This window comes from Mycobacterium sp. NGS59, assembly GCF_059812345.1.
In genome coordinates this window covers 1-57,671 of record NZ_JCALCN010000005.1, presented here as the reverse complement: position 1 = coordinate 57,671, position 57,671 = coordinate 1, and the positions used below count along the sequence as shown (strand labels likewise).

Here is a 57,671-nt window from a genome sequence, read left to right as displayed (position 1 = left end):
GGTTGGCGAGGCCGACCGGGTCGGCGACTTGTGGTGGGTTGGTGTAGGGCTCGAGTCTGGCGGCGGCCGCCGACGCACTCGTGTAGGCGAACATCGCCGCGGTGTCCTGCGCCCACATCTCCCCGTACTGCGCCTCCAGGGCGGCGATGGCAGCGGTGTTCTGGCCGAAAATGTTCGTTGCGACCAGCAACGCCACCTCGCTGCGGTTGAGCGCGATCTCCGCCGGCGGTACCACCGCGGCGAAGACTGCCTCGTACGCGCTGACGGCCGCTTTCGCCTGGTCGGCCGCCACCTTGGCCTGCGCCGCCGTCGCTGCCATCCACGCCACATAGGGGGTAGCGGCCGCCGCCATCGCAGCTGACGACGGGCCGGTCCACGACTCGTTGGCCAATCCGTCGACGACCAGACCGTAGGAAGCCGCGGTGGACTGCAGTTCGGTCGCCAGCGCGTCCCAGGCCGTGGCGGCCGCGAGCATCGGGCCCGCGCCGGGGCCGGTGTAAATCTGCCAGGAGATGATCTCCGGTGGCCGCACCGCGAAACTCATCAGCTGCGCCTTTCGTGTGCTGAGGTCATCGGTCAGTCCGCCGGTATCACGATGATGGTCGCCGTGGTGGCGACGTCCTCACCGGCGGCAACGCCGCCGGTGATGCTCGAGGCGCCACTACTGGTGGTGCGGATGCTGGCGCCGGCCAGCGCGCGTCCAGCCAGGCTCGCCATGGCCATTTCACCGAACAGGCCGCCCTCGGCCGCAGCGGGGATTGCCGGAAGCGCACCCGCGCTCGCGCCGGGCAGCATCGATGCCATGGTCCGCATCACCGGTGCCGCAGTCACCCAGCCTTGCGGCACCGAGAGCGACCCGACCAGCGTGGACTGCCCCATCGCGCCGGACACGCCCGCCGGCACCGACGCGACGTAGCCGCCGCGCAGCGGCGACAGACCCGCCAGCGGCTTCCCGCCGGAGTTCAGGAGTGAAGCGACCCCGGGCGCATTCTGCGACAGCCCCAGAATCTGCCCGGCGAACAACCACCAGCCGCCGAACAGGACGAACCCGATGATGGGACTGTAGGCGCCGGTGATCGCAGCGAAGAACGGCCGGATCCCGACGGCGAACGGGTAGATCGCTTCGATCACCGAGCCGACGGGGGTCGTCGCCGCCGGAGCGGCTGCCGCCGGACCCACGTCTTGCAGTGCGTTGGGCACCGCGGTCATCAGTTGGGACAATCCCGACTGGATCTCGGAGGCAGCGGCGGCCTCGGATACCGCCGCGGTTTGCCTGGCCGCGCCGGAAGGGTCGGTGGTCTCCGGTGGTTCGGTGAACGGCGTCAACTGCGTAGCGGCCGCCGAGGACGCCGCGTAGGCGTACATGGCGGCGGCGTCCTGCGCCCACATCTCTGCGTACTGCGCTTCGGTGGCGGCGATCGCGGCGGTGTTCTGCCCGAGGATGTTGGTGGCGATCAACGTCATCAGCAGCGCGCGGTTGGCCTCGATGACGGGCGGGGGCACGGTCGCCGCGAACGCGGCCTCGTATGCGCCCGCGGCGAGTTTGGCCTGGGCGCCCGTGTGCTCCGCTTGCGTCGCTGTCGCAGTCATCCACGCGATATACGGCGCGGCCGCCGTCGCCATCGACATAGCTGCCGGCCCGTGCCACGAGCCGACGGCCAACCCGTCGACCGTCGAGCTGTAGGCCGCTGCGCTGGAGTGCAACTCGGCCGCCAATGCGTCCCACGCGGCGGCCGCAGCCAGCATCGGTCCGGATCCTGCCCCCAGATACATTCGTCCAGAGTTGATTTCTGGCGGCAGCGCCCCGAAGTCCATCTATTCCCCTCCGGTCCCTCTGTGCCAGCCATCGTAATCACGGGTTTGCCACTGCGCCGGGGGGCTTGCCGAACTCATACGAAACTCACCAGCTATCCCAATAGCGCTCCGCATGATTCCACGCCTGAAGCAGCAACCGCATGGCCCGGGAGGCATCGAATATCCTCGGTACAACGGCAATTGCCGACCGTATATAGCGGGCAATTCCGGCCGGCGATTCGACGCGTGCGGTTCCTTTTCCGAGTTAATTCGGCGAAGAAATATCCATTGACGCCAGCAAAGCCGCGCCGGGTCTCTTACAGATAGATGTGGGAAATGCCGATTACCGGTCAGCTGCGGACGAGCTGTTGTGGGCAATAGTATCTGGCCGAAATGACGGCGAACTCGGCCGCAGCGTCCAGACTGAAGCCCGGGTTGCGCTTTTTGACGTCATGTACCAGCTCGAAGCCCGACTCCCCGTTGTTCAAGCAGGTGCACACCGCTTGGGCGGACCCGATCACCTGTCCGGGATTGCTGTAGCCGATGTCGGCGTCACGCAACGCGCCCAGGAAGCCCGCGTCGTCGCCTGGATCGCCGTATGCCGGTGCAGCAAGGCCGATCATGAGGCATGCCAGCACCGGCGCCATCACCATTCGCGACACGAGTTCTCCTCTTCGTCAGCCTGACCGGGCGTTCGGCGGTCAGAGTTTGGCTCTGTCACCATTCGTCAGATGCACGGCATGGATGCCGGGCATTTTCGCCAGATGTTCCAGAAGGCTGTCCAGACCCTCCTTGTCCACGGTGTGGTGCTGGACGCTGTCCGGACGCTCGGAGATCCGCGCAACCATGCGCCTGAGCATCTCCGGCGATTTCAGATCGTCTGTGACCGGCTTGAGGCGACTGCGCGCACTCGTCGCCGGACGCAAAGCGCCGGCGCCCCAGGCGCTTCCGGCCATACCCGCCGCCGACATCGAACTCAACAAGGTGCCCTGCCCGAGTTCGGCGGCCGGCACAGCTTGCGGTCCGGCGGCAGACAGAGCCGCGGCAACCGTTCTGATGGCCGGGGTGTTGGCGGTCCAACTGGGCGGCACCGTCAGCGCTCCCACCAGGGTGCCGCGTCCGAAATTGGCTGTAGCGCTAGGAGATATGCCGCCGGTGAGCCAGCCGCGACCCCAGTGCGGCGTCAAGCCGCCGCCCAGCGCGTCCTTGGGCAGTTCGCCGAGTGCGGACGCCGACTTCGGGCCGAATTTGAGGAACTGCGATGCCGGAAAGTTGGCCAGCAACCCCACGTTGTTGAACTGGGTGCTGAAACTCAGCGGAACCTTCACCGCGGAGTACAGCGTCGTGAAAGTCGATGCGCCACTTGACCCGAAGAGGCCGTTGAGCAGTCCGGTGACCGTGGTGGTGTAGTCGGTGCTGAGGTCGGCCAGCACTTCCAGGATCCCCGATACCGGATTACCGGCCGACAGGATCGTTTGCGCGGCCGTGCCTGCCGAGGTACCCGCGGCCCGCCCGGTCGCCGCGGCCTGGTTCGCCAGCCCCGACGCGTCGACTATCTGCGGTGGCTCGACGAACGGGGTCACTTCGCTCGCTGTCGCGGACGAGGCCGCATAGCCGTCCATCGCGACGGCGTCCTGTGCCCACATGTCGCCGTACTGCGCCTCGGCCGCGGCGATCGCCGCGGTGTTCTGCCCGAATATGTTCGTCGCCACCAGCGAGGCGAGTTGACTGCGGTTGGCGGTGATCTCGGCCGGCGGCACGTGTCCGGCGAAGGCCGTCTCGTAGGCGGCGACGGCGGCGTTGGCCTGGCGCGCGGCCTGGGCGGCCTGGGCGGCGGTGCCGCTCATCCAGGTCACATACGGTGTCGCCGCGGCGGCCATGGCCACCGACGACGGGCCCACCCAGGGACCGCTGGTCAGATTCGCGATCACCGCCGCATACGACGCGGCGGTGGCCTGCAGGTCGGCGGCCAGGCCGTCCCAGGCGGCCGCGGCGGCGAGCAGGGGTCCCGATCCCGGCCCGGTGTACATGCGGCCCGAATTGACCTCCGGCGGAAACGCTGCGTAGAACATCCCCGGTCACCCCCTGCCTGGAAGCTGCATCGAAATCAGTCCTCGAGCGGCGGGAGCACGAAGATCATGGCTGCCGCCGGGTCGGCCTCCGCGATGACACCGTCCAGCGACGTCGCCACGGCAGCACTGCCGCCGCGCGAGCCGCTGATCGCAGCCGCGAGCCCGCGCCCGGCAAGGCTGGACAGGGCCATCTGTCCGAACACGCCGGCCTCCGCGGCCGGCGCGGCGGCGGGTACTGCGGTCAAGGTGCTGGACAGTGCTGCGGTAACGGCTCTCATCGCCGGTGCCGCCGTCGTCCAGCCCTGGGGCACCGACATGCCGCCCACCAGGGCCGCGCGGCCCATGGTGGCCGCGGCCGGGCTTGCTGCCGACGACAGATGCGGACTGATCGACTCTGCGATCGGTGCCAGTGCGCCGGTGACTGGTTGTGCCGGTGCGAAGAAGGATTGCAGTCCCTGCACGTTCTGCGCGGAGGCGTAGAGCTGACCGAATGACAAGAACGGGCCACCCGGAATGGAAGTCCAGCCCTGCAGCGAGAACGGGCCGGTGAGGGTCCCCATGATGGTGTTCCAGTTCGCCAGATCGTCACCGAGCGCCGCGGGCAGCGACACCGCGGCCGCGGAGTTACCGGTGATCTGAGCGGTCGTCGCCGCCTGCGCCGCGGTGCCCGACGCGTTGGTGGTTTGCGGCGGCTCGGTGAACGGTGTCAATTGGCTGGCGGCAACCGACGTGGCGGCGTAGTCGTACATGGCCATGGCGTCCTGGGCCCACATCTGCAGATAGTGGGCTTCGGTCGCGGCGATGGCGGGGGTGTTCTGTCCGAAGATATTGGTGGCGATCAGAACCGACAGCTGCGCGCGGTTGGCGGCGATCACCGGGGGCGGAACGGTTGCCACAAAAGCGGTTTCGTATGCCGAGGCGGCGGCGTTGGCTTGTGCGGACGCCTCCCCGGCGCGGACGGCGGTGGCGTGGATCCATGACACGAAGGGTCCGGCCGCGGCGGCCATCGCCATCGCCGTCGGGCCCTGCCACGACCCGACGACCAATCCGTCGATCACCGATGCGTAATTGACTGCGGTGGTGTGCAATTCGGCACCCAGCTCGTCCCAGGCCAGTGCCGCTGCCAGCATCGGACCGGCGCCGGGACCGGTGTACATGCGCCCGGAGTTGATCTCGGGCGGCAGCGCTCCGTAGTCCATGCGTAGCACCCCCGTATGTCTTGCCGGCTGTGTTCGTGTCGGTGCGCTGCAGCGTCGCCGCGCCGGTAAGGGTTCGACCCCGTGAAATTCGCTTCAGGCTTGGGCCTGGCAAAAGATATGCTCACGGAGAGTTATTTTCGCGGCGTTCCGCTGACGTAATCGCGAGGTAAACGAGGGATCTCCGCGCCGCCTGACTGGTTGTGAACTCACCGCAACGTTTGTTAACCGGCAAATACAAAGTCTGCGACGGAACCAATTTTTACCGGGATAAATGCACCGAATGTGTGCACGGAAATCAAGAAACGTCGACGACCACGAAAATCCGTTTAGACGAGATCGGTTCGAGCGTCGTGCTCTGCATTCGGCGTCAACGCCGCCGATCACATCAAGGCAGTCGTGATCGCTCGGTTTCACCGGTGAAGTGATGGTGGTCACTGCCCTGACGCGCCGGCACGCCGAAGGCAACGACAACGGCAAACCACCGTTTGCTGGGAAGGGCGCTACGGGTCGAGGTAGCGCCCGCGCCGCGTCATCCCGCAGCCGGCGAGCGGGCCACCACGGTGGGCCGGAACCCGTACTGTGGGACGGCCCGACCGAAGGACTGGCCCGCGACGTTGCCCAGCGGAACCCCGGGCATACCTGGGGTGCCTGCCGGCGGTGGGGCGATCATGGGCGTCCCCCCGAGAGCCGAATGCAGCGGGCCGGCCACCGGAGCGGTCGCGGTCCACCCTGGCGGCACCGAGAGCCTGCCTATGCTGCCGGCATTGCCGGCCGCCGCCGTGGCCATCGGGCTGATCCCGCGTACGGATTCGAGCGATGCAGTCTCACCGACCGCCGCAGGAAAGACGTCCGCGGCGGTGCCGGCCACGTCGGACATCGCCGAGGCACCGAACAAGCTCGACAGGGTCCCGACGGTGGAGCCCGGCGTGAAAATGCCCGTCGACGTGATCGTGTTCCAGATGTTGGCGTTGGGACCCCACACCTCCAGAAGGTCGCCCCAGCTCGAGGACCCGGTTCCGGTCAGCAGCGTGTTCGCGACGTCCGACAAGCCCGCACCGCCGTCGGCGCCGGACAGTCCCTGCAGTGCGCCCGGTACGGCAGACATCAGCTGTGAGAGCGTGCTGTGCGCTGAGACGGCTGACCCGCCGACCGCTTGGTCGACCGCCGCGGCCTGCGCCGCGAGTCCGCTGGCGCTGGTGGCCTGCTGGGGTTCGACGAACGGGCTCAGCTCGGTGGCTGCCGCCGCCGAGGCTGCGTAGCCGTACATCGCGGCGGCATCCTGCGCCCACATCTCGAGGTAGAGGGCTTCGGTCGCGGCGATCGCGGGAGTGTTCTGACCGATGACGTTCGTGGCGATCAGTGCCGCCAGCTGAGCCCGGTTGGCCGCGATCAGCGGTGGGGGCACGGTGGCGGCGAATGCTGCTTCGTAGGCCGCCATCGCGGCTTCGGCTTGCGCGGCGGTCTGCTCGGCCTGCGCCGCGGCGGAGCTCAACCAGGCCACGTACGGCATTGCCGCGGCGGCCATCGATGCCGATGCCGGGCCGAACCATTCTTCCCCGGTCAGCGCGGACAGCACCGCGTCATAGGCCAGCGCGGTGGCACGCAGCTCAGCAGCCAACCCGTTCCACGCCGACGCAGCAGCCAGCATCGGCGCCGACCCGGCCCCGGCATACATGCGCGCGGAATTCACTTCGGGCGGCAACGCGGCAAAATCCAGTGCGGCGGTCATCGGTGCCTCCTCGGCCGGTCGAGGGACGCCCGGGCGCGGTGACGGCACCGGGCGACCCGAGATGTCGATTAACGGGGCCGACTCGGGTCGCCGAAATAGCAATTCTGCGGTTATTTCCGCGCGCACCAATTAAGCGCATCGCAAAGACGGCGAGCGCTCGTCGCGTTTATCGGAAACAGCGATCAGATTGCGAAAACAATGCCCGGGTCGGATCGAAACGAAATGGTCTTCGATCTCGGATAGGGACTATCGTCGGGACTCACTCCGCTCTCACCTCCTCTGGGTCGTGGCATGCGGGGATGCCGGGCGCACGACACGCAGGGATGAGGTCCGGCGGGCAGACGAGCCCAGCCGGACCAAGCACCCCTCTCGACAGAGCTTTGGCACCACACGGCGTATCCAGCGGAAACGCTGGAAGCCACTTGGGCTCAACCCTTAAGCCGGGAAGAGCTGTCCTGACCCTGGGCGTCTTTCGACGTTCGAGGTCAGTGGCCTGTGTCCGTGCAGACGCCTCACCTAGCGAGGTGCATGCGAAAGCCATAGTGGCACTCCAAGCGCGTCGAGTCAACTCAAAACTCCGGGCATTGTGCAATTCGGCTGAGGAATTCCATACCCCGCCCGAATATGGCTTACGGGTACCCGAATATGCCGGGACTCGGGATGCCGTCGTCGGCGAAAAAATCGTTATCCGGCGGCCGGTGGACGCGGCATTATCGTCAGCTTCGCGCCGTAGCGGGGTCCGTTGCCGTAGTGGCGTGCGTAGGGACTGGCTACCGGCATGCCCGGCATGCCGGGGACGCCGGTTGCGGCCGCGGCAGCCGTGCCGGACGGGCCGGGCACTGACCCGATGCCGCTGCGATTGCCGGCCTCGACGGCCGAAGTCCAACTCGGTGGCACCGACAGCCGCCCGACCAACGACGCCTGGTTGGCTCCGGCCGCGACGCTGCCCGTAGCCGATCGGGCGACCGTCGCGCTCGACCAGGTCGCGTTGCCGGCATCGGGACCCGCCGGCGGGATCGAGTTGGCCGCCTCTTGGGCCAGTGTCACCGCGTTGACGTCTGCTATCGCGTCGGTGACCACGGGCACGAGCAGAGCCGGCGCCGGGTAGCCGGCTGAGAAGATCCCGTTGAACAGAGTGGAGTTGAGGAAGATCCCGTAGGGATTCCCATCGTTGCCGTCCAGGAAGTTCAGGACGTCGACGAGTAGGCCCGACTGGGGAAGGATGTCCAGGGGTGCGGCCGGCGCGGCGAGTTCCTGCAGCAGTTGGCCAACGGGATCGTTCGCCGCGGCTCGGGCCACCGCGACGGCCTGGTCGGCCGGTCCCGACGGGCTGGTGGTCTCGTCGGGTGCGCCGAACGGTGTGAGCACGGCAGCGGCTGCGGCGCTGGCGGCGTAGCCGTACATCGCCGTGGCGTCCTGTGCCCACATCTCGGCGTATTCCGCCTCGGTGGCCGCGATCGCCGGCGCGTTGATGCCCAGAAAGTTGGTGGCGACCAGTGCGATCAGGCGCGCCCGGTTGGCCGCCACGACGCCCGGTGGCACCGTCAAGGCGAATGCCGTCTCGAACGCGGCCGCTGCCGCCGCGGCCTGACTGGCCGTCTGCGCGGCCCGCCACCCGGTCACGCTCATCCAGGTCAGATAGGGCGCGACCGCGGCCGCCATCGTCGCGGCAGTCGGGCCCAGCCAGCCTTCGCTGATCAAGCCCGAGACCACCGACTCGTATGCTGTTGCGCTGGAATGCAGTTCGGCGGCAATCGCGTCCCAGGCCTGCATCGCGGCCAGCATCGGCGCCGAGCCGGGCCCGGTGTACATACGTAGAGAGTTGACTTCAGGTGGGAGTGCTCCGAAATCCAATACCGGCACCTCCTTCGACCAACCGTTGGACGACTGTCGGTCCAACTTCGCGGTTGCTCCCTCCTGTCATCCAGCAGCCGGCGGGCGCCCCATGATCGTCGGCCGGAATCCGTACCGCGGCGGATTACCGAAGTTGTTGCCGTACATGCCCCCGATCGGCACACCGGGTACTCCGGGCATGCCCGCCGCGGCCTCGGGAGCGACCGCATTGCTCGTCCAGCCCCCGCCCGGGTCGGCGGTGCCGGCGTAATTGGCCACGGCGGTCGCGGCCGTCCAGGTTTGCGGAACGGACAAACGACCCACCACTGCCGACTGATTGGTCGCCGCCGTCACCCCGGCGCCGGTGGTCATCGACACCGTCGCGGCGTCGGTCAACGGCGGAAGGCTGATGGGGTTGCCAGGAGCATCCGCGGGAATCGGCAGCGCGTTTCCCGCACCCGACCCCATCCCCGGCACCTCCGCACCTTCTTGCGCACCGAGCGCTACCGCGTTGATATCGGCCAACCCGGCGAACACCGCGGGAGCGACGATGGCGGGGCTGATGTAGCCGGCCGACACGAACCCGTTCACCAGGCTGGAGTTCAGGAAGATCCCGTACGGGTTCCCGTCGTTGCCGTCCAGGAAGTTCAGGATGTCGGCCAGCAGATCGGCGCCCGGGAAAGGCTCGGCCGTCGCGGCAGCGGGTGCCGAAAAGCTTTGCAGCGCAGCCGGAACCGACGACATCAGCTGCGGTAGCTCCGATTGCGTCAGAGAAGCCGCGTCGCTACCGGCGGCCGCCGTGACCGCCGACGCCTGGTTGGCCAGGCCGGCCACGTCGGCGACCGGCGCCGGCTGGGCGAACGGGCTCAGGGTCGCGGCCGAGGCGGAGTTGACGGCATAGCCATACATCGCCGCAGCATCCTGGGCCCACATCTCGCCGTAGGCGGCCTCGGTCGCCGCGATCGCGGAGGTGTTCTGCCCGATCAAGTTGGTCGCGACCAGCAGCTGTAGCTGCGCGCGGTTGGCCGCGACCTCGGCGGGCGGCACCGTCATGGCGTAGGCGGCTTCGTAGGCCCCCGCGGCCGCCGCCGCCTGCGTGGCGGCCTCCTCGGCCTGCGTTCCGGTGCTGAGCATCCACGCCATATACGGTGTGGCCGCGGCCAGCATCGCCTCCGACGCCGGCCCGAGCCAGCCGTCACCGGTGAGCACCGACAGCACCGTGTCGTACGCGGCGGCCGTCGCATGCAGTTCGGCGGCGAGCTGATCCCAGGCCGCCGCGGCCCCGAGCATCGGCGCCGAGCCCGGCCCGCAGTACATGCGCAGTGAGTTGACTTCCGGTGGTAATGCTGCGAAATCCATTGCCCACACCGTCCCTCAGCCGACCGCGGCGTCTGCCGGGGTGGCGAAAACTATTGCGGCGCAGCGGAATAATGGCATAGCCAGAAACATCGGACTTCTCCTTTTGGAGGATGATCCGACCCAGCTACGGGCCCTTGGCCGTTCTGGCGGTATCGGGATGGTGCCGATAGCCCGTGCGCCGCGACCGGATCGGGAAACAAAGGGTCATCGAATTACAGACAGGATTGGATCAGCGCGGCCCCACCTCCCGTCACCGTCCGGGCACGGGAGCGCCACCAGGGTTGCTCAATCGGGATGAAGCCGCCCGGCGAGATTTGCCGGACGCGACGACCCCGCCAGTTCTGGCCCGAATTTCACACAGCGTATCGGGCCGGGGCGGTGCCGGCAGGAAGTTAGCCGAACCCGAATTTCGGCGCGCCGCGTGCTAGCTCAGTTGCTCTTTTTCTCCGCAACCGCGGCGCTGAGTCCCTCGGCCAGGTCGTCGCGCGTCAATTCCCGGAACCGGCGCAACTGCGCCTCGCTGAAATCGGTGAGGTCGCTGTTGAGCACCGCGTCCAGGTCTTCGTCGTCGAGCCGGAAATTGCGGTGATCACGAGCCTTCTCCACCACATTTCGCACGAAACCGGCGTTACCCAGCATGTCGATGCCCCGGATCAGGTCGCCGTCCTCGGAGTACGTCTCGTCGAGGTAGAACTTGGTGTACGACGGCAGCAGGATCGCGACCTCTTCGTCGGTGATGACGTCTTCGTTCTCGTTACCCATCAGCTGGGTCAGCGCTATCAACTCAGCCGGCGTGTAGCTGTAGAACTCGATGACCGTCGAAAAGCGCCGCCGCAGACCCTGATTCACTTCGAGCATCTTTTCCATGGCCTTGGCGTAACCGGCACCGAACACCACCAGCTCGTCGCGGTGGTTCTCCATGTACAGCAGCAGCGTGTTGATGATCGCGTTGCCGTACGGGTCGCCCTGCGAGTAGCCCTTCTCGTGCAGCGTGTGCATCTCGTCGAAGAAGACCGCGCCGCCGAGCGCACCCTCGAGCATCTCTTCGGCGTTTTTCTCGGCGTCGGCCATGTAGCGGCCCAGCAGCTTGGTGCGGCTGGTTTCCACCACCAGCGGCTTGCGCAGCACTGTCAATCCACACAGTTGCTTGGTGAAAGCCCTTGCGACCGAAGTCTTTCCGGTACCCGGCGGTCCCAGCAGCAAGGTGTGGCGCGAGGTCACGGGGACCGGAAGTCCCATCTTGGCGCGCGCCATATTCACCTTGGTGGTGGACTTGATGAGTTTGATTTCCTTCTTGGCCTGCGCCATGCCCAGCATCGCGTCCAGCTCGGCGTCACCCTCGGCGAGGTACCGCGCGGCTTCCTCGGCGTGCCGGGCGGCTTCGGCCTGTGCCCGGGTCGGCGCGCTGTCCGGATCCCAGGGATCCGTTCGGGCCTCGATCGTTTCCGGGTCGGTGAGGACCAGGCGAAAGTTCGGATTGTCCAGAGCCTCACGGGCAGGAGTGAACTTCGCGTCGCGCGAATACACGCGGCGCAACAGTTCGACTGCTTCCTCTTCGCGGCCGACATGCCGCAGACACATGCCCTGGGTGTACAGGGCGATGTTGGCCGCACCGGGCACCCGGTCCCCTTCGATGGCTTCCTGACCGCGGCGGAAAGCCTCCTCGAAGACGCCGAGCGAGGCCAGCGCCGTGGTGGCCATCGCCGCACCGGCCGCCTTCAACTCCGGATGCCGCCACGGGGTCGCCTCGGGGAACTGCACCAGCACATCCGGCCAGCGTTTGGTGCGGAAATACAGCACCCCCCGCACGTAGCTGACCAGCTCGGTGTCGAACGGGTGCCGCGGTTCGGTGGCGTCGAGCAGATCGGCCGCCTCCTTGTACCGCTTGTTCTCGGCCAGCACGGCCGCGTACGCGCAAGCCAGCGAATCGACACTGGTGACGGCTAGGCGCAGGAACAGGCCGTCGGACACCTCGGGGCGAAACTGCAGGTCGGTGACGCCGAGCCGGCGGGTTTCCCAGCCGAAAGTCCGCACCGCCGCCCAGGCGCCGGCAAGCACCTCGATGCTCTGGTCCCCGGACAGGATCCGCGCCAGCCACGCGTCGCACATCGCGGGATCCAGCGTGGTGGCGGTGGTGAACATCTGCGATGCCACCTGCGGATTGTGACTGGGCTGCAGTCCGTTGACGGAGATTCCCGATGCCAGCAATCCGGCGACCATCGCGTTGCGGGCATCTTCGGCAGTCGACTGCGCGCGTGTCATTGTGCTGCTGAGCTGGTGACGTGCTCCGCGTCAGGACCGAGTGGCAACTCCAGCTCGTCGTGGTCTCGAAGGTCGCGGCTCGGTACGACCAGTTGCGCCCGGGTGGACGGCGCCGGCAGGCTGCCCCGCACGGCCGCCAACTGGCGACCCGTGAGTCGGTTGAGTCCGGCCGTGAGCTCCCTCGGCAGTCGGGACTCGCTGTGATAGCGCACCCATGCCGACAATTGAGGCCGGCCCGCCCGTGTAGTCAGTCGCACAGTAACCACCGTAGCCCCCACTTCGGGTGCGTCGGACAGCCACAGTTGGTTCAGCGTCTCGGTGTCGATGTAGGCCGGGCTCACCCAGAAGCTGGTCACGAAGCCGTTGAAGTGCTTGAGGTGCCGCCACCCGGGCCGGCTCCAGGTCGGTTCCAGGTCGGCAAGCACTGCGCTGTCGACCTCGGCCAGCTCGTCGGCGGTCAACGGACGCGCTGCGCAGCTCTGTCCGTCCAGATCCTGGACCAGCCGCTCGGCGGCCGCCACCAGAGTCGCTGCCAGGGAGTCGCGACACAACACCGCACCCACGTTGCGCTGCGGGTCCATTCGCAACACCAACCAGGTGCGGCGACGGTCGGTGCCGGGCCGCTCGCCGGTCGCCTCGTTCGCGCCCCACCCTTCCGGGCCCCACTCCTCCAGCGAGGCCGACGCCCGGGCGGCTTCCGCGCCGCCACGCACCTCCACGGAGACGATGTCGATAGCGTCGAGATGGACATCGAACTGCTGCAACCCATCCGCGACCGCTGCCACCGGCAGGATCGCCGCCGATCCCGACGCACGGTGGCGATGGCGACCGGGGTGATCGCTGTCGGCGCCGTCGACCTCGATCACGGCGACCAACTGGCCGCGGTACTCGCGCACCCCGACCGTGTCGCGCCCGAAGCGGCGCTTGAAGTCGGTCGCCGGCGTACAACCCGCGCCCAGGGCGGTGCCGGGGTCCGCGGACCAGTCCCACAGCCAGTTCGCCACCGCCGATGTCACCGTGATGCCGTGGTAGGTGACGATCGACAACAGCGTCACCAGCACCGCAAGGCCCACGCCGACCCACCAGGCCACCCGGTTGGGTCCCTGCCACGACTCGGGGGCGTGACTGGCGAGCACCAGGATGAGCACCACGACCAGGAACACCGCGGTCACGCGCGGCCACGACAGGGACAACCCGAGCTTGCGCTGAGCCTTCATCGTTGTTTCCGCGATCGTCGCATCAATGTCGCTGTACCGAACACTGCTCCGCCTATCAGTAATGCCGCGGCCAGGCCCCCGGTGGCCACCCACACCGGCGCCATGTTGCGCGGAGGAGGCGCTTTCGGCAGCGACAGCGGCGCCGAGAGTTGTTTGGGTGCTTGGGGCGGTCCTTGGGGGACATCCCATGTCAACGCCGCGACCGGGTCGATGACACCGTATCCGACCTGGTTGTCCACCCCGCGGGCGGGCGGCCGGGCCGTGTGGATGAGTCGTTGCATGACCTGATACGCCGACAGCTCGGGGAACTTGGCACGCACCAGCGCGGCGACCCCCGACACGATCGCCGTGGAAAAGCCGCTGCCCTGCGGCGGCAGCAAATTGTTTTCCTGACCGACGATGGCGTTGACCAGAGCGTCGTCGCGATTCGAGAAACCCATGACGTCGTCTCCCGGCGCTGAGATCGAGACCCAGGGACCGGCGATGCTCACTTGCGGCAACGGCTGACCGCCGGGGGTACTACCGTTTGGGCTGGTGACGGCGCCGACGGTGAGGACGTCGTCGCTGAACCACGAGGGCGTCACGACCGTGCTCACGCCGCTCCAGTTGCGTGGGTCCTGGGGCGAGAGCGGATCGAAGGCCGGGTTCTCTCCCTTGCAGTCTTTCCCACCCTTGTCTCCAGCGGCAGAGACGATCAGCGCGTTCTTTTCGACCGCCGCATAGTGCACGGCGGCTCCCAGGGCCCGTTGATCGATCGGATTGCGGGCGCTGATGCAGATCACTTCGGAAATGTTGATCACCGAAGCACCCATGTTGGCAGCATGAACGATCGCGCGTGCCATCGTCTGGATGTCGTCGATCTTGGCCGCGGTCTGCGGGTCCGCATCGCCGGTGTAGGCATCCTTCAGCGAGAACGCCTGGCTGGACTGCCGAATCGAAATGATTTCAACATCAGGCGCGATTCCGCTGAAGGCGTCGGAAGCTGCCCCGGTCGACTCCGGAGGCGGTGCCGCCGCGGGTGTGGGTGATGCCGGCGACGGCGACGCTGAGGTGGAGGTCGACGGTGACGGCGAGGCCGAGGCCGTCGGCGACGGGGAGGCCGAGGTCGTCGGTGCCAGCGGGCGCGGATGATCGACGGGTTGCACCCTTCCGCCGCCGGAGTAACCCGGAATTGTCACGGTACCGCCGCCCCGGTTGGCCGACGGCGCCTGGCCTGGCCCGGGTGCCGGGCCGGGCGGAGCCCCATCCGACGGCGACGGCGGGGGTGCCGGGATCATCGTGATGGTCGGGCCGGGCACCGGAGAAAGTGTCACAGTCTGCGGTGGTGGCGGTTTTTCCTGCGTGGGTACAGTGACCGGCCGGCGCGGTGCCGCTGGCGGAAGCGCTGCCCCACTGGCGGTCGCCCCGCCGATCATGGATGCCACCAAGGTGCCGTGCGCGTCACAGTCCGAAAGCCCATCGCCGCCGGCCATCACATAGTCGCCACCCGCAACGAGCCGCGGCAACCTCGGGTGCGGAGTCACGCCGGTGTCGATGACCGCGACCTTCACCCCTTCGCCGCGGCCGAATCGCCACGCCTCGGTGAGATTCAGCATCTCCATGTATCTCGGCGGCACTTTGAAGTTCGTACCGGGCAGCACCCCGACCTCGTTGCAGTACTTGTCCTGCTTCATCGGCGCGACCGGCCCGGGCGGGCTGTCGGGCGGGATGGCCCCGGGGTCGAACGGCGGCGGTGTGATCGCGTATGCGGGCGGCAATCCGGCGAGTGCCCCGCCCGCAAGGACCATCGCGGCGAGCGCCGCGCTAGTCGCACGGCGCCGCCACCGCCGACCGCTACCGGTAGCGAATTGCTGCATAGACGTTCATCAACCACAACGCCAGCGGGAAGATCGGTATCAGGCACAGATACTCGATCCATTCCACGAACTTGCGGAACAGCGGACTGTAGACGGTGTTGGGCACCACCGCGGCAGCGGTCAGACCCGCCGTCGGGAGCGCCACCAGGACCGCGGCGGCGATCGACACCGACAACGGCGACGACAGCACCAACGCGTATCGCACCGCCACGGCCGCGATGATGATCACCCCGGTGGCGGCCAAGGTGATGGCCTGCCAGCGGTCGACGTACGAGCGGCCCCGCAGCAACAGGAACCCGGCGGTGAATCCCGCCAGCAACAGCGGCAGCCAACGTTCGTGGGTGTGCGGGTTGCTCAGTGCGGTGAGGCAGACGACCGTCAGGACGCCCAGACCGATCAGCAGGCCAGAAAGGAACGACCGGGCCCGCTCGGCCTGCAGCAGCACGTCCCGCACCGAGGCCGGTCCTTCCAGGGTCGGCGGGCCGCCCTCGGACCGGACCACCGTCGTCGGCAGGTCGGGCCGCGCCTCGAACACCCACCGGCTGGTGGCCGACGGGAACACCGGCAGCCGGATACCGGCCAGCCGCCGGGCCAGCGCCGGCGCCGCGTGGTACAGCAGGACGCTGGCCAGGACCAGGCAGCTCATCAGCGTCACCGCACTGGTGGCAGCAACCATCCGGGACAGGCTGGCCAGGGTCGTCAGCGCGCTGATGGTCACTATCGCGGTGTAGATCGCCAGTCGGCGACCGGTGAACCGCAGCGCCAAAGCCGCCGCGACGGTCAGGACACCGAAGCCCAACACCGCCTGCGGCGAGCCGACCGGCCCGGGTGGTGCCGCCGCGGACGCGATCGTGAGCGGCACCAGCCCGCTCATCAGCAGAATGTCCGCGACGCGACGCTCGGCGTCGGTCTTGGCACGCATCAACAGCAGCACGGACACCGCGAGCACCAGCACGCCGACGATTCCGGCGAAGATCGTGGTCAACCACGTGTTGTGGTGCCAGCGCCACCAACCCAGCACGCCGGATGCCAGCACCACGCCGGTCGCCACCATCGACGCGCCGACCTGAAGGGCCATGACCGGGTCGATCGCGGCGAATCGCTTGCTCAGGTTCGCCGAGACCGCGGTGGAGATGTGCTCGATGACCTGCGAGCGGTGCTCGGCGTCCGGGATGAACCGGATCCACAGCCGGTCACCGTCGAAGACGTCCTGCTCAGTCAGCGACTGGGTGGCGCGCAGGGGCGTGCCGTCCACCAGGCACAGTGCCCAGCGGCCGCGGCCGGCCGCTTCCAACGGCGTCTCCCCCAGCTCCCGCAGCCGGCTGTTGACGACCTTGAGCAAGGGGTCGGTCATCACCGAGACCGGCGCGTTGGCATCCAGCAAGACCCCGATCTGGACGCCCTCGCCGGCCATGATGCCGATGACGACCGCCCTGGGCGACGAGACGCCCTCAATGTCAGTCTGTGGCGCATCAGCTACTGCGGTCATCGTCCTGCACCCCCTGTCATGGCGATTGTGTTGGCCCGTGAGTTGCACCGAGTCGGTGTCGTCCCCGAGGCGCCCGCGACGCCACTCCCTTGGAGCTGCGGCCGGAGTGAATCCGTTTTCATTTGCCTCGCCTCGCGCCTATCAGTTGTTGACGTCGTTGTTTTCAATTTTGCAGCCTGTTCGAAAGCAGTATGCCGTGTTGGCATCCAGCTCGCATTTTATGTTGAAAAATGTTGTCAGACTGCGTGTTTCGTAACGGCGTTGTTAAACCCTGCTGTGCGTTTTCCATTCGCCATACGGCAAAGTGTCCAAAACGGTCTTGACCCCGACCTGGACCAGTTGTGGGGTGGCCGGGCAGATGGCCAACCAAGCCTCACCGGATCCGGCCGTCCGGGCCTGCTGGTAGAGGGCGATGCGTCCGCCGGATCCGTCCTTCAAGGACAGCACCGACGCGCTGGGACCCTTCGCGTCGTCGCGGTACTGACGTGCGTAGACGGCCACCTCAGCCGCGGGATCGGACAATGCCTGACCCAGTGCGGCCACGGTGGAGGCACTGATACCCATGCGGCGCAGGTCGCCGCCGGAGAACACGTTGAAGCCTGATTCCTGCCACGACTTGGTGGCCTCGAGCATCTCTTCCAGCGGCACGTTGACGGCGTTGATCGCCGCCGGATCCGCGTGGTGGATCGATTCGAGGCCGTCCATCACCAGCGCGGCGATCGAGGCGGTGTCGGAGACGGTGACGTCGTCGACGGTGATGTCGTTGCCGACTCGAACGGCCGACACCCAATGCTGCCCGCGACGGGCCAATACCACCCGGAACTCGTTGTCGGGGATGTCGCGCGATCCCGGCGGCTGATTCTCGTTGTCGACGACCCCGTAGAGCAGCTTGCCGCGGGAGAGCAACGCGACGACTTCGAGGTCGGGCGCCGCGAGCACCTTCATCCGCGCGGCCACATTCTCGTTGACCGTGTCGCCGACCACGATCCCCTGCTCGCGCATCACCGCCATGCCTGGATGCTCGTTGAGCCAATCGTTGTTGTCCGTGGAGACATACGGCCGGCACCGCAACTCCGGCGCTACGTGCCGGATATCCAGCAACGCTTGCAGCATCCAGAAGCCGTCGACATTGACGGTGATGTCGGTGCGGGTGCTCTGTTGATCCATCCCTACCTCAGTGGTCCGTGAGCGGTCCGAAAGCTGTCCTAGCCATCTTCATCAGCCATCTTCATCCAGTAAACCGCAGGACACGGCAGCACACCGTTTCGCTTGGTGTGCTGCCGTGCCTGTGGTTTCGGTTATCAGGCCCAGCTGGACCCGACGGCGCTGTCGGTCTGCGCCATGTTCTGACCGGCGCTCTGGACCTTCTGGCCGTGGGCGTTGGCCTGCTCGTAGATCACCTGGAAGTTGCGGCCCAGCTGGGCGATGAACTCCTGGCAAGCCACCGAACCGGCGCCGCCCCAGAAGTCACCGGCAGCCAGCACATCGCGAACGATGGCCTGGTGCTCGGCCTCCAGATTGGCGGCCTGGGCGCGAATCAGCGCGCCGTGCGCGTCGACGTCGCCGAACTGGTAATTGATGGTCATGTCTGTTGTCCTCCTGGATTAGAAGCTGATGGGCTGGACTAGCTGGACAGGATCTGCTGCGACGCCTGCTCTTGCTGCTCGTAGTTGTTGGCGTCACGGATCAGACCATCGCGCACCCCGTGCAGCATGTTCACGATGTTGCGGAACGCGGTGTTCATCTGGCCCATGGTGTCCAGCGAGGTGGCCGAAGCCAGACCGCTCCAACCCGCGCCCGAGATGTTCTGCGAGGACGCCCACATACGACGGGCCTCGTCCTCGACGGTCTGCGCGTGAGTCTCGAAACGGCCCGCCATGGCACGCATTGCGTGCGGGTCGGTCATAAAGCGAGTTGCCACTTTAATTCTCCTTGCGATGAATGTCTTACGACTGAATGGTGTTGTTACAACGCGATGGCCGATCAGCGCTACACGCGGGCGTGACCGCCGACCGGGAAATTACGGAGGACCCCCTATTCCGTCAGCCGGCGGCCACCGGGCTGCGTCACGGCCGGAAAGGTGTCGAACCCGAACCCCGTTGTCCGAGTTGACGGCGAATGCAGGTGATCCGAAGTGACGGCCTCCGACCGAGCCGTTCAACCCCGAAATCACCGCCTGCGGAGAGATCGCTGTGATGATTGCGTTCATAGCTGCTCCCTCCTGTCGATGTGTCAGTTCGGTCAGCCTGCGGCTGCCGCGTTGGCGGCCTCGGTGGCCGCGTACGAACCCGAACTGGTGGTCAATGTGTTCACGAACATCTCGTGGATCGCGGCGGCCTGCGCACTGACGGCCTGGTACATCTGCGCGTGGGCCGCGAACTGGGCCGCGGTGAGCGCCGACACCTCATCGGCGGCTGCCGGCACCACCCCGGTGGTGGGAGCCGCCGCGGCCGCATTCTGCGCGCTCATCGTGGTGCCGATACCCTGCAGATTTCCGGCCGCCGCCGCCAGCGCCTCCGGCTGTGTGGTCACGAACGACATGCTGTTTCCTCCCTCAATTCGTCCCAGCAACCGCTCTCTCGCAAGAGAGTAGATGACTGTGTGGCGCCAAGTCGTCTCCGACGGTACCTGTTTGCAGTTGTTCACTTGCCGGTAAAACGAATTCACCAGTCGTAACGACACAGTAACAGCGTCTGACCTGGTTCGGCAGGTGCTCGCGGGAAGCCGTGGCGACCTTCCGGCGCTGATCGGGGCGGACTTCGCTGACCTGAGCTTTTCCTGGCACTCTCACGGCGCGGGGCGAGCTACGCCAGCGTGCCTGCCTCCGGCAATTCCCGTCGACGAATCCGCGCCGGGACAACGGACGGATCGCATCCCGAGCACGGACAATTCAGCGGTCCGAGACGGCACTTTCCGGACTTAGTATTTTGTCCATCCCCGATTATCTTTTCGTTTACTGTCGCGCCATCATTTGTCCATAGTCCGATTTTGTGAACTCGCATATAACTCGTGGCGACATACTGAACTCATACACTTCTTCTGCCGCGAGCGCGGTCGATCCGCAGCCGGAAGCGACAGCATAGTCGCAGCTCAGGACGTTATCTGAAGCCACGCGGTGTACGAAAGTTTAACGATAGTTAGCGAATAGTGAATTGTTCGCGTCATGGGTATCACCGACTCCCGAGGGCGATCTAATGTGTTTCATGTGAATCAGTTCTGCGCTTGACCACCCTCGTGAATCACAGTGATACGATGCCCGACTTTTTCGGACTTCGGCCGATCGACAATTGATCGTTGTCGTTTCCGGACGGTCGGCGATAGACGCGACACACCGATGTGTGCAGCCACCATTCATAACTCACCGGAGGAGTTCTCATGTCGTTCGTACGTACCTATCCCGAGCACCTTGCCGCCGCCGCCAGCAACCTGCAGTCACTTGGCGCGGCGTTGAACGCCGGCAATGCGGCGGCCGCCGGCCCCATCAGCGGCGTGATCCCGGCTGCCATCGACGAGGTGTCGGTGTTGACGGCGGCCCATTTTGCGCTGCGCGGTCAGCGCTTTCAGGAGCTGAGCGCCCAGGCCGCCAGGATCCAGGCTGCGCTGGCCGCGACGCTGGCAACCAGCGGGGGTTCCTACGCCGCGACCGAAGCGGCCAACGCCGTTGCGGCGCTCTGAGCCCCTCGCAGCGTAAGGACTACGGAGCAGTGGTGGATTACGGAGTGTTGCCGCCGGAGATCAACTCGGCGCGCATCTACGGCGGACCGGGTGCTGGTTCCCTGATCGCCGCGTCGACGGCGTGGAGTGACCTGGCCGGGGGAGTTCGCGGCCGCGGCCAGTGGACATCGTTCGGTGATCGAGGCACTGACCAGCGGGCCATGGCTGGGACCGGCGTCGGCGAAGTTGGTGTCGGCGGTATCACCGTTCATCACCTGGCTGAGCAACAGTGCCGAGCAGGCAGCCGAGACTGCGACCGGGACGAGCGCGGCGGCCAGTGCCTACGAGAGGGCGTTCGCGGCCAGCGTCCCGCCGCCGCTGATCGCGTCCAACCGTGCCTTGGTGCAGGAGTTGACCGCCACCAACGTCCTGGGGCAGAACAGCGCGGCGATTTCGCAGCTCGAAGCCCTGTACGCCGAGTATTGGGCGCAGGATGCGGGGGCGATGTACACCTATGCGGGCAGCGCAGCGGCGTCGACCCAGTCGACCGAGTTGACGGCGCCGGCCGACGTAGCCGAGCCGTCGGGGGCTGCCGATCAAGCCATCGCCGTAGCCAGCGCCGCGGGTCAGGGCGTGCAGAACCAACTCGACAGCCTGAGCGCGCAGCTGACCCCGAGGGTCAGCGAAGTGGTGAAGACGCTGTCCTCGCCGCTCAACGGCCAAGGCCCCGCGATCGACGCGTGGATCATCGCCAACACCCCGTTCGACGACATCGTGCCGCTGTACAGCAAGTACCTCTCGGCCTACATCAACTCATTCGCGGCCCTGATTCAGTCGACGCAGACTGTCGGGCAGAACACCAGCGGTTGGTCGGGCATCGGCAACCTCGCGAACACCCTCGGCAAGGACGCCGCCAGTGCGGCGAAGGCCGCCGCCGGAGCCGCGCCCGCGGCCGCGGCGGCGGGCAATGCCGCGGCCAGTGCCGCGCCGGCCGGCCTGGGCGGGATAACCGGAGCCGCCGCGAGCCTGGGTAAAGCGGTGCCGATCGGCGGGTTGTCGGCGCCGGCGAGCTGGATGCCGTGGCATGCCACCACCAACCCGGGTGTGGCCGGCGCGATCCCGGCCGCCGCGGAAAGCGCCAACAGTTTCCCGATGGCTCCGCCGTTCGGCCAGTTCGTCAATGGCGGCTACGGGCGAAATCAGCCGATTTACGGCTTCAAGCCCTCCGTGATGGCCAAGCCGCCGGCCGCCGGTTGACGGCGACCGGATCCAGGGGACAACGCAATGCTCGACTACGGGCTGTTGCCGCCCGAGATCAACTCCGGGCGCATGTACACCGGTCCCGGCTCGGGTCCGATGCTTGCCGCTGCGGCGGCGTGGAGCGGGTTGGCCGCAGATGTGCAATCCGCGGCGGATGGCCATCGGTCGGTGATCACCGAGCTCACCGGCGGGCCGTGGCTCGGGCCGGCGTCAGAGTCACTGGTCGTGGCGGCCACTCCGTTCATTGCCTGGCTGGATGCCAGGGCGGTGGACGCCGGCGAGACGGCAAGCCAGGCGTACGCCGCCGCGACCGCCTACGAGGCGGCTTTCGCGGCCACCGTCCCACCTCCGGTGATCGCCGCCAACCGTGCGCTACTGGCGGCGTTGGTGGCCACCAACTTTCTGGGCCAGAACACCCCGGCGATCGCAGCGACGGAGGCCCTGTACATGGAGTTCTGGGCTCAAGACGCCGCGGCGATGTACAGCTACGCCGATGGTTCGACGGCGGCGTCCGAGTTCACCGAGCTGCCCGAACCGGCCGAAGTGACCGACCCGGCCGGGGTCGTCGACCTCAATGGTGTTGGGACGCAACTAAGTTCGCGAGTCGGCGAGGTGTTGCAGATGCTGTCGTCACCCTTGAACGGGCAAGGCACCGCGATCGACCAGTGGATCATCGCCAACACGCCGTTCGACGACATCGTCCCGCTCTACACCAAGTACATTTCGCCGTACCTGAGCGCTTTTGCGCAGGGTCTGCAAGACACTCTGTTCGTCGGTGACGAGACGGCCGGTTTCGCCAAGCTCGGCAGTCTTGCGAATGATTTCGTCAAGGATGCGGCCACGGCGGCCGAGCAGGCGACGCGGGCGGCCGGACAGGCTGCAGCGGCCGCCGGCAGAAGTCTGGGCGGCGTCACTGCGAACCTGGGCAATGCGCTTCCGATCGGAAAGTTGTCCGCACCGGCGAGCTGGACCATGTCCACTACCCCCACCGCCGCCGGGGCGAGCGCTGTCGGCAACGCCACCGCAGTTCCGGCCGCCGCCGAAGGTGCAGTCCGCGGCGGTGTCCCGATGACCGGACCGCTCGGGCAGTTCGTCAACGGTGGCAACGGCCGAAAGACCCCGGCCTATGGGCACCGGCTGACCTTCATGACCAGGCCACCGGCGGCCGGCTAGACGGGCGGCGCTTTCGTACTGCGCTACACCTACTTGCGCACCTCGGTGGCCGCCACCTGCACGAAGACGCCGGTGTCCTCGGCCATCAACAGTCCTCGACCGCGAGGCAGCGGGCCGCCCTTCATCTTGCCGCGGATGAAGCCTTCGTCCGGGTCGGCATCCATCACCAGCAGTGGCGCATTCGCCTGATGCAGGGCCCGCAGCATCGGGTCGCTGCCCGCCGACGACCAACCGCCGAAGGTACGGGTCACGATGACGTGCAGACCGACGTCGGCAGCCCGGTTCACGAACGGAACGGCCTTGTGCAACGGCGAGTCGAAGCCCGGCGGCAGCTGCTGGATGTCGTCGACGATCAGGAAGATCTCCGGACCGCTCCACCACGATCGCGACAACAGCTCCTCGGCGGACAGACCCGGCGGCGGCTCGCGGCCGGCCAGTGCCGCCGACAACTCGCCCATCATCGCCACCACACCGTCGAGGTTGTAGGCGAACTTCTCCACGTACTCGGAACCCAGTGTGGTCAGCAGCTGACGGCGCGGATCGACCAGCCACACCTGAGCGGACCGGCGTCCGGGCGGCGGGGGCGGCGCGCTGGTCGCGCCGGGCGCGTACAGCCGTCCGATTTCGGACATGATCGTCGCGAGCGTGGTCGTCCGGCCACATTCGCGACGCCCGGTAACCATCAGATGCGAGTTCTCGGCGAAGTTGAGGTAGACCGGCTGCAGGTCCAATTCCGATATCGCCCAAGCGATTCCGCCGGCACCGACACCCTGGCGGGTGTCCCGCGCCGCCAGCTCGCGCACCTGCTCGACACCGAACCGCGCCGGCAGGCGACGCACCGGCGGTGCGGCGGCCGTGGTGAGCCGGCTGACCGCCTCGACAACACTGTTGCTCTCGAAGACGTTGTCGGGGGTCGCCGACAGCGCCGGGCGAGCCACCAGAGTGTGCAGACCCGCTTGCGGGTCGCTGTCCAACCGCACGTAGTTGACCGCCACCATGCCGCGGCCCGGCTTCACCGGGACGTCCTTGGCGAACCGGGAGCGGACCAGCTTCGCGTCTTCGACCGCGGCCAGACGCAGCTCCACCCGCGAACCGAAACCGCTGCGCACCGGTGGCCGCAATTCGGATTCCCGGTCGGCGGTGACCACCACGTGCACACCGAACGAGGGACCCTGGTTGATGATCACGTTGACCTGGTCGATCAACACCTCGTTTTCCTCGGCCAGCGCCCGGTAGTTGTCGATCACCAGGTAGACGTCACCGAACCCGTCGTTGGGCACCGGACCGACTTCCCCGCCGAACTTGCGGCGCCGGAACATCTCCATCGAGGCGATGCCGTATTCGAGGAAGCTGCGCTTGCGCTCGCGCACCAGCGCCAGCAGCTCTGCCACCGTCCGGCGTACCCCGTACGGGTCGGTGGGACCGGCTACCTCACCGACGTGCGGCAACTGCGCCACCGTGGTCAGCGCCGTGCTGCTGTAGGCCAGGCAGTAGAACTGCACCTGCTCGGGGGTGTGGGTAAGCGCCGCCGAGCAGATCAGGGTCTGCAGGGCGGTGGTCTTGCCGGATCCACCGGCGCCCAGGATCAGCACGTTGGAGCCGGGGCCCGAGGTGTCGACCGTCCACGGCGGTTGGTCGTGCTTGAACGGGCGGTCGATGATCCCGATCGGGAACACCAGGTTGCGGACCGAACCGTAGTCCTTGTGCCACGGGTGACCGAGGAAGCGGTTGACCAGCTCGTCGATGGGGACGGGCTGGGTCAGCGGCGGCTGCCACAACCGGTAGGGCTCGAACTTGATCTTGCGCAGCTGATCGATGATCACCGTGCCGACCTTCGGTGTCCGGATCGCTTCTTCTTCCTCGTCGGGTTCCTCAGTCCCGATGCCGATCACCTCGCCGTTGGAGAAACCGTTCACCGATTCCACGGTGGGACCGCCGACGCTGACTTCCATCGGCGTGAACGAGTTGGTGAACAGTTGCGGGCGGACGTAGTCGATGTTGTGCACCAACACCGGCGCTTCCTCGCCGTCGACGCTCGAGATGCGGAAATAGTCCCGCCACAGGAACTCGGCCTGGAAGCGGATGACGTCTTCCAGGCTCTTGCGGAAGTAGCCCAGTCCGGCCTGTGCGGGCAGGTTCACGGCGTTGGGCACACCGGCCGCCTGTGCGGCACCGGCGGTACGGGCTTTCAGCACCAGCCGGTAACCCATGTTCTCCATGAGCTTCTCGGCGCGGCTCTCGATGGTCTGCGAGGCCATCATCAGATGGATCCAGTACGCGCGGCCCTGCCGGCCGATCGAGTCGAGCACGTCGACCGCGGTCGGCATGATCCGGAACCACTCGTAGAACTCGTCGATCACCACGACCAGCATCGGCAGCGGTGCCATGTCCTGGCCACGGGCGCGCATCCTGGTTCGCACCGAGTTGTATTCCTTGGCGTCGTCCACGCCGGCGCTGTCGCAGATGGCTTTGCGGCGCGCAATCTCACCCCACAACGCGTCCAGGAAACGCTCCATCAGCGCCTGGTCTTCTTCCAGGTCGGTGATGATGCGCGAGACGTGCGGGACCCCGGCGAACGGCTTGACCGCCGATCCACCCTTGAGGTCGGCCAGCACGAACTGCAGCTCTTCGGGCGGGTGGCCGAGCATCAGCGACTCGATCACCGTCCGCACCAGCGTCGACTTACCGGAACCGGTGGTACCCGACATGACGCCGTGCGGACCGTCGCCGCCTTCGTCCAGCGATTTCATGTCCAGGAACAGCAGCTCGCCGTTGTCCGAGCGGTTTCCGAACGGTACGCGCAGCCTGGAGCGGCCCATCGTGTCGGTGCGGCTACCCCACAGGTCTTCGAAGTCGATCCCGGAGGGATCGCTGATCCCGTAGTAGGACAAGATGTCGCGGGCACCGATGTGCGCCACCCGCTGGCCGATCTCCTCGTAGGCCTCGGCCAGCCGCCATTGGGCCAGCTTCTGGCCGAACTCTTCGGCCTCGGCGATGCTCATCTGGTCGGTGAGCGCGAAGAACCACGCCTTGTCGTCGATGACCATCCAGGTGTCACGGTCGCGGGGCAGCGCCTCGATCACGCCGATCTTGTCGAACTGCAGCTTGCGCTCGGGCACTCCGGTCCACATCGGCGAGCCGGTCAGGTCGAAGAACGTCACGCCGTCCACGCCCTCGGCGCTGATCACGTACTCCCATTGCGGGTCGTCGACGTCGGCGATGATCACGTGGTGCGGGGTGGGGGTCTGCGCCGAAGAACTCGCGTGCCGGGGCGTGAACGAGCCCCGGCCGGCGAACAGTTCGGCCTGTTCGGCGGCGAATTCGCGAACCGAGCTGTACACCATGCGCGCGTTGCCCGCGGCGTCGTGGCGTCGTGCGTCGCCGAAGTGCGGCAGCCACTTGACCCAGTCCCACTCCTCCAGATCGGAGCTGACGATGATGAACTGCATGTGGTCGGGGCCGTGCGAGAAGGTCAGCTGACAGATGATCGACCGCATCAGCGCCAGGACCTGTTCGCGGTCGCCGACCAGCGCGTACCAGGGCTCGACGAGCACCGAGATCATCTTCGGCAGGTTGTAGACGACGCTCTGGTAGCGACCGAACTCCTGCAGCGCCTTGCCGGTCACCGGCTCCAGCTCGATGTCGGTCGGCATGTTCTGCGGCTCGCCCCAGGTCACCTCGGGACGGGTCATGCCGACGCCGACCCGGACCACCCCGAAGTTGAGGTCTTTGCCGTCCGGCTTGCGCTCCCACATCCGGGACGAACCCACCGCGGCGGACAGGGTGTCGGGCGCGGGATGGAACCACCGGTAGTTGGCGTCCATGCTGTCGGCGGACTCCTGGGCGGTCTCCCGCAGCATGTCCAGCATCAGCATGAACTGGGCCCGCATGGCGTCCAGCTTCGGCCGGCTCATCTGCTGCCCGCCGCCGCCGAACCGGCCGCCGAACATCATCATCATCATGCCGCCGACCATGAAGATCGGGAAGATCGAGCCGACACCACCGAACACGTGCGAGCCGCTGGCAAAGGTCATCGCCACCATGCCGCCGAGCAGGCCGATCACCACGACGCCGACCACGATCAACCACCATGGTTTGCCCTCGGGCGGCGGAATGCTCAACGGCGTCGGAAGAACGATGTTCTCCGGCTTGATTACCGGCGGCTTCTCCGGGGTCGGTCGGGCAAAACCACGTTTCACTTCGGTACCACCAACTCTGCAGGGGTCATGTCAATCGGTAGCGTGTCGTGCTCCACCAGGGCGTCCGCGCGGGACAGTGTCGGACCCTGCGGCAACAACCGCAGCGCCACCCACGGCGCCAAGCTCGGCTGCAGGGTCAGGCCCAGCGCCTCGCGTGCTTCCTTGGTGTCGTCCACCCCGAATCGCGCGCCCGCATTGGTCAGCCACCACAACGACTCGGTGGTCTGGGCTCCCGGGTGGTTGCCGGTGACAGCCACGAAGTTCGCATAGTTGGGGCCGAAGTAGACCTGGTCGGCCTCGCGTCCGCTCATGTCCGCCTTCACCAGGCTGACCAGATGGTTCATCTCGCTGGCCTTGATCGGCAGGGTCGGCCCGGACACCACCTGAATGCGCGCGCGGGTCTCACCGGCGGTCCGTTCCCACCACCAGCAGGTGGACGGGTTCTCCCGGATGTCCAGCACGTTCAACGGCTCGTTCGGGTACGCCGACAGGTCGATCCGGTTGACCACCGGCATCTTGGCCAGTGCCGAAGGTTCGACCGTCACGGGCTTGGTGTTGCCCGGGTGCCCGGCGTTCTGCAGGATCTGGGCCACCAGCGACGGCATGGTCTGCACACCGTCCTCCAACACCAGCGAATATTGTTGCGGCCCACTGATTTGCGGCGTGACCAGAATCGTTCCGACAGGGCCGGGCGCGCCGGGGAAGGTCGCCGGGGCACCCGCCTTGGGTACCTCGGGGACCAACAGCTCCGGGCCGACGGGCAGGGCGTCGTAAAGGGCGTGACTCATCGGTCGCGCCTGACTGACCTGCTCCGGGGTCACGCCGAGCGGCAACAACACCGACCGGTCGGTGGCGTCGATCTTGGAGCGGCGTCCCTCACGGATCACCCAGGTGCTACCGCCATAGCTGAGCACCACGGCATCCGACCCGTTGAGTATCCGGCGGTGACCGCTCATGTCCGGGGTGCCGTCGATGACGGTCACGGTCACACCGGCCGGGGAAGCCATACCGCCGGACGTGCCGCCCACCGTGTCGCAGACCAGCCACGACGAGGCGGACGGGTTCTTGGGCGTGAACGAAGACGGAGCGCCGGGGATCCCGACCAGCGGTCCGTGCGGCATGCCCGCGATCTGGCTGCTCCGGACCTGGTGCGGATTGTCCGGTCGACCGGCGATCAGCCGTGCCGACGCCAGGTTCAGCGCCGGGTACAGCCGGTCGCCGACCTTCACGTACAGCGCCCCCGAGTCACGGTCTGCGATGATCGGCGCGTCGTTGATCTGGCCCGCGGGACTGATGAACGAGTACAGCAAGGCGCCCAGGCAGATGACCAGGGCGGCGGAGACGGAGGCGACGACGGCCAGCGTCTGACGGCGGCCGGGCTCGATCTCCATGCGCACCCGCCACCGGGTCAGCGCCATCGCGGTGCGGCGGGCCAGGAATTGGTAACCCGTTACCTGGGTCCGCGTCGACAATCCCAGGCCGTACCCCGACCCTCGCTGTCCGCGGCTATGTTCAGCCACGTTCGATCACCTTTCGGTTGTGCAAAACACCTGGATACAGGCCCTCGCGGTGAGATTCATCGATAACCGTAGGGCACCCGCAGAGACCTCGCACGCGGGCAGTGGCGTCCGAAGACCCGCGTTGCTTCCCCCACGGTATTGATCGTGTCTTCATTGGGCATCGCTTCTTCACTGGCATGGTAGCCGCGAATGGTCGTGTCGGCGCGCTAAGTCGCGGACTGCCGGGTTCTCCGCGATGAGCTGCGGGTAGCAAGATTGCCGACATGACTGAGCTCGCGCCATCTCTTGTCGAACTCGCTCGGCGCTTCGGTATCGCCACCAGTTACCAGGACTGGTCCAACCGGCAGGTGAGCGTCTCCGAAGGCACGTTGGTGGCGGTGCTCGGGGCCCTGGGCGTCCCCGCGAGTACCGAGCAGGAACGCAACGCGGCCCTGGACGCCGAACGGCGCGCGTACTGGCAACGACCGCTGCCGCCGACCATCGTCGGGCGTGCCGGCGCCCAGACGCGGTTCTGGGTGCACGTCACCCACGGGGCTCCCGCGGAGGTGTGGGTGCAGCTCGAGGACGGAACCGAACGCCGCGGGATCGTGCAGCTGGACAATTTCACGCCGCCGTTCGACCTGGACGGGCGCTTGGTCGGCGAGGCCAGCTTCGCGTTGCCCGGCGACATTCCGCTCGGCTACCACCGCGTGCATCTGCGATCCGGCGAGTATGAGGCCAGCACCGCTCTGATCGTGACTCCGGACTGGCTGGGACTGCCGGAGACGCTCGGCACCCGTCGGGCCTGGGGACTGGCCACGCAGCTGTACAGCGTGCGCTCGCGCCGGTCCTGGGGCGTCGGCGACCTGACCGACCTGGCGGATCTGGCGTTGTGGTCGGCTTCGGTGCACGGCGCCGACTACCTATTGGTCAATCCCCTGCACGCGGCGGCGCCCGGGCATCCCATGGAGCCATCCCCCTATCTGCCCACCTCGCGGCGCTACGTCAACCCCCTCTACCTGCGCGTCGAGGCGATACCGGAGTTCGCCGACCTGCCCAAGCACCGCCGGGTGCGGGAGCTGCGCACCCAGGTACAGCAGCGCACCGCCCGGCTCGACGCCATCGACCGCGACAGCGCGTGGGCCGCCAAGCAGGAGGCGCTGCGACTTGTGCACCGGGTCCCGCGATCGGCCGGCCGTGAACTGTCCTACGCCGCCTTCTGCGCCCGTGAGGGCCGCGCCCTGGACGACTTCGCCACCTGGTGCGCACTCGCCGAGAAACACGGCGGCGACTGGCATCGCTGGCCGAAGTCGCTGAGGCACCCCAGCGGCGACGGCGTCGCCAAGTTCGTCAGGAAGAACGGGCAGGCGGTGGACTTCCACCGTTGGCTGCAGTGGCAACTGGACGAGCAACTGGCCGCGGCTCAGTCCCAGGCCGTACGGGCCGGCATGGCGCTGGGCATCATGCACGACCTGGCGGTCGGGGTGCATCCCGACGGTGCCGACGCGTGGGCCCTGCAGGACGTGCTGGCGCTGGGCGTGACCGCGGGCGCGCCGCCGGACGAGTTCAATCAGCTCGGCCAGGACTGGTCGCAGCCGCCGTGGCGGCCCGACCGGCTCGAAGAGTCGGAGTACCGGCCGTTCCGGTCGCTGATCCGCGCGGTGCTGCGGCACGCCGGCGGCGTCCGGATCGACCACATCATCGGACTGTTCCGGCTGTGGTGGATCCCGAGCGGCGCACCGCCCACCGACGGAACGTACATCCGCTACGACCACGAGGCGATGATCGGCATCGTGGCGCTGGAGGCCCGACGGGCCGGGGCGGTCGTCGTCGGCGAGGATCTGGGCACCGTAGAACCGTGGGTGCGTGACTACTTATTACTGCGCGGGCTGCTGGGCACCTCGATCCTGTGGTTCGAGCAGGACGAGTCGACGGGTGGGCCGCTGCCCGCCGAGCGCTGGCGAGAATGCTGCCTGTCGTCGGTCACCACGCACGACCTGCCGCCGACCGCCGGCTATCTGGCCGGCGACCACGTCCGGTTGCGGGAATCCCTGGCGTTGCTGACCCGCCCGGTCGAGGCGGAGCTGGAGGCCGCAGCGACCGAACGGGCGGCGTGGTTGGTCGAGTTGCGCCGCGTCGGTCTCCTCGCCGACGGCGAAGATCGTCCCGAAGAGCTGATTTTGGCGCTGCACCGCTACCTGGGCCGCACCCCGTCGCGGCTACTGGGCGTGGCCCTCACGGATGCGATCGGCGATCGGCGCACCCAGAATCAGCCCGGCACCACCGACGAGTACCCGAACTGGCGGATTCCACTGGCCGACCCCGACGGCCGTCCGGTGCTGCTCGAAGACGTCTTCACCGACGGCAGGGCGGCCCGGCTGCTCGAGGCGGTGCGCGCCGGGCTATGACCTCCCCGACAGCCGACCGGGCGGCGCTGAGCGACCTGGTGCACCGCTACGCCGCCTACGTCGACGACCGCCAGTTCGATTCGATAGCAACACTTTTCACCGATAGCGCCGAGCTGGCGGTGCCGGATCCGCCGACCTCGCTGCAGCCGATTCACTTCCATCGGGGCCATAGCGCCATCGTCGAGGCGGTGACGGCCGTGGCCCGGGTGGACCGCACCGAACATGCGATCGTCGGCGAGGTCTATCACCAAGGACAGCCCGGCCACGCGCGGGGACGCATCACCTGCATCGCGCACCACTGGAGTCGGCGCGCAGACGAGGTGGTCGATGTCGTGTGGCATCTGCGCTACGACGACCACTACGTACTCACCGACGCCGGATGGCGGATGAGCCACCGGGCCTTGACGATCAACGCGATCGAGAGCAGTCCGGTGCGCTGGTTGCTCCCTCCGTGATGGTGCCAGGACCGCTGAACCCGTTTGTGCAAAACGCATTTCGGGTATTTTCTCGATGCTGCCACCTTGATGACCGGGGCGGTCGCCGGCCAAAACTGCAGAGGAGATGCGCATGGACGATGCCGCAGCCGACTCCGCCGGTCGGCAACCCCACGACTCGATGCAGGCGCTGGACGAGTTCGAAGACGACGTCGAACGGGCACCGGCACTGGTCGTGATCGCAGGTGGCGTCCTGGCGTTCGTGGTATCGGTAGCGACATTCGCCCTGGGACATGTCAGCATCGGGATCGCCGCGGCCAGCGGCGGAATGTTGATCTTGAGCGCCGGGCTATCCTGGCTCGCCATGGAACGCCGGCGGGTTCGCGACGCCGAACGGGACATGCACTTCGACGACCCCGCGCACCCGGGACGGGCGTGACGGAAAGCTCAGCGCCTTAACGTAATTCGGCCAGATTGTCCACCGACTTGCGCACGTCGGAGCGCAACACCCGGGCCACCACCCGTCCGACGGGCCCGCTCAGCACTCCCCCGCTCAGATCCGCGGTGAGATCGAACTTCGAACCCGGGTCCTTCGGTGTCACCTGCATGGCGACCGTGATGCGGATCCCGCCTCGGCCGCGCCCTTTGAGCTCAATGGATTTCGGCTCGTCGTACTCCGTCACTTCCCAGTGCACGACGTTGCGGAAGCCCTTGACCTTGATGCACGACGAGACGCAGGTGCCCTTTTCGATGGTGTCCGGGACCTCGCCTCGCCAGCCGTTGAAAATGGTCATCCATTCGTCGAAGCGCTGCAGATCGGAAGCCAGCTTCCAGGCGGCTTCGGGGTCTACCTCCGAGGTCGTCGAAACATCTACGCGTGCCAACTGATCCGCTCCTCATCTGCCGTCGACGTCCGGGGTTGCATACCCGGGCGCGCGGGGCCGAAAACCCCGGCGGACCCCCGCGCCGGGTTTCCTAGATACCGGTCCAGGCGCTGGCCACTTCGGTCGCGACGTCGATCACCTGCGCGGCCTGCGACTCCGGCTTGTCGATCTCCTCTTTGACGTACTGAGCGATGAAGCGCCGGATTTCGCCGTCCACACCGGCCAGGATGCGCAGCACCTCGCCGCGGATCGACTTGGACGACACATTGACCGTGATGTCGGAGGGCCGCGGCTTGGAGACGTCGACGATGAGCAGCAGCGGCTCGGCGGCCCGCGCGGTGGCCCGCAACGCGATATCCCCGGCGACCACGAACCGCTGCTTGTCCAGCCGCAGGTCCAACAGCAGGTCGATGGACAGCGGGATGTGGATGACGAAGGTGATCAGATCGCCGAGTTTGCGCGTCACCCGGGGCTCTTGGATCTTGACTTTCGCGCTGACCTTGGCGATTCCGCCCGGCCCCTGCGCGATCGGTTCCATCTCGAACTCGCTGCCGGCGATCTGGGCGAATGCGGCGGCCACCCGGTCCGGCGTGACGGCGACCTCGAAGAATCTGCGGCCGAACTCTTCGTAGCTGAGGAACTCGTGATTCTGCATAGATTGAACGGTCTCATGTCACCAGTGCTCTCGGTCGTTGATCCGTTCGCGTCGCCGAAAATCGCGCTGCGGATCGTCATCTCGGGTCGCTACCAGCGTGATCCAGGCCACTCGCGCCGGATTTGTGAACAACGCCACAAGGGGCCGATCTGATTCGGTGTGTCGCCCCTGACCCTGCCACCCTGGAAACCATTGGAGGTGTTAAGTCTCATGCGCGCGCACGAATCAACCGAGCAGCGCTCGATAGCAGGGCTGCTGACCTGGCTCGGCGGCGGACACCGGCGCGAACTCACCGAACGCCATGAGCGATCCACCCACGCCGTCGCCGGCGCGGTGGTGGTGCTGGGCGCGGTGCTGGCCTGGCTGGTCGCCGCGCTGGCCGTGCGGACGTCGGTGCACGCCGCTCCCCTGTGGGCGGTCCTCGCGCCGACCGTCGTCTTCGGGCTGCTCGTCGGCGCGGTAACCCGCGCCATCGCAAGCGGCCCGGCGCGGGGGTGGGCGGATGTCGCGGGTCGTGCGGCCGTTGCCGTCGCCATCGGCGTGCTGGTCGGCGAGCTGGCCGCACTCGTCGTCTTCTCCGCGGTCATCGACGACCGCCTGAACGAGCGGGCGCTGCACGACGCCGACTCGTCGCCCGCGGTCGCCCACGCCTCGGCCGAGCTGCGGCAGGCTCAGGCGGCACGTGCGGCGCTGGATACCACCGTCGATCAGGCGCGCGGACACCGGGATCAAGCCTTGGTCGTGGCACGCTGCGAGTACAACCCCAGCCCGGCATGCCCCCAGACCCGCATCACCGGCGTTCCCGGTCAGGGGCCGGAGACGCGGACAGCCAACGAGTTGCTCGCCGACACCCAGCGCGAACTGGACAACGCGCTGGCCACGCGGGACCGTCAAGCACCTGACCTGGACGCACGGGTCGCGCGTATGGAGCGGGCCGTCGCCGAGGCCCGGCACGGCGTGGTCGCCGACGCGGGCCGAGGCCTCGGCGGGCGCTGGGTCGCGATGAACGACCTGACCATGTCGAATATCGGCGCACTGCTCTTGCGGGTGCTGAGCATCGCATTCTTCGCGCTGTTGTACCTGTTGCCGCTGATCCTGCGCGGCTGGCGCGGTGAGACTACCCACGATCGTCACGCGACGGCGCGCGCGGAGCGGGAACGGGCCGAGTTGGATGCCGACACCGCGATCGCGATCAAGCGGGCCGAGGTCCGCCGTGCCGCCGAGATCATGTGGGCCGAACACCAGCTGACCCAAACCCGCCTGGCCATCGAGGCCCAGGCCGAGATCGACCGGGAACACCAGCGCCGCCGGGTCGTGGAAGCGATTCAGGCCCCGGTGCGCGCGACGTCCGAACGCACCTTCGAACCCGTGGAGGAAGACATGTACCTGCCGATCGCCGCCGAGGCGGAGGCGGCCAGCCGCGCGGTGGCGCAGTTGCCTGCCGGCGACGAGGCCGACGCCGCGCCGATCGACGTGCCGGAAAACCTGCCGGCACCCGTCGAGCCCGTCGAGCAGCAGACTCTCGAGCATTACGAAGAACCCCAGGAACGGACCCCGTTGATCCCGTCCATCCCCGACGCCACCAAGGCGGCCGCTCGGTGGATTCGTCCGTTGGTGCCGCCGTTCGTCGCGCGCGTCATCGACAACACGACCCAGCCGTTGCGCAGCGCCCGTCAGGTGTTCGAGGAGGTCGAGGAGATCGCGTTCTCGCTCAAGCGCACCCGCAAGGTGACGTTCGGCTCGGAGAGCACCGAAGGCGCCGGGCGTGAGCAGGTGCAGGCCGCGAGCCCCGACATCACCGAACGCCAGGACCCCGCCGCGAGCAACCGGATCGAATCCTCGCGCGGCTGGGCCGCCGGCCCGCCTCCTCCCGGCGCCCACCACGAGCAGGTCGACACCGGCGCGGAATACGCCCGCCTGGGCGGGGTCTCCCGGTCCGACCTCGCCGGCCTGACCGTCGGTCCGGATGGTCGGCGAGAACTGGTCGAGCGCAAGGGCCCGCGTGAGTTGCGTGCACCCGAAGGCCCGCGTCAGCTGCCGCCCGGCAAATAGGGAGACGTGAGGCCCCAGAGCGGTCGGCTCGGCACACTGGTCGCGGCGTAGTATCGGGCCGGCAACAGCACATTGACGGGGAACGGGACGGGAGTGGATTCGTGACGGCAGCGATCGCGGATCGGCAACGCGCGGTGTCGACCGGGGCGCCGGCCGCCGCATGAAGGTCAGCCTTTTTCTCGCCGACGCCGCACAGGCCGACGCCCAGTCGGGGAAGGTCCACACCCTCGGATTGGGCTGGCGGCAGTGCCAAACGCCAACGCCCCCTTTCGCTTTGGTGATGTTTCTGGACATCGACTGGGACGAGACCAACAAACGGCACAAGCTGACCTGCCAGCTGCTCAATACCGACGGCCAGCCGGTGATGGTGCCCGGTCCGCAAGGGCCGCAGCGGATCTCGTTCGAGGCCGCGGCCGAAGCGGGGCGCCTGCCGGGAGCGATTCACGGCACCGCGGTGCGCATGCCGCTCACCCTCAATATCCCGGGCGGGATTCCGCTGGATCCGGGCATCTACGAATGGCGGGTAGAGGTGGAGGGTTTCGAACACGCCACCACTGTCGAAGCATTCATCGTGCTGCCGGGGATGCTCACGCCGAACCCGGGGTAAATTCGCACCGAACCGCGAGAGCCGTTGCGCTGAGCGCTAATCGACGGTGAGTTCCAGACGCTGCAAACGACGCACCAGGATGCTGGGCAACCACCCTCCGACCTCGGCGGCCTCGATGCGCGAAGTGCGGTCCAGCAGCAGCCGCAACACGATCTGCGCTTCCAGCCGGGCCAGCGCGGCGCCGACGCAGAAGTGCGCTCCGCGACCGAAACTCACGTGGTTCTTGCCCGTTGCCCGGTCCAGTCGGAACTCGTCCGGCGTCTCGAAGTGGGCCGGATCGCGGTTGGCCGACCCCCACAACAACAGCAGCCGCGTATCGGCGGCCAAGTCGACGCCGGCCAGGGTGGTGTCGCGCAGGACGTGGCGGTAATGACCGCGGAACGGCGGCTCGAAGCGCAGGGTTTCCTCGACGAATGCCCCGAGCAGCTCCGGGTTTTCCCGGACGCGGCCCGCGATGTCGGGCCGGTCGGCAAGTATGCGCGCCGCGCTGCCCAGCAGGGACGCGGTCGACTCCCCCGCGGCGGCGAACAGCGTGATCATCATGACCTGGGCGGTGAGCGGGTCCAGTTCGCCGGCATGGCAAGCCCGCGCCAGTTCACCCAGCAAGTCGTCGCGCGGGTGGCCGGCCGCTCGGGCAAACTGTTCGGTGATGTAGCCGCTGAGTTCCAGGACGGCCCCTCCGGCGGCGGCCAACTGTTCCTGGCTGCCCAGACCTTCCAGCAATTGGGTTGCCGCGCAACCCCATTGCATCAACTGGTCGACGTCGGTGTCGGGGAGTCCGATCAGTTCGGCCACCACCATCATCGGCAACCGGTTGGCCACGGCGCTCATCCATTCGATGCGTCCATCCACCATGCCGTCGTCCCACAACCGTTCCGCGGTCCGGGTCGCGAAGCGTTCGACGGCACGGATCCGCTTGGCTGCCAGGTAGCGCACCATCAGCTTGCGGTGCACCGCGTGCGCGGGGTCGTCGGCAGTGGCCAGCACATGGGTCGGCCCACCGAGCGGATCCATCTGAAACGGCACGACGGTGCCGTCGGCGGTGTACAACATCGTCGCGGTCAGGTTCGACGAGAAATCTTCGGTCCGCAGGACCGCTTCGTTCACCGCGTCCCAGCCACCGACCGCGTAGAAGCCGGAGTCGCCGATCCGGTGCACCGGGCCCGCGGCCCGCATCCGTTCGTACAACGGGTACGGGTCCTGGATGGCGGCGGCGCCGAACAGTTCGACCGCATCGACGAGGGCTACGTTCATCGTCCCAGGTTGATGAACCGGTAACCGCAGGTCAATGGCATCGGTCAAAGCTGATATCCGGACTCGTCGGGGCCGGCGGCCGGATGTCTCAGCGAATCCGGCCGACCAGCGACTATGCTGAGAAAATTATTGCTGTTCGTCTCAATCCTGAGATGTCAGCAGAGGTGATCTCGATCGGAGGCGGATGCCGGCGCGTCGCGACGACTGGCTGGTCGGCGGTGATCGCCGCACGGTCGCCGCCGAACGCATCTACGACGCGGCGATGCAGCTGATCGCCCGCGAGGGTTCGGACGCACTCGACATCGACCGGCTGGCCGCGCAGGTGCACTGTTCGCGGGCGACCGTCTACCGCTACGCCGGGGGCAAGGCCGAGATACGCGATGCCGTCCTGAACCGGGCCGCGGCCGGCATCGTCGAGAGCGTCCGTGTCGGCGTCGACGGCCTGACCGGCCGTGAACGTGTCGTCACCGCGATCCTGGTGGCGCTCAGGCAGATTCGCGCCGATCCACTGAGCAGGTTGATGGTCGGCTCGATCCGCCGGCCCGACGCGATGACGTGGCTTACCGATTCACCGCTGCCGGCCGCGTTGGCCACCGACCTGTCCGGCCTGACCGACGGCGATCCCGTTGCCGCGCAATGGATTGTCCGCACGGTGCTGTCCCTGCTGTACTGGCCGGTCGAGGACGACGAGCTCGAACGCGAACTGGTGCAGCGCTTCGTCGGTCCTGCGTTCGACGAAAAGCTCTGAGCCGCTTACTCGTTGCCGAACGACTCGTACAGCTCGGGCAGAAACCCGGCCAGATGGTTCATTTCTTGCGCGCAGTGCACCAACAGGTTGCGTGCCGTGGACTCGGAGACCCCGATCACTTTCGCGGCGACCGGGCGCACCGCCCTGGAAGCCAGATCGGGCGCGTTGCGGACGGCGATGTGCGGTCCGCCCATCCAGAACCGGGAGCGCATCTCCGATCCCGTCGCGGTGGAACGGATGTGGTGGACGAACCAGCCGGCGTCCACCGGCGCGTCCCCGGAACCCAGTCGAGCGCATATCGCGACCGCGTCATCGCTGTCGGGCGGCAGGCCCATGGTCGACGGATCCGCGAATTGTATTGCGGCACTGAGCAACGCGGAGCCAATGTACTCACTGATCATCGACCAGCGACCGACGTAGCGCTGGGCACCGCGGCGTCCGCCGTCCGCGCCGTCCTTCCAGCGCGCCGACAGGTGCGCCCGCGGGTGCCACAGCTTGTAGCGGCGGCTGTCGCTGCCGTGCCAGCCGAACCACCACGACCACATCGCCGGCGTGACGCCGGGCATGTCGGTCAGCACCGAAACCTGCATGCTGCCGTCCTGGAGCAGGCCGTAGCCGTTCTCGGTCTGCTGGTAACCTTCGTCGGCGACACCGGCGGCGTCATCCAGGGCCAGCAGCGTTGGTCCGGCCTGCGGACCGTGTTGCAGCGCCGTCACGACATGCGCTGGCAGCGGTGCCATTTCGGGCTTGAAGAACTTGGCCCACGGCGTGTTCACGTCGTCACCCCGATAGCCGAGGTAGGCGTCATCGGCCATCTCAGATCCGTCCCATCCAACTGTTGAACAGCCCGTCCGGGTCGTACTCGGAGCGCACCCGGTCCAATCTGGTCATCGCAGCGTCGCTGGCGAACCGCGCCGGGCGCTGGCCGAGATTCTCGTCGGCCAACTGGATCCCGGTGGCCAGGTGGGACATGGCAGCCATGTTCGACCGCGCCCAGTCGCCGTAGCGGTCATCGTCGGCGGGGTCCTTCCATGCCCCGTACAACGCCAGGTACACCTCGTCCTCGATGCTGTAGGCCATGTCGGGCCGCTGCGGCGACGGCCCCCAGTTCAGCCACAGGAAATGCGACGGGTGATCGGGGATCGTGTCGATGATGGTACGAATCCCCGGCAGCAGGTCCTCGGCCGCCGCCGAGGTCCACATGTTGTCTGCGGCGTAGCGGTAGTCGGACAGGTAGTTGCTCATGACCGCGTCGAACCAGGTCGGCATATCGGTCGGCATATAGGGCACTTTGACGAGTGCCTTGTCGAGCACCGGGACGGTGCCGAAGATGGACAACGCCTGTTCGGCTTCCTTCTCGGTGTCGGCGAACGCGGGTGAGGCGAACACGATGGCGGGATCGTCGAGTCCCATGTTCGGCACGCTTCGCGTCGCGACGATCTGCATCTCGACGCGCCGGTCAACTTCGGCGCTGACGTTGCGCGCCCAGGTGTAGATCTCGTCGGCGTAGTCGATCGGGTAGACGTACACGCTGGTACCGCAAGCACCCGGGCGCGGGTACAGCTTGAGATAGAACGACGTGACGACCGCGAAGAAGCCGGGTCCCGCACCGCGCGCCGCCCAGTAAAGATCGGCGTGATTGTCTGCGTCACAATGGATCTTGTCGCCGTCGGCGGTGACCACGTCTAGTCCGACGACGCTTTCACAAGCCAGGCCCCACACCCGGCTGTTCCAGCCATACCCACCCTGCAGCAGATATCCGCCGACGCACACGCCCCGACAGTGGCCGCCCGGGAAGAACAGATTCTGGGCTTCGAGTTCGCCGAGCAGGATGCTGCCGCCCTTGCCCGGACCGACGACGGCCACCCCTTTCTCCGCGTCGATCGTGGCGTGGTCGAGGCGGTGCAGGTCGAGCAGCAGGGCACCGTCGCGCAGGTGGTTCGCCGCCCAACTGTGCCCACCCGATCGAATGCTGACTTTGAGGCCGTTGGCTATGGCGTAGCGGATCGCGCCCACCACCTCGTCGGTATCCACCGCCTGCACGATCACTTCCGGGTAGCGGTCGGGGACGCGCTGATTCCACACCGTTTCGCGGCGGGCCGCCTCGTACCCGTCGTGGTTGCGAAAGAAGTGCCGTCCGGCGGGCAGACCATCCATGAATCAGCTCCTTGATCCACATAACGGATCTATATAGTCCGTGATGCGGCCGACTATAGTGGACTCGTGGGGCAAACGGAACGGAAATCGCCGACGAATCGCGACGAGGGAATCCAGGTGTTGCGGCGCGCTGCGGCCGCATTGGATGAGATCGCGGCGGAGCCGGGCCAACTGCGCCTGGTCGATCTCGGCGAGCGCCTCGGGCTGGCCAAATCGACCGTCCGACGACTGTTGGTGGGGCTGGTCGAGGTCGGTCTGGTCGGCGTCGACGCCGGCGGCCGGTTTTCCCTCGGTGAGCGGTTGCTGGGATTCGGCAGCGCGACCGGCGCACACATCGCGGCACGGTTCCGCCCGGTCATGGAACGCGTCGCGGCCGAGACGGACGGTGAAACGGTCGATCTGTCACTGTTGCGCGGCCAGCGGATGTGGTTCGTCGACCAGATCGAGTCGTCCCATCGGCTCCGCGCGGTCTCGGCGGTCGGCGTCCGATTTCCACTGTTCGGGACGGCCAACGGCAAGGCCGCGCTGGCGGCACTCGACGACCTGGACGCCGAGGCGGCGCTCGCCAAGATGCCCGCCGTCGAGGCGGATGCGCTACGCCGACAGCTCATCGAGATACGTTCCAGCGGAATAGCTTTCGATTACGACGAGTACACCCCCGGAATTTCCGCGGCGGCTGTCGCGCGCCGCACGGCCGGCGGCACGGTGGTCGCGATCTCGGTACCGACTCCCAGCGAGCGCTTCGCGGACAAGCGGGAGCGCATCGTGGCCGCGCTGCTGGCGGCGGCAGACTCATCGGTCTGGACGCGCTGAGGGCCGCGGCACTTCCCCGTTGCCGCGGCCGAACTCAACCTGTCGTGGCTATCGGGCCACCCGCTCCGCCAGCGACCGCAGATGGTCGGCCACGAACAACTCACCCCACTCGTGGCGCGCGGCGGACTGCGCCTCGACGAAGCTGGGTGTTTTTTCTCCGTCGCCGGCCAGGTGCACCAACGCCCAGGCCATCGCGAACACCGGAACCCGGTGACGCTGTGCAGCACTGTGCAACTCGTCGAATGCGGTGTCCGACCTACACCGGCGCAGACCGATGAGGATGCCCTGCGCGGTGTCCAGAATGCGGCCCGAACTCGGGCTGTGCGAGGTCTGGGTGGGCGCCCAGCTTGCCGTCATGCCTTGGTACCTCCTGCTACTGCTACCCAAGTACGCCCGGCGGCGCGCGCCGCGATTGGCATACCGTGCCATGATTTGCGGGTCTTTCCCGTCGCGCCAGACGTGCGCCGACATCGATACGCTCCTGTGAGCGTGCTGATATCGGCCGGATGCCGCACCGGTGAATCAGTCTGCGAGAGCCAGGACTTCGTCGAAACCGGCGACCAGGGCGTCGTGGAAGACCTGGTAGTCGGGTATGGCGGCGCTGTCCACGTTGATGCCCAATGCGCAGGTGTCGCAATAGGACAGCAGTGTGACGTTGACCGACGCGCCGATCGTCGGACCGAAGGCGTACTGCCCGCGCACGGCGGCACCGCCCAGAAAGACCGGGATCGGCACACCCGGCACGTCGCTGGCCACGAAGTCGACGTGGCGCAGCACCGACCCGATGTACCAGCGCGGCATCAGGTTCAGCACGCCGGCGATCAATTGCGTGTAGGGCAGGGACTTCTCGTCGCGTACCGCGCTGACACGCCGGTGTATTTCCCGGATCCGCCGGGCCGGATCGGGTTCGCCCACCGGCACGTCGAACCGCATCAACGTGATCCGGTTACCGCCCATGTCGTCGTTCTCGGTGCGCAGGCTGATGGGCATCGACAGATGCAGTTCGCCGACGCTCGCCCCGTGCTTTTCGTGGTAGCGACGCAACCCGCCGGTCACCCCCGCGACGAACGCGTCGTTCAGCGCGCCACCACAGTTGTGGGCAGCCGCACGCAACTGCAGACGCGACACCTCGTGCACCGCCAGATGACGAATCAGGCTGCGTTCCTTGGTCAGATCGGAACCGGTGCGGTTCAGTGGCCGCACGGTGCGGTACACCGAAGCCGCGTTGGCCGCGGCCGAACGGACGGTGTCCAGCGGGCGCCGGGCGCCGTCGTACATCAGTCGCGGCATCCACCTGGCCGCCCCGGCCACCGCATTACCCACCAGGGAAGCGTTGTAGCGCAACGTGTCACGATAGCCGCCGAGCCGGGGTGGCCCGGGAACCTGCGGCAACGCCGGGAGTTCCTCGACCTCGAAATGTTCGGCGGAGAGATCGAACAGCGTCATCGCGATCTGGACGCCGCCGACTCCGTCGGTCAGCGCATGGTGGAACTTACAGATCACGGCGGCGCCGCCGTCCTGCAGACCCTCGACCAACGTGATTTCCCACAGCGCGCGGGCCCGGTCGAAGTCCTGCATGTGGGCCAGCCGGGCCATTTCCAGGACGTCGTCGAGCGTGCCCGACCCCGAAACGGCGGTGCGGCGCAGGTGATAGTCCAGGTCGAAGTCGCGGTCGTACTCCCACCGCGGTGGGGCGGGCGGCGGCGATTCCACCACTCGCTGGCGAAAGATCGGCAGCTTGCGACTCAGTAGGTCGAACCGGTCGCGGACGGCGTCCCAGTCCGGAGAACCGTCCAGCACGATGACACTGACCACGGTCGAGCGCAACCGTGGATCGGTCTCCATCGCCCACGTGAAAGCGTCACTGTTGCGCATGAATTCGGTCACGATCGGTTCCACGATTCAAACCTACGACCGCCGGCTGCCGATGTCGCTGGGTTGTTGGCAGCCAATGACTTTGGTCCCTGGAAGTCGGGCCCTTCGTCTCGCAGGTCAGGGGCCGAGCACGCGGCGGGTGTAGTCGTTGCGGAAGACGCGATCGGGGTCGAGTCGATCGCGGACGGCGACGAACCGGTCCCAGTCGGGGTAACGCGGGCGCAGCGTGGCGGCGCTCTGATAGTGCCGCTTGCCCCAATGCGGCCGTCCCGCATACTCGTTCATGATCTCCTCGACGGCACGGAAGTAGCTTTCGAACTCCATACCGGTGAACTGGTGCACCGCTATGTAGCAGGTGTCGCGGCCGTACGCGGTCGACAGAAACGCGTCGTCGGACGCGGCGAAGCGCACTTCGAGGGGGAACATGATCGGCAGCCGGCGCCGGCGCACGACGTCGATCACCCGCTGGACGGCGAGCTGCGCGTGTTCGCGCGGAATCGCGTACTCCATCTCGGTGAATTTCACGTTGCGCTCGCTGGCATAGACCTTCCAGCCGTGGTCCTGGACTTGCGCCGGCGACATCAGGCCGGTGAGCAACTGGTTCAGCGCGGGCGCGGCGTGCGGAAACCGCCGTCCGGCGCGGCAGATGACGTTCAGGCCGATGTTCTCGAACTCTTCGCCGAGTTTTTTCCGCCACCGCGGCTGTGGTCGGGGTTCCTCGTTGCTGCGCCGCGTGCTGCGGGTCAAGGCGGTGTCGCCGTAGGGAAAGACGAAGAATTCGAAGTGGTCGTTGCCGTCGACATGTTCGTCGAGCTGCTCAAGCGTCTGGCTCAGCGGTCGCAGCTCGTCCTGGCGGTGCAAGGTGAACAGCGGAACCACCTTGAACGTGACCTGGGAGATCACGCCCAGCGCCCCGAGCGACACCCGCGCGGCCAGATAGGCCTCCTCGTCTGACCGAGCGGATACCTGCAGGACGTCACCGCCGGCGGTGACCAGCCGCGCCCCGACGAGCTGGGCCGACACGTTCTGGAACCGGGCGCCGGTGCCGTGCGTAGCGGTCGCCGTCGCCCCGGTGATCGACTGCTTGTCGATATCGCCCTGATTTTCAATCCCGAACCCGCGTCGGGCCAGCTGCCCGAACAGCGAATGCAGTTGTGCGCCACCCTCGACCGTAGCCAGCCCGTTGGCCGCATCGAGGTCGACGATGCGCTGCAGACCGGTCATGTCGATCATGACGCCGTCAGTGCAGGCGCAGTCGGTGAACGAGTGCCCGGTCCCCACCGCACGAACCGGCTCGCCGCGTTGCGCCGCGCGGGCGACGATCTCGACCAGTTCGGCTTCCGAGGTCGGGCGTTCGATCGCCGCCGGCGCGCAGACCTGATCGCCGGCCCAGTTGGTCCATGTCGTCATAGGAACGTCTGCCCCTCCCCGCGGTACGTCGGGACGGTGTCGACGATCGCCGCGCCTCGTATCAGGTACAGCCGGTCGAACCGCTCGCACAACTCGCCGGCCTTGGTGTGGCGGAAATACACCTTCTCCCCGACTTTCAGGCGCCGAGCGGCTTCGCCGGTCAGGGGTGTCTGGACTTCGCCGGTGCCTTCCAGCGCATTCAGCTTCAGACCGGTCGGCAGGTACGGCGTCGGCATCCGGTCTTTGGCGCCCACCCCGCTGGCCAGATAGCCACCACCGAGCGCGGTCACCGTCTTGTCGTCGGGACGGCGCGACACCGGTAACGCGAACATCGCCGCCGGCTGCAGGGTGAAAGTGGAATAGGAGTCGAACAGTGTCGGAGCGTAGAACCCCGAGCCCGCGGTCGCCTCCGTCATCGCCGGTTCCCGGGCGACCAGTTGCAAGTCTCCGGTGCCGCCGGCGTTGACGATTTCGAGATCGGCGACTTCGCGCACGAGATCCACTGCGCGGGCGCGACGTTCACTCAATTCTGCGATGGAACGGCGCTGCATCCAGCCCACGACCGCATTCTGCGCGCGTTTTCCGGAAACCTGGTCACCCAGCCCGGCGATGTGCCCCTCGTAGGACATCAGCGCGACGAGCTTGAGCGCCGGGCGTCTGGCGATCTCCTCGGCGAGCGCGCGGGCCTGTTCCGGAGTGTGCAACGGCGAGCGTTTGGGCCCGATCTTCAGCCGCCCGCCGGCCCACCACAGACCGGCGTCCAAGTCCAGGCATAACCGGATGGGCTGGTCGGTCACCGCCTGGATCAGGTCGAGATGTTCAACGCTGTCGACCATCACGATCGGTGCTCCCGTGGGATCCGCGGCGGTGAGCTCGCCGAGTTCGCGCAGCGCCGCGCGGTCTGTCGTCGGGTAGGCGAGCAACAGGTTGCCGAAACCCTGACCGGCCAACCACAGTGTCTCGCGCAGGGTAAAGGTCATCAGGCCCTCGAAGCGAGGGCTGGACTCGAGGATCTGACGCTGTAACGGCCTGCACCGCAACGACTTCGACGCCACCCGGATCGGCTTGTCGCCCGCCCGGCGCAGCATCTGCCCCGCGTTGTGCCACATCGCGTCGAGGTCTACGAACGCAAACGGCGCATCGAGATCGGCGAAGGCCTGTTCGTAGCGTTGCAGCCGGCCGGGTGAATCCAGCCTGACCTGCTCGTCACCGGCATGCACGCCGTCACCCTAGACGAAATCGCGGTCAAAGGATCGCTTTGGCGTCCTTCGCGGCCGCGATCTCGTCCCATCCCAGGTCGAGTTCGAGCAGTATCTCTTCGGTGTGCTGGCCGTGTTCGGGCGCACGCGTGGGGCCGGGCGGGGTCTCGTCGAATTGGACCGGCGCGGCCACGGTCCGGTACTTCTCGCCCCGGTCATCGACATTGGTGATCACGTAGCCGTTGGGTTCCACCTGCGGATCGTCGAGGGTTTCCCGCGGCGTGGCCAACGCGCCCCATACCCCTGGTTCGTCCTTCAGCACCTGGCGCCAATGCACAAGGTCTTGGGCGGCAAAAGCTTTGGCGAAGATGTCCGTCGCTTCGGTGGCGTTGGCGATCAGATTACTCGACGGCACGAACCGCTCGTCGTCGACGAGTTCGGGCAGACCCATGCGACGGCAGAAGCCGGCCCAGAACTTGTCGGGTTGCAGGAAGACCAGCTGAATCCACCTGTCGTCCTTGGTTTTATACCGGGCTACCAAGGGATTGATCGCCAACCCTGGTGGTGCGCCCGGGATGCCGTCCATGTCGAACAGGTCGGCCACCGAAATGGACGGCGCGATGGCCCACATCGCCTGCGCCAGCAACGACGAGTCGACGATGCTGGGCGCACCGGTGCGTTCCCGGTGGAACAACGCCGCACACACGCCGCCGGCCAGCGTCGCGCCGCCCTGCAGGTCACCGAACGCCGGACCCTGGACCGCCGGGTTCTCGGTGCCGAACGGAGTGAGCGTGTAGGCCACCCCGCCCCGGGCCAGGTAGGTGGCGGCGTCGAATCCGCCACGGTCCCGATCGGGACCGCGCACGCCCAGGCCGGTGCCCCGGGCAATGATGATGTCCGGGTTGAACGCCCGAATGTCGTCGACCGTCAACCGGGCCCGCTCCAGCGCGCCGGGCAGCCAATTCGTCAGAAACACATCCGCCGAAGCCAACAACCGGCCGAACAGCTCTCGGCCGGTGTCGGACTTGATGTCGATCGCGACGCTGCGTTTGCCCCGGTTGCTCAGCTCCAGGATGAAGTCGACATCAGCGCGTGCCGCCGCACGGGTGAAGCCGCCAACCACCAGCGCGCGCCCCGGGTCTCCGGAGGCAACGCCTTCGACCTTGATGACGTCGGCGCCCCAGTCAGCCAGGGCGACTCCGGCCGACGGCACGTACGTCCAGGACGCCAGTTCGACCACCCGCACCCCGGAGAGCATGCCCGTCATCGCCTACCCCTTTAGTGACGTACGTCATTTCTTGCTATTTTAGATATTCTAGCTACTGTAAGGAATGAGTTGGCCCGGCTGGCCGGACCACGTGCACACGGAGCCGGACAATGGGGGCAGCGCTGACGACGAAAGACTCTGCGAGGCAAGCAGTCTGCATGCTGGCCGCCGAGGGTGCCGGCACCCCCAAAAGTCCAGCCGGGTCGTTGACGTGAACGACGGCAACGCGCAGTCGTCGGACCAGCGGCGCCTGTATGAGTTGATGGCGCTGATGAAGGCGGCCGACGACCGGTTGTCCAAGGGCATCGGCACCGGCGAGTTCATGTGCGTGTACTGGCCGTCGCGCGGTCAGGAAGCCATCGCCGCCGCCATGGCAGTGGCTTTGCGCCCCGGCGATCAGTTGGTGACGACCTATCGCGGCTTGCACGATCTGATCGGCAAGGGCGTGCCCCTCGAGGAGATCTACGGCGAGATGATGGGCCGGGTCGTCGGCGCTGCCCGGGGCAAGGGCGGCACCATGCACATCGCCAATCCTGGTGTGGGAGTGATGTTCTCGACCGGGATCGTCGGAGCCGGCCCACCCGTGGCGGTGGGCCTGGCGATGGCGGGCAAACGCAGGGGACTCGACCGCGTCACGGTGGTCAGCTTCGGCGACGGCGCCACCAACACCGGCTCGTTTCACGAGGCGGCCAACATGGCCGCGCTGTGGGATCTGCCACTGGTCTTCGTCTGCCAGAACAACCTGTACGCCGAGATGACGCCGACGTCGGACACGATGAAGCTCCAGCACGTCGCCGACCGCGCCGCCGGGTACGGGATGCCGGGCGTGCGGGTCGACGGCAACGACCCGCTTGCGGTGAAGGCGGCGCTGGACGAGGCACTGGAGCGGGCGCGGCGCGGCGACGGACCGACCTTCGTCGAGTGCGTGACGTTCCGGTTCCGCGGTCACTATTTCGGGGACCGGATGCCCTACATCCCGAAGGATCAGCTCGCCGCGGCGATGGCCGCCGACCCGGTGCCGCGGTTCCGCGGGTATCTGGTCGATGCCGGAATATGCGGAAGCGACGAACTCGACCGCATCGACACCGACGCCGCGGCGCGGGTCGAGGCGGCGTTGCGCACGGTGCTGAGCGCCGACCCGCCGTCCACCGAGGAACTCGACCAGGACGTGTACGCGACGCCGATCAGATTCCCGGCATGAGGCTGGAAAACCGCATGGCAGAACAAGAAATGACGATGCGCGAGGCGCTCAACCTCGCGCTGGACCAGGCGCTGGCAGCCGACGATCGGGTGTTCCTGCTCGGCGAGGACATCGCCGACCCGGGTGCGTCCGGCCCGACCGCGGGACTGTCGTCGAAGTACGGTCACGAGCGGGTGCTGGATACGCCGATCTCCGAAGCGGGCATCGTCGGGGCCGCGATCGGTGCGGCGATCGACGGGCTGATCCCGGTGGCCGAGATCATGATCATGGACTTCATCGGTATCGCCGCCGACCAGCTGATCAACAGCGCCGCCAAACTGCGGTTCATGACGGCGGGTCGCACCACCGCGCCGATCACCATCCGCACCCAGGTCTACGCCGGCCTGGCGACCGGGGCGACGCATTCCCAGTCCCTGGAGGCCTGGTTCATGCACATCCCAGGCATGAAGGTCATCGTCCCGTCCACCCCGCGCGACGGCAAAGGTCTGCTGACCGCGGCGATCTTCGACCCGGACCCATGCCTGTTCGTCGAGACGATCCGGTTGCAGAGCCGCAAGGGACCGGTCCCGGTCGACGCCGGCTTCGCAATCCCGTTGGGACAGGCCGATATCAAACGTCCGGGCACCGACGTGAGCCTGATCGGCTACGGCCGCGCGGTGCACGACGCGCTCGCGGCGGCGGCCACGCTGGCCGAACAGGGAGTCAGCGCCGAAGTCGTCGACCTGCGCACCCTGGTGCCGCTGGACGTCGAGACCATCGTCGAATCCGGCCGCCGGACAAGACGAGTCGTGATCGTGCACGACGCCGTCCAGTTCGCCGGACCGGGAGCCGAGATCGCCGCGATCCTGCACTCCGAACTGTTCGACGAACTTGACGCGGCGATCGAACGGGTCGCCGCCCGTTTCGTGCCCAATCCGGCCGCGCCGGCATTGGAAGCACAGATGTATCCCTCGCCGGCGCGGATCGTCGCAGCGGCCCGACGCGCTCTGGAAAAGTCCCGCGAGAAAGCCAGAGTGCGTGACTGACTTCATCATTCGGATCCCCCGGGTGTCGGTGGCCGTCTCGGAAGCCGAACTCACCGACCTGCTCGTCAACGCCGGCGACTACGTCGACGAGGGCACCCCGATCTACGTGATCGCCACCGAGAAGGTGGAGCAGGAAATCGAGGCCGGCGCCGCGGGAACCGTGCAGTGGACCGGCCAGGTTGGGACGACCTACGACATCGGCGCCCAAATCGGCGTCATCACTTCATAATCCGGACTAGCGAAAGGTACTCCCCCGATGGACCTCAACGAGACCCGCGAGCGAATCATCTACGAAAAGGAGGGTGCGATCGCGCGGGTGATTCTGAACTGGCCGGAGAAGGCCAACGCCCAGGACCAGAAACTGGCCGAGGAGGTCGACGCCGCACTGCTGGACGCGGACCGCGATTACGACATCAAGGTGCTGATCCTGAAGGCGAACGGCAAAGGTTTCTGCTCGGGTCACGCGATCGGCAACAACGCCGTCGACTACCCGGATTTCGTCACCGCCGCCGGGGTGATGGGCACGCCGTGGAAGCCGCAGACCGACCTGTTCGTCAAGCCGATCCTGAACTTGTGGGAATTCTCCAAGCCGACCATCGCGCAGGTACACGGTTACTGCGTCGGCGGCGGCACGCATTACGGGCTGACCACCGACATCGTGATCGCCGCCGAGGACGCCTACTTCTCCTATCCGCCGCTGCAGGGCTTCGGTATGCCATCGGGCGAATGCTCCATCGAGCCTTGGGTTTTCATGAACTGGCGCCGTGCGGCGTATTACCTGTACCTGGCCGAGGTGATCGACGCCAAGAAGGCGCTGGAAGTCGGTCTGGTCAACGAAGTGGTTCCCCGCGACCAGCTGGACACGCGGGTGGAGGCGATCGCCCGCCACATCGCGCAGGCCCCGATGACGACGCTGCTGGCCACCAAGGCCAATCTCAAGCGTGCCTGGGAACTGATGGGCATGCGGGTGCACTGGCAGAGTTCCAACGACCTCGTCGCGCTCGCCTCGATCAGCAAGGACGTGCAGCAATTGATTCAGACCGTGTTCAAGGACAAGGTGCTGCCGTCCGAGCAGGCCCGGCGCCAGGCCGCCGCGGCCGCTTCGACCGATGGCGCCGCCAGTTCCTGAGCCGATGAACATCGCCGACCATGCGAGCACAGCGCCGGATTCCCCGGCACTGCTCACCGAGGGCGGCGTGATCACGTTCGGTCAGTTGTACACCCGCAGCCAGCGGGTCGCCGCGGCGCTGCACGATGCCGGGCTGCGCCTGGGTGACGGGGTGGCGCTGATCCTGCCGAATCGCCCCGAGTTCTTCGAGATCACCTGGGGTTGCCAGCTTTCCGGTTTGTACTACACCGCGGTCAACACTCATTTCACTGCCGACGAAGTCGCTTACGTCATCGACGATTCCGACGCCAAGGCGGTCTTCGTGGATGCATCCCTGCAGGGACTTGTGCGAGATCTCCGGAAAGTCGATGTGCAGGTGACTGTCGGGGATCGCCTGCCTACCCCGAATGGGTACGAGGACCTGCTGGCGGCGGCCGGCGCGGCGCCCCCGGTGTCGGACGGGTCGGAGATGCTGTACTCCTCGGGCACCACCGGGCGGCCCAAGGCGGTACGTCGCCCACTTCCGTTCGACGGCAACGGATCCTGGGCGCAAGCGGTCCTGCAACTGGCGCTGACCCGCAAGTACGGGATGGACCCTTCCAGTGTGTATCTCTCCCCCGCGCCGCTGTATCACGCCGCCGGCGTGAACTACACGATGGCCGTCAACCGGGTCGGGGCCGCCTCGGTGATCATGGAGAAGTTCGACGCCGAAACGGTGTTGCGCCTGATCGATGAACATCGGGTCACCCACGCGCAGTTCGTGCCGACGATGTTCGTGCGGATGCTCAAGTTGCCTGCGGCGGTCCGGGCGAAGTACGACGTGTCCAGCCTGCAGTGCGTGATTCATGCGGCCGCACCGTGCCCGGTGGACGTCAAGCACCGGATGATGGACTGGTTCGGCCCGATCATCCACGAATATTACGGCGGCACTGAGGGTTTCGCCGGCACCACGATCGGGCCCGAGGAGTGGCTGGCGCACCCGGGTTCGGTCGGCATCCCGATGACCGCCGTCCACGTCGTCGGTGAGGACGGCAGCGAGCTACCGGTCGGCGAATCCGGTGAGCTGTACTTCGAGGGCGGCCCCGACTTCGAGTATTTCAAGGACCCCGCCAAGACCGCCTCGGTCTACAACGAACACGGCTGGCGCACACTGGGCGACATCGGCCGGGTCGACGCGGACGGCTACCTCTACCTCACCGACCGTGCCACGTTCATGATCGTCTCCGGCGGGGTCAACATCTACCCGCAGGAAGTGGAGAACCTGTTGGTGATGCATCCCAAACTAATCGACGCGGCCGTGTTCGGCGTGCCCAACGAGGAATACGGCGAGGAGGTCAAGGCTGTCGTACAGCCGGTAGCCGGCATCACACCCGGCGCCGACCTGGAGGCCGAACTGATCGACTACTGCCGGACGCACCTGGCGACCTATAAATGCCCGCGCACCATCGAATTCGATGTCGAACTGCCGCGGGACCCGAACGGCAAGCTCTACAAGAGGCGCATCCGCGAACGCTACTGGCAGGGACGGATGTCGCGGATCTTATGAACGAGGACGAGGCATGGATGTGAACTGGACGCCGCTTCCGGTGCCGTGGGCGGTGCAGTCGCCGGATCGGATCCCCAAGCAGCGGTACTACGACCCGGACTTCTACGCGCTGGAGAACGAGAAGTTCTGGCCACGGGTGTGGCAGATGGCCTGCCGGCTCGAGGAGATCCCGAAGACCGGTGATTTCGTGGAGTACGAGATCCTCGATCAGTCCGTCATCGTGGTGCGGGTGGACGCCGAGACGGTGCGGGCCTACCACAACGCGTGCCGGCATCGCGGCGTGAAATTGGTGGAAGGCTCCGGATCCCTGCCTGGATCCCGGCGCACCTTCGTCTGCCCGTTTCACGGCTGGTGCTGGAACATCGAGGGCCGCAACACGTTTGTCCTCCGGCCGGACGCGTTCGACGAGTCCAATTTGGACCCGCAGGATCTCGCCCTGGTGCCGGTGCGATGCGAAGTGTGGGGCGGGTGCGCGTGGATCAACCTCGACGACGACGCGCCGGGGCTGCGGGACTGCTTCGAACCGTTCGCGACGATCTACGACGCCTGGCGGGTCGAATCGCTGCGCACCGAATGGTGGCAGTCGTGCCGGCTCCCGGTGAACTGGAAGCTCGCGACTGCCGCGTTCATGGAGGGATACCATGTCCCGCAGACTCACCCGCAGCTGCTGCCGTCGGCGCAGCCCAGGACCTCGGGACCGATCGGTCTGGCTCAAACCAGCCTGTACTTCATGCGTACGTTGGGTGAAGGCATGGCCGGCATGACCCATGCGAATGACATCAGAATTGCCGAGGGCCTGCAGGACATCGACCTGCCCGCCGACCCCGCCGAGGCGATGGCGGTGTGGAAGCGCACGCTCAATGACGCTGTGGTGCACTGGCATCGGGCCCGCGGCTGCGACATCCCCGACCTGAACGAATTGCAGCGCCGCGGCATCGTCGATGCGATCGGCTTCTGCTTCCCGCACTATTTCCTGTTGCCGCAGTACAGCAGTGCCTCGTCGTACCGCATTCGTCCCCTCGGCCCGGAGGAGACGTTGTTCGAGATCTGGTCGCTGACCCGCATCCCGCCCGATCAGGTCACCGGCAAACCGATTCCGCCCGAGCCCATGGCACCCGACGATCCGCGCTGGCCCCCGATTCCGGCTCAAGACTTCTCCAACCTGCCCAAGCAACAGAAAGGCCTGCACTCCAAGGGATTCGAGTTCATGCGGTTGTCCAGCCAGATCGAGGGGTTGATCTCCAACTTCGAACGCGTCATCGACGGCTTTCTCGCCGACCTTCCGTACCGGGCGCTGGTGCCGGCGATCCAGAAGACCAACACCACCATCGACGTCCCGATCGCCGATCTCGGCTTCCAGGAAGGTATCCGCCGATGAGCACCGTCAACTGGGACCGCTCCGTCGACCTGGTGATCGCGGGCAGCGGTGGCGGCGGCATGGTCGCCGGCCTGGCCGCACTGGACGCCGGACTGCAACCGCTGATCGTCGAGAAACAAGGTCTGGTCGGCGGTTCGACGGGATTGTCCGGTGGCATCGTCTGGCTGCCGAATAATCCGCTGATGCGCGCCGACGGTATCGCCGACTCGCACGAGGACGGCCTGGCCTACCTGGCCGACGTGGTCGGTGACATCGGTGCGGCTTCCTCCCCCGCACGACGCGAGATGTTCCTCACCGCCGGCTACGAGATGATCAACTTCCTGTTGCGCAAGGGAGTTCGGCTCATCCGCTGCGCCGGCTGGAGCGACTATTACCCGAACCACAAGGGCGGCAACGAGTCCGGCCGAGCGGTCGAAGGCATCCCGTTCGACGCCGCCGAACTCGGTTCGTGGCGCGACAAAGTACAGCCCTCGCTGGCCAAGAATTACGGGTACGTGGTGCTGACCAATGAGCTGCGTTCGGTGCAGTACTACAACCGCGCGCCGCGCGCTTTCGCGGTCGCCACCAAGGTATTCGCCCGGACCAGAGCCGCGCGCATCGCCCGTCGCCAGATCCTGACCAACGGTGCGTCGCTGATCGGGCAGCTGCTCAAGGTGCTGATCGAACTGAGCGACGGTCAGCCTCCGCTGTGGATCAACGCCGCCATGGACGATCTGATCGTCGAGGACGGCCGCGTGGTGGGCGCACGCATCATCCGCGACGGCAGGCCGGTGAACGTCGAAGCGCGCAAAGGAATTCTGTTGGCCGCCGGGGGTTTCGGCCACAACGCGGACATGCGCCGGCAGTACAGCGGTGACCAGCCGAACGACGGCAAGTGGTCGATCGCCAACGCCGGTGACACCGGCGAGGTGCTGCAGGCCGCGATGCGCCTCGGCGCGAAGACCGATCTGCTGGACGAAGCGTGGTGGCTGCCCTCGGTTTTCATCGCCAACGGCGGCGCGGCCGCGGCGTCGCTGGGTTCGGGCCGGCAACGTCCGGGGGCCATCTACGTCGACTCCACCGGCCGGCGGTTCTGCAATGAGTCGAATTCCTATGTCGAGGTGGGCAAGGCGATGTACGCCAACAAGGCGGTGCCGTGCTGGATGGTGTTCGACGACGGGTATGTGCGCCGCTATGTTGCCGGGACCAATCCGCTCAATCGTCAGCACCTGCCTCCTGCGCTGATCGAGAGTGGTGCGGTCAAACGCGCCGATACGCTGAGCGGCCTGGCCCGCCAAATCGACCTTCCCGCTGACGAACTGACCCGAACCGTGCAGCGGTTCAATGCCTTCGCCGCCAAGGGGCTGGACCCCGATTTCGGCCGGGGGCAGTCGGCCTACAACGACTGCCTCGGCGATCCCGGCTACCGGCCCAATGCCGCCGTGGGCCCACTGGACCGGGCGCCCTATTACGCCACCAGAGTCCTGCCGGCCGACGTCGGCACCTGCGGCGGCGTGATCACCAACGAGCACGCCCAAGTCCTCGACGAGCACGACCGGGTGATCGAGGGGCTGTACGCCACCGGGAATACCACGGCGACGGTGATGGGCCGAACCTATCCGGGGGCCGGGGCGAGCATCGCCAGCTCGATGGTGTTCGGCTACGTCGCCGCACGACACGCCGCGGGCCGCAAGGTCGCCGGCGAGATGAGCCGTTAGCCGGGCGCTTCGTCCCGGCCGATGAAGTCGCGGGGCTTCATGCCCGACTGCATCAGTTCGGCGCGGCGGGCCTGCACGTCGGACGCGGCGCCGACCATGTTGGTCAGGATGTGACTGACCTGCAGGTGCACCCGCATGCCCATCAGCTCCCAGGCCCGCTTGACGTTGTTCTTGACCGCCATCAGGGTGGTCAGCGGGATCTGGGCGATCTTGCGCGCCATCTCCTCGACGGTGTCCTCGAGCTGATCACGCGGCACCACCTTGTTGAGTAGACCCCAGTCGAGGGCCTGCTCGGCCGTCAGCGTCGGCGCCAGCAGTAACCAGTCCATGGTGCGGTGCCAGTTCATCAGCAGCCACGGCTCGATCATGGTGTGACCGCCGGGCTCACCAAGGCTTTGGGCAAGGGGCATCTGGAAATACGCGTCTTCGGAGGCAACGCAGAAGTCGGTCAGCAGACCCAGATAGATCCCGCCGCCCATGCAGTAACCGTGGATCTGCGAGATCGTCGGCTTCGGGAACTCCCACAGGTACAGCGTCGGCCACAGGAACAGGTCGGCGGAGCCTTTGTAAAGGTCCTCGAAGTTGTCGCCGAAGTCGGGATAAGGGTTTTCGTCCGGGCCCCAGCGTGCGACGTGGCCGCCGCAGAAGCCTTTTCCGTTCGCCTTGAGGATGACGACCTTGATCTCCCGGTCGCGATCCGCTTCGTGCAGGCAGGTGTCGACTTCCTCGACCAGTACGGCGTCTTTGGTGTTGGCCTTGTCGACCCGGTTGAGAATGATTCGCGCGATTGGTGGTTCGCGCTCGTAGATGACCGCTTCGAGGACGCGCCGCTCCATCTTCGTGACACTACCTCTCGCACGTCAGGCACGTGCCAAAAGCCACGCGTGCCCGTCACCCTCGCCGCTCGCCACTACGTCCAGTTGGGCGAACACGGCGGGTAGTTCACCGGCGGCTGCCCGAAACTCTCCCGGTGCGGCGTCGACCTCGCTGAGCGTCGCGATCGCCAGGAGTCCGCCCGGTGCCAGCCGACCGATCAGGTCCTGATCGAGGCGACGGTCACGAAACTTGTTGCACAGGATCAGGTCCACCGGTTCGCCGGCCGGCAGCCCCTCGTCGAGGTCGACGACGTCGAAGCGGCAGCGACCGTCAACACCGTTGCGCCGAGCCAGATCTCGGGCCTGCCGGATGGCGACGTCGGAAACGTCCAGTCCCCACACGTGCAACCCCCGGATCGCCAACCAGACCGACGCCAGTCCCTGGCCGCAGGCGATATCCAACGCCCGTCCTGTCTCGGGTATTAGATCGACATGAGCGGCAAGGACTTTCGGTGCAGCGACGGTCTGCGCGGGCCCCCAACGGGTATAGCGTTCGTCCCAGCGGTGACGGTCCTGCCCGGTCATGGTGCCGACGTTACCGGCGCGCCGCCCCGGATTCCGCGGTCTCCGACGGGCGGGGATCGCCGAATCGCTGGTGGATCGCGCGCATCGGATCGGCGGTGGTGCCGGGAAATCCGCGATAGGGCGACCGCCTGCGCAGGTACCAGCGGACAATGGGAGCCGCCAAGCGCAGCGGGAAGCGCAACCAACCGACCGCGGCGCGGGTTTCGTCCAGCATGCTGGAGAGTGAATGATGCTGGAACGCAAGCGCTTGCTGCGCGGGGACGGTGTCCAGCCAGTCGGTGGCATACCAGGTCAGATCGTCGTCAGGATCGCCTGGCCGGCCCGCCGGGATGGCACCGGGCAGACCCATCGCCGCTGCGTAGTCGGATCCGATCTCAGCCTGGGTGATCCGGTGGGTGTGATCGCCGCCGATCAGGAAGATCTGCCGCACCTGGTCGGTGACGGTGGCCGCGCAGCACGCGTGAGCGACGTCGCGGACGTCGACGGTGTGAATGCGCCCGTCGGACGGCAGTACCGCCTCGAAGAACACCAGGTCGCGGTCAATTTCAAAGCGTGGTTTGGCGGTGAGCACGCCGCCCAGACGCAGCACCACCCAGTCCAGGTCGGACGTCACGACGCACTGCTCGGCCAACGACTTGTGCTGTCCGTACAGATCGGTCGGCCGCACCGGCGTGGTCGCCGTCAGCAGCGAATCGTCACGATGGGGGTTGCGCGCACCGTAGACCGCGATACTGGATACCTGCACGAATCGCGGGGGGACCGTCAACTGCGACGCGGCCCTGACCAGGGTCGCGGTCGCGGTGACGTTGACGGCGAACGCAAGTTCAGGACGGGCATAGCAGAACGGCGGGATGATCGCCGCGAGATGAACGATGGCGGTCGGGGCGACAGTCTCGAGCAGAGCGGTGACGTCGTCGGGCGATGTGAGGTCGGCCCACCGGATCTGGACCGAGGGATGTGCGGTGAGTTGCTGTGCGCGCTTGCGGTGCGCGGGCGCGTCGAGGTCAGTGGCGATTACCTGACGGCCCCGCTCGGCCAGGGCGGCCACCACCGCGGAGCCGACCAGACCGAAGGCGCCGGTCACCAGTACCCGCTCGGCCGCACTCATACTGCTCCCATTCGTTTCTGGACACCTGTCTAGGTGTTGCTTGTACGGTATCAATCGTCACCTCGATACGGCAAGCGAGGACGATCTGGTCCGCAATCAACACGTGACGGTCCACTGTCTTCCGATGTGCTTGTCCCGAACGTTCCGCTTTTCCTACACTGGACGGGTGTCTAGAGAAGCGACGTCGCCTGCGACGAGCGACGTCAGCACAGCGCGCCGATCCGACCGGCGGCCGGGTCAGACCATCCGCAAAGTGCTCGACGCCGGGTTGGAGGAACTACGCCAGTCCTCGTACGCCAACCTCACGATGCGCGCCGTGGCCCAGCGCGCGGGCGTGTCGCCGGCCAGTGCTTACACCTACTTTTCGTCCAAGAGCGCTCTGGTCGCGGCCGTGTATCTGCGCTTCCTGCGTGAGCTGCCGTTGCACACCGACGTCAACGACACCACCAAGACCCGGGTCAGCGCGACGATGCGGGACATGGCGCTGGTCGTGGCTGACGAGCCAGAGTTGACTGCCGGGTGCGGCGCCGCCCTGATGGCCGACGACCCCGCCGTCGCACCCTTGCGGAATGAGATCGCGGTCGAGGTGGCGCGGCGGATCGGCGCCGCGCTCGGCCCCGGCTGGCCCGGCGCAGTGAAGTCGACGCTGCAGATGACCTTTGCCGGCGCCTTGATGAGCGCGCGGTTCACCACCTATCAGGAAATTTCCGGACAACTCGACGAAGCGGTGAATCTGATACTCGGGGCTTCCGTCGCGTAGGAATCCAAATCGGTTGTCTGACAGCAGTTCTGGCTACGGGCCGTCGTCGTCCTCGGGGATCAGGAGTTTCTCGGGGTGGTGGAATGTGTT

49 protein-coding genes, 1 pseudogene and 1 riboswitch (1 of these 51 running past the window's edge) are annotated in these 57,671 nt (G+C 67.0%); of the genes and pseudogenes, 19 read left to right on the top strand and 31 right to left on the bottom strand.

From position 1 onward, the window contains the following. The 16 genes from AC5Y46_RS08095 to AC5Y46_RS08020 form a co-directional block, all read right to left on the bottom strand. Window positions 1-544, bottom strand: the beginning of a protein-coding gene (locus AC5Y46_RS08095) for a PPE family protein (RefSeq protein ID WP_499942447.1). Its footprint begins 857 nt before the window's first position; 544 of the gene's 1,401 nt are visible here — the first part of the coding sequence; the start codon lies at window positions 542-544; its stop codon lies off the left edge, out of view. A 32-nt stretch (window positions 545-576) separates the two neighbouring features. Then, on the bottom strand, window positions 577-1,815 hold the full coding sequence (locus AC5Y46_RS08090) for a PPE family protein (RefSeq protein ID WP_499942449.1): 1,239 nt from the start codon (window positions 1,813-1,815) through the stop codon (window positions 577-579). A gap of 329 nt (window positions 1,816-2,144) precedes the next feature. Continuing rightward, window positions 2,145-2,447 (bottom strand): DUF732 domain-containing protein, encoded by a 303-nt coding sequence (locus tag AC5Y46_RS08085; RefSeq protein WP_499942854.1) that lies wholly within the window; start codon window positions 2,445-2,447, stop codon window positions 2,145-2,147. A 48-nt stretch (window positions 2,448-2,495) separates the two neighbouring features. Then, window positions 2,496-3,866 carry a PPE family protein gene (locus tag AC5Y46_RS08080; RefSeq protein ID WP_499942451.1) on the bottom strand — a complete coding sequence of 457 codons (1,371 nt, stop codon included), beginning with the start codon at window positions 3,864-3,866 and terminating at the stop codon, window positions 2,496-2,498. A 35-nt stretch (window positions 3,867-3,901) separates the two neighbouring features. Further along, window positions 3,902-5,065, bottom strand: a complete 1,164-nt coding sequence (locus AC5Y46_RS08075) for a PPE family protein (protein ID WP_499942452.1) — start codon at window positions 5,063-5,065, stop codon at window positions 3,902-3,904. 529 nt (window positions 5,066-5,594) lie between these two features. Further along, window positions 5,595-6,794, bottom strand: a complete 1,200-nt coding sequence (locus AC5Y46_RS08070) for a PPE family protein (RefSeq protein WP_499942454.1) — start codon at window positions 6,792-6,794, stop codon at window positions 5,595-5,597. Between the two features lie 357 nt (window positions 6,795-7,151). After that, a riboswitch (M-box (ykoK) riboswitch) is annotated at window positions 7,152-7,325 on the bottom strand. A 153-nt stretch (window positions 7,326-7,478) separates the two neighbouring features. Next, on the bottom strand, window positions 7,479-8,648 hold the full coding sequence (locus tag AC5Y46_RS08065) for a PPE family protein (protein WP_499942857.1): 1,170 nt from the start codon (window positions 8,646-8,648) through the stop codon (window positions 7,479-7,481). 66 nt (window positions 8,649-8,714) lie between these two features. Further along, a complete protein-coding gene (locus tag AC5Y46_RS08060) occupies window positions 8,715-9,986 on the bottom strand; it encodes a PPE family protein (RefSeq protein ID WP_499942456.1) in 1,272 nt (423 codons plus the stop codon). 429 nt (window positions 9,987-10,415) lie between these two features. Then, window positions 10,416-12,248, bottom strand: coding sequence for a type VII secretion AAA-ATPase EccA (eccA, locus tag AC5Y46_RS08055; RefSeq protein WP_499942458.1), 1,833 nt, complete (start codon window positions 12,246-12,248; stop codon window positions 10,416-10,418). Continuing rightward, on the bottom strand, window positions 12,245-13,465 hold the full coding sequence (gene eccE, locus AC5Y46_RS08050; protein WP_499942460.1) for a type VII secretion protein EccE: 1,221 nt from the start codon (window positions 13,463-13,465) through the stop codon (window positions 12,245-12,247). The genes eccA and eccE overlap by 4 nt, the downstream gene beginning before the upstream one ends. Continuing rightward, the gene (locus AC5Y46_RS08045; protein ID WP_499942461.1) at window positions 13,462-15,321 is read right to left on the bottom strand and encodes a S8 family serine peptidase; all 1,860 of its coding nucleotides are present in this window, start codon (window positions 15,319-15,321) and stop codon (window positions 13,462-13,464) included. Before AC5Y46_RS08045 ends, eccE begins: the two co-directional genes overlap by 4 nt. Then, window positions 15,299-16,810 (bottom strand): type VII secretion integral membrane protein EccD, encoded by a 1,512-nt coding sequence (eccD, locus tag AC5Y46_RS08040; RefSeq protein WP_499942462.1) that lies wholly within the window; start codon window positions 16,808-16,810, stop codon window positions 15,299-15,301. Before eccD ends, AC5Y46_RS08045 begins: the two co-directional genes overlap by 23 nt. A gap of 264 nt (window positions 16,811-17,074) precedes the next feature. Next, the gene (locus AC5Y46_RS08035) at window positions 17,075-17,977 is read right to left on the bottom strand and encodes an ESX secretion-associated protein EspG (RefSeq protein WP_499942464.1); all 903 of its coding nucleotides are present in this window, start codon (window positions 17,975-17,977) and stop codon (window positions 17,075-17,077) included. 134 nt (window positions 17,978-18,111) lie between these two features. Then, entirely contained in the window at window positions 18,112-18,396 is a 285-nt protein-coding gene (locus AC5Y46_RS08030; RefSeq protein WP_499942466.1) for a WXG100 family type VII secretion target, read from the bottom strand. 38 nt (window positions 18,397-18,434) lie between these two features. Continuing rightward, window positions 18,435-18,731 (bottom strand): WXG100 family type VII secretion target, encoded by a 297-nt coding sequence (locus AC5Y46_RS08025; RefSeq protein WP_499942468.1) that lies wholly within the window; start codon window positions 18,729-18,731, stop codon window positions 18,435-18,437. 320 nt (window positions 18,732-19,051) lie between these two features. Next, window positions 19,052-19,351, bottom strand: a complete 300-nt coding sequence (locus AC5Y46_RS08020; RefSeq protein WP_036361188.1) for a type VII secretion system ESX-5 target PE19 — start codon at window positions 19,349-19,351, stop codon at window positions 19,052-19,054. An 834-nt stretch (window positions 19,352-20,185) separates the two neighbouring features. Between AC5Y46_RS08020 and AC5Y46_RS08015 the strand changes: the two genes are divergently transcribed. The 4 genes and pseudogenes from AC5Y46_RS08015 to AC5Y46_RS08000 all read left to right on the top strand — a co-directional run bounded on the left by AC5Y46_RS08015 (window position 20,186) and on the right by AC5Y46_RS08000 (window position 22,897). Beyond that, window positions 20,186-20,485, top strand: coding sequence for a PE family protein (locus AC5Y46_RS08015; RefSeq protein WP_499942471.1), 300 nt, complete (start codon window positions 20,186-20,188; stop codon window positions 20,483-20,485). A gap of 29 nt (window positions 20,486-20,514) precedes the next feature. Next, window positions 20,515-20,577: pseudogene (locus AC5Y46_RS08010) on the top strand (hypothetical protein); the annotation flags it as partial. A 34-nt stretch (window positions 20,578-20,611) separates the two neighbouring features. After that, window positions 20,612-21,721: a PPE family protein gene (locus AC5Y46_RS08005; RefSeq protein WP_499942473.1), complete on the top strand. Its 1,110-nt coding sequence runs from the start codon at window positions 20,612-20,614 to the stop codon at window positions 21,719-21,721. A gap of 27 nt (window positions 21,722-21,748) precedes the next feature. Further along, the gene (locus AC5Y46_RS08000; RefSeq protein WP_499942474.1) at window positions 21,749-22,897 is read left to right on the top strand and encodes a PPE family protein; all 1,149 of its coding nucleotides are present in this window, start codon (window positions 21,749-21,751) and stop codon (window positions 22,895-22,897) included. 29 nt (window positions 22,898-22,926) lie between these two features. On the opposite strand, the gene eccCa is transcribed toward AC5Y46_RS08000, so the two are convergent. Both eccCa and eccB read right to left on the bottom strand, forming a co-directional pair. Then, window positions 22,927-27,096, bottom strand: a complete 4,170-nt coding sequence (gene eccCa, locus AC5Y46_RS07995) for a type VII secretion protein EccCa (protein WP_499942478.1) — start codon at window positions 27,094-27,096, stop codon at window positions 22,927-22,929. After that, window positions 27,093-28,616 (bottom strand): type VII secretion protein EccB, encoded by a 1,524-nt coding sequence (gene eccB / locus AC5Y46_RS07990; protein ID WP_499990634.1) that lies wholly within the window; start codon window positions 28,614-28,616, stop codon window positions 27,093-27,095. The genes eccCa and eccB overlap by 4 nt, the downstream gene beginning before the upstream one ends. Window positions 28,617-28,879: 263 nt before the next feature. On the opposite strand from eccB, the gene malQ reads away from it, so the two are divergent. The 3 genes from malQ to AC5Y46_RS07975 all read left to right on the top strand — a co-directional run bounded on the left by malQ (window position 28,880) and on the right by AC5Y46_RS07975 (window position 31,876). Continuing rightward, the gene (gene malQ, locus AC5Y46_RS07985; protein ID WP_499990633.1) at window positions 28,880-31,003 is read left to right on the top strand and encodes a 4-alpha-glucanotransferase; all 2,124 of its coding nucleotides are present in this window, start codon (window positions 28,880-28,882) and stop codon (window positions 31,001-31,003) included. Then, a complete protein-coding gene (locus AC5Y46_RS07980; protein ID WP_499990631.1) occupies window positions 31,000-31,458 on the top strand; it encodes a nuclear transport factor 2 family protein in 459 nt (152 codons plus the stop codon). The genes malQ and AC5Y46_RS07980 overlap by 4 nt, the downstream gene beginning before the upstream one ends. Before the next feature lie 112 nt (window positions 31,459-31,570). Further along, window positions 31,571-31,876: a LapA family protein gene (locus tag AC5Y46_RS07975; protein WP_499990630.1), complete on the top strand. Its 306-nt coding sequence runs from the start codon at window positions 31,571-31,573 to the stop codon at window positions 31,874-31,876. Window positions 31,877-31,892: 16 nt separating this feature from the next. Here AC5Y46_RS07975 and AC5Y46_RS07970 read toward each other — a convergent pair whose 3' ends face one another. Beyond that, window positions 31,893-32,321: a type II toxin-antitoxin system Rv0910 family toxin gene (locus AC5Y46_RS07970; RefSeq protein WP_499942488.1), complete on the bottom strand. Its 429-nt coding sequence runs from the start codon at window positions 32,319-32,321 to the stop codon at window positions 31,893-31,895. A gap of 91 nt (window positions 32,322-32,412) precedes the next feature. Then, a complete protein-coding gene (locus AC5Y46_RS07965; protein WP_499942490.1) occupies window positions 32,413-32,976 on the bottom strand; it encodes a hypothetical protein in 564 nt (187 codons plus the stop codon). Between the two features lie 210 nt (window positions 32,977-33,186). Between AC5Y46_RS07965 and AC5Y46_RS07960 the strand changes: the two genes are divergently transcribed. Both AC5Y46_RS07960 and AC5Y46_RS07955 read left to right on the top strand, forming a co-directional pair. Next, window positions 33,187-35,028: a DUF4407 domain-containing protein gene (locus AC5Y46_RS07960; protein WP_499990628.1), complete on the top strand. Its 1,842-nt coding sequence runs from the start codon at window positions 33,187-33,189 to the stop codon at window positions 35,026-35,028. A 160-nt stretch (window positions 35,029-35,188) separates the two neighbouring features. Continuing rightward, window positions 35,189-35,635 (top strand): DUF6941 family protein, encoded by a 447-nt coding sequence (locus tag AC5Y46_RS07955; protein ID WP_499942492.1) that lies wholly within the window; start codon window positions 35,189-35,191, stop codon window positions 35,633-35,635. Window positions 35,636-35,671: 36 nt separating this feature from the next. On the opposite strand, the gene AC5Y46_RS07950 is transcribed toward AC5Y46_RS07955, so the two are convergent. Continuing rightward, window positions 35,672-36,889, bottom strand: coding sequence for a cytochrome P450 (locus tag AC5Y46_RS07950; protein WP_499990627.1), 1,218 nt, complete (start codon window positions 36,887-36,889; stop codon window positions 35,672-35,674). A gap of 184 nt (window positions 36,890-37,073) precedes the next feature. On the opposite strand from AC5Y46_RS07950, the gene AC5Y46_RS07945 reads away from it, so the two are divergent. Continuing rightward, entirely contained in the window at window positions 37,074-37,637 is a 564-nt protein-coding gene (locus AC5Y46_RS07945) for a TetR/AcrR family transcriptional regulator (RefSeq protein WP_499990625.1), read from the top strand. 5 nt (window positions 37,638-37,642) lie between these two features. Here AC5Y46_RS07945 and AC5Y46_RS07940 read toward each other — a convergent pair whose 3' ends face one another. Together AC5Y46_RS07940 and AC5Y46_RS07935 are read right to left on the bottom strand one after the other, a co-directional pair. After that, complete coding sequence (locus AC5Y46_RS07940) at window positions 37,643-38,452, bottom strand: DAPG hydrolase family protein (protein ID WP_499990621.1); 810 nt, start codon at window positions 38,450-38,452, stop codon at window positions 37,643-37,645. A gap of 1 nt (window position 38,453) precedes the next feature. After that, window positions 38,454-39,794, bottom strand: coding sequence for an FAD-binding oxidoreductase (locus AC5Y46_RS07935; protein ID WP_499990620.1), 1,341 nt, complete (start codon window positions 39,792-39,794; stop codon window positions 38,454-38,456). A 66-nt stretch (window positions 39,795-39,860) separates the two neighbouring features. Between AC5Y46_RS07935 and AC5Y46_RS07930 the strand changes: the two genes are divergently transcribed. Further along, on the top strand, window positions 39,861-40,607 hold the full coding sequence (locus tag AC5Y46_RS07930) for an IclR family transcriptional regulator (protein WP_499990619.1): 747 nt from the start codon (window positions 39,861-39,863) through the stop codon (window positions 40,605-40,607). A 48-nt stretch (window positions 40,608-40,655) separates the two neighbouring features. On the opposite strand, the gene AC5Y46_RS07925 is transcribed toward AC5Y46_RS07930, so the two are convergent. The 5 genes from AC5Y46_RS07925 to AC5Y46_RS07905 all read right to left on the bottom strand — a co-directional run bounded on the left by AC5Y46_RS07925 (window position 40,656) and on the right by AC5Y46_RS07905 (window position 46,358). Next, the gene (locus tag AC5Y46_RS07925; RefSeq protein WP_499942501.1) at window positions 40,656-40,964 is read right to left on the bottom strand and encodes an ANTAR domain-containing protein; all 309 of its coding nucleotides are present in this window, start codon (window positions 40,962-40,964) and stop codon (window positions 40,656-40,658) included. A gap of 165 nt (window positions 40,965-41,129) precedes the next feature. Next, entirely contained in the window at window positions 41,130-42,482 is a 1,353-nt protein-coding gene (locus AC5Y46_RS07920) for a wax ester/triacylglycerol synthase domain-containing protein (protein WP_499990778.1), read from the bottom strand. A gap of 117 nt (window positions 42,483-42,599) precedes the next feature. Beyond that, the gene (locus AC5Y46_RS07915; RefSeq protein ID WP_499990618.1) at window positions 42,600-43,892 is read right to left on the bottom strand and encodes a D-arabinono-1,4-lactone oxidase; all 1,293 of its coding nucleotides are present in this window, start codon (window positions 43,890-43,892) and stop codon (window positions 42,600-42,602) included. Further along, window positions 43,889-45,112, bottom strand: a complete 1,224-nt coding sequence (locus AC5Y46_RS07910; RefSeq protein ID WP_499990617.1) for an amino acid deaminase/aldolase — start codon at window positions 45,110-45,112, stop codon at window positions 43,889-43,891. Before AC5Y46_RS07910 ends, AC5Y46_RS07915 begins: the two co-directional genes overlap by 4 nt. 25 nt (window positions 45,113-45,137) lie before the next feature. Then, window positions 45,138-46,358, bottom strand: a complete 1,221-nt coding sequence (locus AC5Y46_RS07905) for a CaiB/BaiF CoA transferase family protein (protein WP_499990615.1) — start codon at window positions 46,356-46,358, stop codon at window positions 45,138-45,140. A 262-nt stretch (window positions 46,359-46,620) separates the two neighbouring features. Here AC5Y46_RS07905 and AC5Y46_RS07900 point away from each other — a divergent pair, with 262 nt between their 5' ends. Genes AC5Y46_RS07900 through AC5Y46_RS07870 form a run of 7 tightly spaced genes read left to right on the top strand, consistent with a single transcriptional unit; the run spans window position 46,621 to window position 54,313 of the window. Beyond that, entirely contained in the window at window positions 46,621-47,559 is a 939-nt protein-coding gene (locus AC5Y46_RS07900; protein WP_499990775.1) for a thiamine pyrophosphate-dependent dehydrogenase E1 component subunit alpha, read from the top strand. 14 nt (window positions 47,560-47,573) lie between these two features. Then, window positions 47,574-48,584 carry an alpha-ketoacid dehydrogenase subunit beta gene (locus tag AC5Y46_RS07895; RefSeq protein WP_499990614.1) on the top strand — a complete coding sequence of 337 codons (1,011 nt, stop codon included), beginning with the start codon at window positions 47,574-47,576 and terminating at the stop codon, window positions 48,582-48,584. Continuing rightward, window positions 48,577-48,813, top strand: a complete 237-nt coding sequence (locus AC5Y46_RS07890) for a lipoyl domain-containing protein (protein ID WP_499990613.1) — start codon at window positions 48,577-48,579, stop codon at window positions 48,811-48,813. Before AC5Y46_RS07895 ends, AC5Y46_RS07890 begins: the two co-directional genes overlap by 8 nt. 27 nt (window positions 48,814-48,840) lie before the next feature. Further along, complete coding sequence (locus AC5Y46_RS07885) at window positions 48,841-49,713, top strand: enoyl-CoA hydratase-related protein (RefSeq protein ID WP_499990612.1); 873 nt, start codon at window positions 48,841-48,843, stop codon at window positions 49,711-49,713. Between the two features lie 4 nt (window positions 49,714-49,717). Next, a complete protein-coding gene (locus tag AC5Y46_RS07880; protein ID WP_499990610.1) occupies window positions 49,718-51,238 on the top strand; it encodes an acyl-CoA synthetase in 1,521 nt (506 codons plus the stop codon). A gap of 13 nt (window positions 51,239-51,251) precedes the next feature. Continuing rightward, window positions 51,252-52,616: an aromatic ring-hydroxylating oxygenase subunit alpha gene (locus AC5Y46_RS07875; RefSeq protein WP_499990609.1), complete on the top strand. Its 1,365-nt coding sequence runs from the start codon at window positions 51,252-51,254 to the stop codon at window positions 52,614-52,616. Then, on the top strand, window positions 52,613-54,313 hold the full coding sequence (locus tag AC5Y46_RS07870; RefSeq protein ID WP_499990608.1) for an FAD-binding protein: 1,701 nt from the start codon (window positions 52,613-52,615) through the stop codon (window positions 54,311-54,313). The genes AC5Y46_RS07875 and AC5Y46_RS07870 overlap by 4 nt, the downstream gene beginning before the upstream one ends. Here AC5Y46_RS07870 and AC5Y46_RS07865 read toward each other — a convergent pair. The 3 genes from AC5Y46_RS07865 to AC5Y46_RS07855 are packed head-to-tail and all read right to left on the bottom strand — an operon-like array spanning window position 54,310 to window position 56,821. After that, window positions 54,310-55,149 carry an enoyl-CoA hydratase-related protein gene (locus AC5Y46_RS07865; RefSeq protein WP_499990606.1) on the bottom strand — a complete coding sequence of 280 codons (840 nt, stop codon included), beginning with the start codon at window positions 55,147-55,149 and terminating at the stop codon, window positions 54,310-54,312. The genes AC5Y46_RS07870 and AC5Y46_RS07865 overlap by 4 nt on opposite strands. A 24-nt stretch (window positions 55,150-55,173) precedes the next feature. Beyond that, window positions 55,174-55,713 carry a class I SAM-dependent methyltransferase gene (locus tag AC5Y46_RS07860; protein ID WP_499990605.1) on the bottom strand — a complete coding sequence of 180 codons (540 nt, stop codon included), beginning with the start codon at window positions 55,711-55,713 and terminating at the stop codon, window positions 55,174-55,176. A 10-nt stretch (window positions 55,714-55,723) separates the two neighbouring features. Beyond that, window positions 55,724-56,821: an NAD-dependent epimerase/dehydratase family protein gene (locus tag AC5Y46_RS07855; protein WP_499990603.1), complete on the bottom strand. Its 1,098-nt coding sequence runs from the start codon at window positions 56,819-56,821 to the stop codon at window positions 55,724-55,726. A 166-nt stretch (window positions 56,822-56,987) separates the two neighbouring features. Here AC5Y46_RS07855 and AC5Y46_RS07850 point away from each other — a divergent pair, with 166 nt between their 5' ends. Further along, entirely contained in the window at window positions 56,988-57,581 is a 594-nt protein-coding gene (locus AC5Y46_RS07850; protein WP_499942539.1) for a TetR/AcrR family transcriptional regulator, read from the top strand. The last annotated feature ends 90 nt before the right edge of the window (window positions 57,582-57,671 follow it).

Bases quoted from the DNA above. Each gene is read 5' to 3' on its own strand.
- AC5Y46_RS07895 (WP_499990614.1), top strand. From the start codon at position 47,574: ATGGCAGAACAAGAAATGACGATGCGCGAGGCGCTCAACCTCGCGCTG.
- AC5Y46_RS07915 (WP_499990618.1), bottom strand. From the start codon at position 43,892: ATGACGACATGGACCAACTGGGCCGGCGATCAGGTCTGCGCGCCGGCG.
- AC5Y46_RS08035 (WP_499942464.1), bottom strand. From the start codon at position 17,977: ATGGATCAACAGAGCACCCGCACCGACATCACCGTCAATGTCGACGGC.
- AC5Y46_RS07965 (WP_499942490.1), bottom strand. From the start codon at position 32,976: ATGCAGAATCACGAGTTCCTCAGCTACGAAGAGTTCGGCCGCAGATTC.
- AC5Y46_RS07875 (WP_499990609.1), top strand. From the start codon at position 51,252: ATGGATGTGAACTGGACGCCGCTTCCGGTGCCGTGGGCGGTGCAGTCG.
- AC5Y46_RS08080 (WP_499942451.1), bottom strand. From the start codon at position 3,866: ATGTTCTACGCAGCGTTTCCGCCGGAGGTCAATTCGGGCCGCATGTAC.
- AC5Y46_RS08075 (WP_499942452.1), bottom strand. From the start codon at position 5,065: ATGGACTACGGAGCGCTGCCGCCCGAGATCAACTCCGGGCGCATGTAC.
- AC5Y46_RS08085 (WP_499942854.1), bottom strand. From the start codon at position 2,447: ATGGTGATGGCGCCGGTGCTGGCATGCCTCATGATCGGCCTTGCTGCA.
- AC5Y46_RS07880 (WP_499990610.1), top strand. From the start codon at position 49,718: ATGAACATCGCCGACCATGCGAGCACAGCGCCGGATTCCCCGGCACTG.
- AC5Y46_RS07980 (WP_499990631.1), top strand. From the start codon at position 31,000: ATGACCTCCCCGACAGCCGACCGGGCGGCGCTGAGCGACCTGGTGCAC.
- AC5Y46_RS07945 (WP_499990625.1), top strand. From the start codon at position 37,074: ATGCCGGCGCGTCGCGACGACTGGCTGGTCGGCGGTGATCGCCGCACG.
- AC5Y46_RS08015 (WP_499942471.1), top strand. From the start codon at position 20,186: ATGTCGTTCGTACGTACCTATCCCGAGCACCTTGCCGCCGCCGCCAGC.
- AC5Y46_RS08020 (WP_036361188.1), bottom strand. From the start codon at position 19,351: ATGTCGTTCGTGACCACACAGCCGGAGGCGCTGGCGGCGGCGGCCGGA.
- AC5Y46_RS08070 (WP_499942454.1), bottom strand. From the start codon at position 6,794: ATGACCGCCGCACTGGATTTTGCCGCGTTGCCGCCCGAAGTGAATTCC.
- eccD (WP_499942462.1), bottom strand. From the start codon at position 16,810: ATGACCGCAGTAGCTGATGCGCCACAGACTGACATTGAGGGCGTCTCG.
- AC5Y46_RS07860 (WP_499990605.1), bottom strand. From the start codon at position 55,713: ATGACCGGGCAGGACCGTCACCGCTGGGACGAACGCTATACCCGTTGG.
- AC5Y46_RS07900 (WP_499990775.1), top strand. From the start codon at position 46,621: ATGGCGCTGATGAAGGCGGCCGACGACCGGTTGTCCAAGGGCATCGGC.
- AC5Y46_RS07950 (WP_499990627.1), bottom strand. From the start codon at position 36,889: ATGAACGTAGCCCTCGTCGATGCGGTCGAACTGTTCGGCGCCGCCGCC.
- AC5Y46_RS08045 (WP_499942461.1), bottom strand. From the start codon at position 15,321: ATGCAGCAATTCGCTACCGGTAGCGGTCGGCGGTGGCGGCGCCGTGCG.
- AC5Y46_RS08030 (WP_499942466.1), bottom strand. From the start codon at position 18,396: ATGACCATCAATTACCAGTTCGGCGACGTCGACGCGCACGGCGCGCTG.
- AC5Y46_RS07975 (WP_499990630.1), top strand. From the start codon at position 31,571: ATGGACGATGCCGCAGCCGACTCCGCCGGTCGGCAACCCCACGACTCG.
- AC5Y46_RS07925 (WP_499942501.1), bottom strand. From the start codon at position 40,964: ATGACGGCAAGCTGGGCGCCCACCCAGACCTCGCACAGCCCGAGTTCG.
- AC5Y46_RS07865 (WP_499990606.1), bottom strand. From the start codon at position 55,149: ATGGAGCGGCGCGTCCTCGAAGCGGTCATCTACGAGCGCGAACCACCA.
- AC5Y46_RS07920 (WP_499990778.1), bottom strand. From the start codon at position 42,482: ATGCGCAACAGTGACGCTTTCACGTGGGCGATGGAGACCGATCCACGG.
- AC5Y46_RS07955 (WP_499942492.1), top strand. From the start codon at position 35,189: ATGAAGGTCAGCCTTTTTCTCGCCGACGCCGCACAGGCCGACGCCCAG.
- eccA (WP_499942458.1), bottom strand. From the start codon at position 12,248: ATGACACGCGCGCAGTCGACTGCCGAAGATGCCCGCAACGCGATGGTC.
- AC5Y46_RS07935 (WP_499990620.1), bottom strand. From the start codon at position 39,794: ATGGATGGTCTGCCCGCCGGACGGCACTTCTTTCGCAACCACGACGGG.
- eccE (WP_499942460.1), bottom strand. From the start codon at position 13,465: ATGAAGGCTCAGCGCAAGCTCGGGTTGTCCCTGTCGTGGCCGCGCGTG.
- AC5Y46_RS08000 (WP_499942474.1), top strand. From the start codon at position 21,749: ATGCTCGACTACGGGCTGTTGCCGCCCGAGATCAACTCCGGGCGCATG.
- AC5Y46_RS08090 (WP_499942449.1), bottom strand. From the start codon at position 1,815: ATGGACTTCGGGGCGCTGCCGCCAGAAATCAACTCTGGACGAATGTAT.
- AC5Y46_RS07885 (WP_499990612.1), top strand. From the start codon at position 48,841: ATGGACCTCAACGAGACCCGCGAGCGAATCATCTACGAAAAGGAGGGT.
- malQ (WP_499990633.1), top strand. From the start codon at position 28,880: ATGACTGAGCTCGCGCCATCTCTTGTCGAACTCGCTCGGCGCTTCGGT.
- AC5Y46_RS07940 (WP_499990621.1), bottom strand. From the start codon at position 38,452: ATGGCCGATGACGCCTACCTCGGCTATCGGGGTGACGACGTGAACACG.
- AC5Y46_RS08060 (WP_499942456.1), bottom strand. From the start codon at position 9,986: ATGGATTTCGCAGCATTACCACCGGAAGTCAACTCACTGCGCATGTAC.
- AC5Y46_RS07870 (WP_499990608.1), top strand. From the start codon at position 52,613: ATGAGCACCGTCAACTGGGACCGCTCCGTCGACCTGGTGATCGCGGGC.
- AC5Y46_RS07960 (WP_499990628.1), top strand. From the start codon at position 33,187: ATGCGCGCGCACGAATCAACCGAGCAGCGCTCGATAGCAGGGCTGCTG.
- AC5Y46_RS07855 (WP_499990603.1), bottom strand. From the start codon at position 56,821: ATGAGTGCGGCCGAGCGGGTACTGGTGACCGGCGCCTTCGGTCTGGTC.
- AC5Y46_RS07905 (WP_499990615.1), bottom strand. From the start codon at position 46,358: ATGACGGGCATGCTCTCCGGGGTGCGGGTGGTCGAACTGGCGTCCTGG.